Consider the following 45,783-nt stretch of genomic DNA (forward strand, 5'->3'; position numbering starts at 1 on the left):
GATGTTCATTACCTATGTGTTTACTGACTTTACACCTGCTATTGCTGGCGATCCAAATGACGCTAATAAGAAAAGCTTAAAAAAGGAAGTAACCGAAAACATGTGGGAGATAGTCCCAAAATAACAAGGATATTTTAGGAGGTAATAGAATGTTTGATTCAACGTTTGGAAAAGTCGCGGGGCTAGTAGTTGGTTTGGTGTTTACGATCACGGTACTTGTGAATGGTGTATCAATTGGAGGATTTGAACTTGGTCAGAAGTCTGCGGTACAGCTTTCAACGATCGAGTCTGACCCAATGAACGGCACTTCTAAGGTTCCAGAAATGCAAGCAGGAAGCTCTTCTGTAAACATCGTGAAGTAGATGAAAATTCTAATAACACTCCTGCTATCACTCTTCATGATACTGATAGCAGGAGGAACACTGAACCTGGATAGTTTTAAAAATATGGATGAGGCACATGATGCCAGAAAATCAAGGATCGTATCCAAGAATGTGAATACGGATCGTTAAGGGAGTCTGTACACGATGTCCGAAATGTTATCTAGCGTAATTTCGCTATATACGTTTGTCATACTCGTAACACTAGCTTTCATCTCTTATGTGTACGAAGACGAACAGGCTGTAGCCCGGTCCATTCATGTACAGGTAATGAAAGAGATGGCGGGATCTGGTTACCTAGACCCCGTTGTCTCTGCTTATTACTCAAAAGAATTGGAGAAAGAGGGATTAAGTAAATCGACGGGTGCGTATTTTTCTCCCTCTCATAAAGATCCCTCGAACCGCGCAATGAAGCCTGTTTATAGTGAAGTAGATCCTAAGAAAAATTTCGTACAGTTAGAAACACGAATCAAGCCAAGTTTTACTACAGTGCTCATTAACTGGTTACGAACAGGAAATGGAGACTTTCACTTTATCAATGAAAGAGAGAGTCAGTACATCCCATTTAAGGCAGGTGGCTAAAAAATGGTTAAGGGGATTTCAATCATTGTTGTTTGTGTCTTCACCCTCGTCATGGGAGTATATACCTTTACGGCAGATCCGAGTTCTGTTAATCCTCAAACAATCGCTTTCTTCGATCATTTACTTAAATTTATGAATACCTGGGGGACAAATTGATTTTGTCTCAAGAGTCAAAGTTCAAGCTTCTTCTTAGAATGCAAAGTTAGATTACCGATACCCCAAGGGGGAAAAGAATTTGAATAACTATCTTGGGACGCTACTCTCCATTTTTGTAAGTTTGGTTATTGCAGCAGCATTTATTCAAATACATGTTGTTAATCAAATAAAACAAGAGATGCGTGAGCTGCAAGCAGATGCCGTAAAGAAGATAGAGGCAGAGGGGAACTTAGACCCCGTCAATGCTCAACCCCTTTTACTTTCGTATTTAGAAGACGAAATAGCGACAAAAAACTTTCGGCTCGATATTAACAAGTTACAAATCAAAGTAAGACGTACGGAAGGTATTAGTGATGGAGCACTAACCTATAATGACGAGTTTACTTGCACGCTAACCTATGAAAAACCAAATCTGGTTTCCTTTTTTCAAAGCAACCGTGATTTTGTATATACGATGCATGGAACCATGGAGCCTCTTCCGTATGATGCAAACCCTTAGGAGATAATACCATGCCCAAACTCTTACTTGGATTGTTTCTTCATTTCGTTTTGCTTTATGCAGGTATGTTGGTGATGGACACCGATGACATTACCGGCAAAAAAATGGAGATTGAACGTTTGATTGATAATGCTAATCATCATGCATCATTCGCGCTAGTAGAAGACCTCAAACGTCAAGGGGTAATCGAGATTGATATGCCCAAAGCGCTTGAACGATTTCATAATCGGATGAACCAAAATGGGAATTATACATGGGATGATATAGGGAAGTACACCCCAGCTCCTAACTCGGTTACAAAGACGAATGTTAACGTAGGGTGGCAATACATCGACTTTCAACAATGGCACGATTCATATGATGTGACATTAACGATGACTGGCAATTCGATTAAAACCACGAGTATGATGAATATGGGGCCGGGCTCCGTATTGCGGGCCACACTTGTTGCAAACGGTAAAACATATGAGCTGCCGCCTAAAGTAATGACTGGACCCAGTATTGTTGCTGTAGCGTACGTAGATGATCCAGGTCTTATTCCAAAATTGGGCCGTCAGATCATACCGGTGATTAGTGTTCAGGAACTTCGTTTCTAGAGAAACAAGATGTAGCTAAAATTAGTAACAAATGGTATAGTGAGTCCAAGAGTCTTGTTTTTGATGAGGTAGACGTTTGTCATTTTCCTCGGTATCAGCCTGTTGGCTGGGAGAAACATGCATTCTAGAACCATTAATTTCATAGTTGGCTGTCTGGAAATACCAGCGGATCATAATCCTTTTCTTTCAAGTATGGAAGAAGGATTTGATCCGCTTTTGTGTTTTTATGGCGAACAACGACCGAACCACTTATTGCACACCAGTAATTGTATATCAAACTGCAATCAACTATACTAGAATGGAAAGGACGTTAAATCATGGAAAAAAGCGTTGCACAACAAAAGAAAGGTTTTTTTAGTGGAGTAAAAGGGAAGGTCATAATTGGAGTGACTGGAGTGTTTATGGTCGCAGGAGCTTTCTTTGGTGGTATGATGATCAATCAACCTAGTTCTGATGCTAAGGCGGAGACTGTTGTTTCATCCGATATTGAATGGGCTAAGAATAGAGGCCTCATTTCTTCTGACGTGGAGACGTATGAACAACCTTTGCAGGGGGACTTTCTTCGAATGGTAATGATCCAATTTGGTGACATTGCCTCTAAACCTATCGAAGTTAAGGAAGTTACTGATCCAAAGTATAGAGATGTGTATGAATCAGCTAAGTTCTATGGAGTCGTTCCATGCGGCTGCATTATAAATCCAATTCGTACACTCTCATTACGAGAGGGTGCAGATTTTGTTACTCTGGCTATTAATAAAAAAGTTGGTCAACACGTAGTAAGTGTTCAAGATGTAGAGGCTTGGGTTGGGATCAAGGACGGCACAGTAGCCCCGCTCAATTACGAATATGCTACGAAATTGCTTAGAAAAATGGAAGAAGTTTATGCAACGAAAAATTATGAACCTCAAGGAGGCATTTTAAATGAAAAAACAAGTTAACGGTCTGCTGGTTGCTACTTTGATCGCTACAGGGGTATTGACCGTGGGAGGGACTCCCGCTGTATCTGTAGCGAAAGCACAAAAAGTAGCAACGAAATCTGATTATAGCAACCACCAGTATAAAGAAGCGATTGACTATGTAATAAGCAAAAAAGTGATGTGGAAATATGCAGATGAATCATTCAAACCAGACGCACAGATGACACAAGGGCAATTTTTGACAAGTCTAGTCACATTAATGCAATTGAAGGAAAAGGCTAGTGTTTCACAGGTACCAGTAGGTCATTGGGCAAAGGATGTATATGAAAAGGCAAGTAAAGCAGGAATACTATCTGGTATAAAGATAGATCCAAATAAAGGTCTTAGTAAAGAAGAGGCTTCCCTGCTAATCGTTAACGCTTGGAAACCATATCGCGGTGGTAAGAACCCCATCTTATCCAATTATCAGTACATGATTGCACGAAAATGGATGGAAAAAGTTTGGGGGCAAACAGGTGAAAGCGCATTTTTACGTGGAGAAGGAGCAGCGATATTCAAACTTCTTCATATGGATTTTAACGGTATGATACTTGGTCGTCAGGCAGCAGAGAAGTTCCACGCTAGTTTAAAAATTCAAGGAAGCACATTGACAGGAATATTTCCAAAAGTAAATGGGTTGAATATTTTTGGTGTAATTCTAAAGAAAGATAATACAACACTCTATTTTAAAGCTGGGGATAAGATTTCTATCAAGGCCAACGATGTGAAGTTCATGTCTTTCACTTCCCAGCTTCCGGGGTGGAGTCAAGAGATGTCTAGTTACGAATATTTGGAGTTACCAAAACTAACGAGGAAGAACGTAATGATTAGATACTAACAAGTGGGGGAAGTTAATGAATGTTCGATCTCGATGGAAAAAACTTCTTGCAACATTACTTGCTATAAGTTTGGCAGCTGGGGGAGTGTTATTTAACACTCCCACCCCAGCTAGTGCTATAGATGCCAACAAGTTAAACTTAAATCTTGCTGAACTAGATAGTAAAGGTAGACCAATTGGAAACGATTTTGATCGAGTGAAAATCGCAGGACCATCCTTGGACCAAGACTCAATGATTCCTACAATACAAGATGTTGAGATTAACGGGACTAAGCAAGGGACAGCTGTAAACTACTCATATGAGTACGCTGTTTCTGATAATGGGCACTTGTTTGGAACTCTTGACGAGGCTAAAAGGTGGACAGAGCTGTTAAATGGTAATCCTAGTTATGTTAATGGTGGGAGTTCCGGTGCGTATGGTCATGTTATATCCAACAAAGGTTCTGAATTTAAAAACATGAAGAACCTTGCTGAAGTTGCCATTGCTTCAGGAGGATGGGGGAAATATGATCATAGTGCAATTTATCCTCTCGGAAATGGAAAGTATCGAAGGATAGCAAAATTCTATACAACAGAACGGCCAACAAGGGAAGTCAAGACTGATAAGACTACTTATCAACCCAATGAAACAGTAAAAATTACAACAACAGCTACTGACTTTTCCAAGTATAACAAAGGTATAGAAGTGCTAAACTTATCAGTAATCAATAAATCAACCAGTAGGGGATACAAACAGTATTCTGAAGTAATGGGATTCCATGCGGATAGTTCAGGAAGAGATGAACCATTTGTCTGGAACGGAAAAGTACTGGAATACAAACCACCAGCAGGAGGACATGAGCCGGGAACCTATGAAGTACAGTTTTTGATCGTTGACTCAAAAAAACGTGCAAATCGTGAAGCCAGTAGTATTAGTGCTGCAACACCTGCAATTGCCACGTTTACCATAGGCGGAGCTCCTCCCGTTCTTGCTTGTGCGAATATCAAATTCCATTCCGGAACAAAGGTCTCCGACCCAGTAGTAAGCTCTGGAAGCACTCAACTCGTAACAACGGGTGATGTTGCACGCTTTTTTGCTGAAACGAATGGTAAAGGCGTAAAAGGAGATTGGAAGGTAGAAGGATATTCGGCCTTTGATACCAACAATTCAGCTACGTTCAACTTTACTGTCCCCAATTCTCCCGGTGAGATCTTCAAAATAACGTTTAAGTTAGCTGGGACGAATGAAACCTGCTTAACCATATACGTAAAGGCAGATATGCAAGGTAGCATACCGTGTCCACCTTCCGATTCCTCCAAGGCAGAAAAGATGGACATTCTTCACAAACTCAATTCAGGAAGTTCAGAATCAACATATTATTCACTCATAACACCCCACGCAACTGCTATTGCAAGTGTGAAGGTAGCCTCTCAGTACATGAACAGCAAGGTGGAGAAGGTAACGATTAAACCTTCAAACGGCGGGGGAGGAAGCTGGTATGTAGACGGCGCCCCAGCAAAAGCAAGTGCAGTTATCTCCGGTGGACAAGGTCTGCTTATCAGTGAGTATGCCATTAGTATCAGTGACGATGATTCAATGACCTTCAAAGTTGAATTCCGTGGCAACAACGGTAAAGTTTGGTGCTATAACATCACATTAACAACTGAAAAGAAAAGTAAGCCGGCTGATCCATCTTGCTTTGAAGTGCACATTAATTATATAGGTGGAAAAACAATAGCATCTGGAACGACTCTTCACATGACGAACAAAATTGGGAGATTCGATTTCCACGTTGTTTATCATAATGGACGTGATGCCAACCAAAGAACCAATGTTAATTGGGAAGTAGAGTATCCGGATGGAACTGTGAAACCATGGCCATTAATGTATGACGACAAAAAAGATAAAATGCGACCACATCGAACAGATAACTTCGTTTATGAGGAAAAGATGAATGCTGGTCTCAATAAAGGAGAACAAGTTTGGTTTAAGACTCCTGGAACTTATAAGATCAGACATGACGGGCATGAATGGTTTAAGGAGTATAAGGACATAGAATGTCCATCTTGGGAGATTACAATTGTTATCGTAGAGGAGCCAGAACCTCAAGGATGTGAAGGATTTACTGTCGAAGTGGAAGTAGACGGATCTAAACGAGAGTTTTCGGGAGGGACTGGAACACCAGCAGATCCATTTATTCTGAATGTAAATCGCAAAGAGGTTGCAACATTTAATGCTTTATATAATGGGCAACCATCTGTGAAGGTATATTGGTTCTTAAAATCTGCATACGGAAATTCCGGAAGGACCGAGACTAGTTTCTCCTATGAATTCTATCAATCGCCCGCTGAAGTACCGGATGGATTCTTGCTCACAATGTCTAGAAAATCTCCGGATCAGGGCGGTGATATATGTTATACCTTTAAAATCGTCTGGGGAGATCCTCCTGATCCTCCGTCACGAGTTGAATGTGATGACCTCTATATAAGAGCTTCTGTAGATGGAAGATTTGTTGATCGAGTAGGAGAAGGGACAGCTGCAAGCCCATACAAACTAAGATTAACATCCGGTGCAACTAATAACGTAGAGTTCTTTGCTTTTAGAGATACCAGTTCTGGAAGTGGTACGACGAAAGGAATTGACTCTGTAAAATGGGAATTAGTGAGTTCGAAGGGAACCGATACAAGCTCATCTAATCCATTCACGAAGCGCTTCTCTGACACGTCAGCAATAACGTATACGTTAAAAGCAACCATAAAGATAAAGGGAATTACATGTATCAAATACATGGAGATCACTGTAGCTCAAGCAGGGTGCGACGACCTTTACTTGCATATGTGGAATTCGCAACGAAATATGTGGGCTAATAGAAGTACCCCAACTGACGAGCATTATAAACCAGATGAAGGAATGGGGTTTGTAATTTCGGACGATGGAAAGATTGACATTAAGTTGGCTGTCACCAATTCAATTGCGGACCCAACGCCAAGTACTCGTTTGAAAGTGACATGGACAGCCATAAACAAGACTACAGGTGAAACGATTACCAATTCTTCTTCTAATCCATCCGTGCTGTTTGAAAAGAATGGATTATCCTCAGGGATCTATGTGATTAAGGCGAAGGTAACGGATACACGTTTCCCAGCTTTACTGGATTGTGAGATTGCTATTAAAGCCATTATTAAGTCACGAGACGGTGGTTGTGATGCACTTTACCTTCACGTATTTGAGAAGTTTGATGGTGTATGGAAAGAAAGAGTTGTTGATTCGGGAACCACACTTACCTATCCAACTGCGCCCGATGTTATTCAGTTTTTTATCTGGGATTCAGCAAACCTTATATCAGAAAATAGACAGGGTGGAGAATTTGTCGTTGAGGCAGAATGGACTACTTCACCTCCTATGGAAAGTCAAATGCCTGCATGGGCAGGGTTTAGTCCAAAAGAAAAACTAACCGAAGGTAGTTACATCTTTACTGCTAAAATTAACGACTCCGAGTGGGTAAGTGCAAAAGATTGTCAGTATACAGTTACTGTCGTAATTGGACAAGACGAGGTTGATGAACCGCCTCCATGCACAACTTGTGAACCCGGAGGAGAGATTCCTGGCGGTAAGATGAATATGAAGGTGTATGATTCTGACAACCGTTTGCTAAGCAGTACGGCGGATGGAACATGGGAAAAAGAACCTGCACGTATTGAAGTGGAAATCAATCAGTCCCAGATCGACATGGCGTTCGCAAGCGTTGATCGTGAAATCGCACAAGCAATCGTTGACAAACAGGCGTACTTTGAAGCTAAGTACCCCGCTCCAGATTATGAAAATGTGATTATTACACCGAATCCAACATCATGGAATGCAAAAGCGAGTCCAATGACGCGTTGGCCAAGCTCCGTACCTATGACCGTGAATGGACCTGGAGTGGATCAGAACTTCACGTTAAATCCGAAGTTGCCGGTCCAAAGTAATATATACACGGGCACAACTGTACCAACGCTCACTACATGGAATGTTCAATTGAATGCTGAGGATTACATGGCTGAAGCAGATAGTTTTACAATTGAGGCTCCTTATAAAGTGGAGTTTAGAGTAAGCTATGAAAAATGCGTTGAAAAGAAAGATCCAAAAAATCCGAAAGCACCGTCTAAGAAGGAATGCTCATCAGGAACGGATCAAGACAGTATTCAGAACACGTTTACGATTACCATTGATGGTGTCGATACCAAATTTGAAGTTTATGAGCCAAATGCAAAAGGTAATCTGTTGCATACGCCTGAATGGATTGAGAAGCATTCGCGGGATCGGTACACATCGAGTACCAATAATTCCTATTATGCTGGCGAGACCATCTTAACACACATGGTATTCGAACCAAGACATAAGCATCCGTTCTCAAACCAATATCCGGTCATTCTGTCTGCAACATCATGGATGCAGGAGCAAGGTGGGAAAAACACGGATCTACGTAATTCGTTAAACCTTGTGAAAGTGGGAATGGAATGGCATGGGCCGAGTATTGAGGTACCAAAGCTGGGGCGTCGTGAAGAAGGTGTGGATACGCTCAAAATGGGGGATGTTTGGTCCGGGCTGCAACGAGGCAATTACAGCGTCTACTTCCTTCCAAGGTTTAAGTTTGGAGTAGATAAAGGGTATCCGGTCTATGATAAATCCCAGCTGCGTGGTCACAACATGGATGACTATAAGGTCCCTCTTGAAATCCTAGGTAATGCTTATGAGTGGCAAGGATACAAAACACATTACAGATAATTAAGAGGAAACAAACAAAAAGTGGCCTAGTGGGGTCACTTTTTGTTTTATCTATGCCGATAACTTACAATCAATCATTTACTATTGAATTTTCCATATCAAAGCTTATCTAAGATTGTGACCATCTACTGCTTTAGGAATAAATGTCTTTTTGTTTGCATCGCTTCTTTTGATAGTAGAAGCTTATTCGTTCGTGATACATGGTGAGTACATGATGTAGTAGTGTGCCAGGATCATTCATAAATTTATGCTTCTCCCAGAATGATTTACTTCGCTCATCATTCACATACAAATAAATATGAACCCCCGGAAGTTGATCAATGAGAGCATTTATAATCTTACTCCCTATACCCTTGCCTTTTTCGAATACTTCGAAATTTTCTATTTGTATACTATCAGATCCGAATATTGTTTTAAATGAAAAATCAATTAGGCCAATAATTTCCCCGTTATCTTCAACCTTATATACATCCTCTACTATACAGCTACAGTCAGATATATTTATGGCCCAATCCCAGTTTAATTCCAAGTCATATTTCTTAATAAATGAGACTAATTCATCATTTGTACAATTTGGAGAAAATTCCATGTGTAACACCCTTCCACATAAATTTACGTACTAGGTGCATTGCTTAGCGGCAAACGTAGTGAAATTCCCTCTGAACTTAAGAATCACTCAAGTAGTTAAAGCTAATCAAATTTATCATTAGGAGGTCAATAATCAGGACTCCGTTGTTGGGGGAGATACTCCCCCAATTGAATTTGAGACGATCGAGACAGTACCTACTCACGAAGCTATTGGCTGGAACGGTTTTTCAAGATGATCGAAATTCTAAAACAGGACTTTCTAGTTGAAATCCGGCTGTCTTTAGTGCAGGTTCCCCTGGAAAGAGGTTTCGGTAAGACCGTCGGTGTTCGACAAACTTGCGCGATCGCTCAACTAACGAATGGCAACAGTCCGAGCTATAGTATGTAGGTGGCTCGGCCAGATGATTGGTCGGGATTATTAAGTGAAATAAATTAGCTCCTCATTTTTGAGGAAAGAGGCAATTATCGAGATTTCAAAGATCTCGCTTGAAAGCAAGCGGGAATTATCTTTCATGGAACAAGGAAAAGGAATCGTTTTAAACCTCGCAATTGTTGGTATTTCTAGGTCGGAAAAAAACTCTGGAAGTGAAAACGTTCAAGAGTAGGCATAATGACGGCAAGCTTTCAAAACATTAACAAGATAGCAACACCTTATTTTCGCTTCATTTAATATAGACATTGAAATTAAGTACTGTGCGAAAATTTAATTAGGAAATTATGTATGATATGGGTTTTCTTTAACCATACTACTTTTATGGTAAATACTTCAAGTGATACAGGAGTGAATAAAAGACAACAAAAACAAAAAAAAGCGGCAGAGAACTTTTATGCTGAATGTGACCGAAGAGGATACAAAGTATTAGGCGAGTATAATACGGCACGTAACAAAGTCCAATTACTTTGTAAGGAGGGACATCTGTGGTACTGTTCGCCAGCTAGCTTAATGCATAGAAAGCGAACTTGCTCGATTTGTAGTGGAAACTCCTCAGAAAGGGCGGAAGAAAAATGGAATGCATTAATATCAGGTGTAAAATTCACATCACTAACAGAATACAAGGGGACACACAATAAGGTTTTGGTGAGGTGCAACTCATGCGAAAAGGAATTTTGGGTATACCCAAATAAGTTATATTCCGGACAAAGAGGTTGTCCAAGATGTGCGAATGTTGATCGTGAATCTGCTGCTGAAAAGTTTTATAAAAAATTATTCGAAAATGAAATAATTCCGCTTGATGAATATGTTGATAGATATAAACCTGTGAGGGTAAAGCACGTGACATGCGGGAGTACATACAAAATAGAACCAAGGAGATACATGTATGGTGACAATTTGTATGGTAACTATCGGGGGGCACGTTGTCGTCGATGTGCTCGATATGTGAATGAGTTATTGAAACAACATGAGAATGGAAAAGTGACTTCTCATGAGCTATTAGAGATTGTTAAAAAAAATGGCTGGGAAACTAGAATGGAGGATTTGGAAAATGAGTTACGTAACCGAGATTACAGAAATGCCTATTGATAAAATCATTATTGATGGAACGCGATATCAAAGTTTGAATATGGATATCGTTGAACAATTAAAAGCAAGTATCGAAGAAGTTGGATTAAAAAACCCACTCACTGTTACACGTAGAGGGGTACTTGTCTCGGGACTTCATAGACTGACGGCACTGGCCAAACTGAACTATACAATGGTTCCGGTACTTTTGACAGATGAGGATCAATATAGGAACGACATCGAACAAATAGACGAAAATCTCGTTAGACAGACTCTATCTTTCATTGAGCGCGCTGAGCAAAATGTACGAAAAGTGTCTTTGATGATTAAGGAACAAAAAAAATTAGACAGCACAGATTCTGCTGAATTACATATTTACTTGGACGATATTGTGACTTATCAAGCCATTCTTGATAGGTTGAAAATTGATAACCGAGATTACGAGGATTACAAAAAGGTCATATTAAATTTGGATCGGAATGTCATCAATCATCTGAAGAAACTTGAAACTGAAAAGAGGGTGCCGATAAATAAAGCAACATATCTGACTCTATCTAAGTTACCTAAGCCTTGGCAATTTCGATTTATTAATGAATTAGGAGATAAGAGTCCTAACAGTGCTGCCACAAATATTGAAATTGAGTACAACAAATACGAAACTGAAGTGCGTGTCCAAGAAGCGAAGCGAAAAGCACATGAAGAAGCAAAGAAACGCGAAGAAGAGAGATTTCGTCAATTGGAAGAAGTGCGCAAGCGTCAAGAAGCATTAATGAAACAACAGGAAGTAGAGCGGAAGAAACGTGAGGAAGAAGCGGAGCGTCAGCGAAAACAACTTTTAGAGCAAATGAGAAAGGCAAAAGAAGAAGCAGAACGATTGGATTTACTTCGGAAACAAGAAGAGCTGGAGCGTCAGGAAAAGCAACGGCGTATAGATGCTGAACGGAAAGTACAACAAGAACGAGAACGTCTTGAAAAATTAAGACTACAACAAGAAGAAGAACGTAAAAAATCAGAAGCAATTGAAGCAAAGCTCCTTCACGAAGAAGCTGAACAAAGGAAACTTAACGAATATCTGAAGAAGCACAACACGCTTCCACCACTTGTCATGAACTCTTCCCAGAATGTGATTGAAGTTATTAAACAACAAGATGAACCAAAAAGCAAACATCGTGTCGTCCATTTCCAAGATGCATTTACACTTACTACATTAGCTGGAAAAGCTGATCGTCGTGAATGGATAGACTCACATTCTGACATACACCGAGTTAGAGAAAATTTACTCAAATATCAACAGGTGCTGTTCATCTGTTACAACAAAGCAGATATCTTGAAAGTTGCCGAAGAAATTGAAAAGCATAGCTAAAACATCAAATATACATCAAGAGGAGTGCATAATTTATGTTTGAGGAATCTAATGTAACTGATCCAGTAACTATGAAGTATTTGATTAAACCTGCTATAGGTACTAAGACGGCTTACGGAAGCCGCTTCACAACTGTTTTGGACTATAGTATTTTAAATGATGCTGATCTAGACCTCTTTTCCAATAAAACTGCACAACGTACAGTGAAATTAAAGCGTGCAGAGAAAATTGCTAAAAACTATTTTAACATACTAACAAAAGAAAGCGATGAAGATCACGAACTACCTTTCCAATCTAGTTTCGTTTTCAATTTAAACCTTAAGGAGAACGGACTTTCTGAAGAAAATCTTCTTAAAGACGGATTTCTCCACATCCCCTGCATAAAACAGATTTTTAGCATTCGGGATGGAGGACATAGGAAAGTTGCTTCTATATTGTTAATAAGGATGTTGAATGAGAAGATTGATAACATAAAATCGAATTCAAAGCGAGCTTATTACGAGCTTATCAAGCGTAAGTTTTTAGAACTTTCATTTACTGCTGATATTTATGTTGACCTGGATGATACTTATAGTAAACGATGCTTACTCGATCTCGGTAAAAGTGAACCTGTATCCCCAGGTCGTGAATTCTATTTTGTTAATGATGCTTACGCGGAAGCTATTGAGTATTTGTCAGATCAGAATAATATAAATATCGTAATTGACCTAGATAACTCAAAGTATTCAAAGTACAACGGCTTGTCTGTTCCTTTAAATTACGTCTCAGATATGATTAAAATCATAGGTGATGCACTAGAGGGGCAAGGGAAAATGACTCCCGAACAAATTAACAAATATCTAATTGAGTTTATGACAGATGTGTTGCTTTCTCTTAAGATCGATAGTTTTAATTTCAAAAACAATAATCGAACAGAACAGCTAACTTATCTGGTCGATTGTAAAGTGAATCTATTTAACTCCATGAAGCGCCTTTTGAATAAAGCCGTACGGGAGGCAAGAGCCAACGCCATTAAAAAGGTAGTTGGTGTGGATATTCTATTCAGCAAGTTGGCCAGCAAACCAAAAAAGGAAGTCCTCGATGTCTTGTCTGAGACTGATCTAATCTCTAGATTTAATGAAATAAGAAATACGATAACAACAGCAAGTTTCAAGACGGAAGCTTTAAACCAAAATGAAATCGAAGCAGCACTCTAGCTGAAAAATGAAGGGGCTATCCGACAGTCCCTTCATTTTTTTGTATTTAACTTACCTTGGACATAATGCACAAAAGTATTTTTTATCACTTTATTAAGGTCGCGCATGTTTCTGAAGCTAGAATAATCGATACTTTTGATCAGTTTGGCACGTAGCTTGTCATTAAATGTGTAACCGGAAAGGGTATTATACTTTTCAATTATTTCGTTAACTCGATGATTTAGAAATTTCTTTTTGTCGTTATCGGTCAAAAAGTCAAAAACGCCTTTATAATCAAACCGCGAACGCAGCTCAGGAGATATATGGGTTAAAAATTGTTCTTTAGTTATGTTTGAGGTAAAGACAATAATGTAACCATCAATATCATTTTCTTCGGCTTTAGTGTTGGTCAGCTTTCCGTTTTCTAAAACATCAAGAAAATAATTAAAAACAGCACTATCGGCTTTTTCGAATTCATCGATTAGTATTAGTCCTATATCAGACTCATTGACCCTTTTCATCAATTCGCCGCCGTCACTGCCAATGTAGCCCAAGGGGCTGCCAATTAGACTGTTCAGTGCATCTTTGCTACTGTAATTACCAAAACTGATTTTTGCGAGCTTCTTTTTACTTTTCAAACATTTGTGGATTGTGCGTGCAACCTCCGTTTTTCCTACTCCAGAGTCGCCCATTAGAAACAATGATAAGATTTTATGCTCACCTATTTTATTGAAGATTCTAAAGGTATCAATAAGCAGTCTAAGCTCTTTTTTGAACTCAGTGTGACCATACAGTTTATCATTAAATTCGGTATAAAAGCTATTTAACTCTTCTTCAGTTAGGTTGGTAATTTTCCTTACTGGGGGTAGAATCTGTTTATCTTCCCTTGATGGCTCTTCCTCTATTGCCTGTTCAGCTGTCTTCTCTAGGGGAATAGGCTGTAAATCACCGAAAGAGTGTTTAAGATAGTAGAACAAGTCGTCCTTGTATTTATCTTCGACAATGAACTCGATGTGGTCACCGATCTTGCTTAACAACTTTTCGAACTGAAATACTGAGCTTTCTTGTTCTTTCATAATGGGGCATATAGAACTTAAATCAATAATATATAAGTCTTGTTCATTTAACCAATCTACTTCTTTATCATTAAGGAATTCTGAAATAGTACTAATTGTTTTGCATTCTGCAATTTTTTGCTGTTTAAATGCCCAATAGTGTTTTTTTTCGTAGAAATAAAGTATCCTATCCATTGGCCTCGGAAGCCTTCTTCCTATTAAGACTTTGTTCTTCTTCTGTCGTCTCTTCAACGGGATCTATATTCTGGACAATTGCGAGAAGGTCGATATAATGATAATCCGTCTCGTCTGGAGCTGTCTGTTGAAATAGGGGAGTCTTTTTAGCTTGTAGTTGACTATTGTGAACCTCTTGGTCTGAGTTTGAATTATTTGTTTGACCGAGCTCTTGAAAAAAGTCAAAAGAGTTTTTTAGTTTGTCAATTTTCACTTGTCCCTTATATATTCCAATAATTGTTACATTACCTATAAACAGATCATCAATACTATACAGACTTTCAAGTTCGCTTTCAAAAGTCATTGGAATTTTGATGAGTATTTGTTCTGCATTTGGAGAAAAACCCTTTAGTTTATAGGAATAATCTTTTAATATTGAATTTAACGCATTATTCAAATCAAGACCTTCTATCTGTGGTATTGATGAATCTTTTAACGCACCACTTGAAAATATCTTTACAGTTCTTAGTTCTTGCTCATTAAGTAGTTCTAATTTAACGTTATCTACTCTAATAAGAGCGCCCTCTCTGATGTCTTTAAATCCAATTGTAGATTTGCTTTTTTTGATAACATCGTTAAGAATAATCGATTTTGTTGTTTTTACTTCAAAAGTCTCAATCACCTTTTGGGAATCCGATGAAAGAGATTTCAAAGTTGTGCCCACATTTGCATTGAAAAAATTTAGAAACTTTGCACCCATAGACGCTTTAATTTCAGCATCAGTAGTTCCTGTGTCTCCCGTCTCTATATTTCCACCAGTTTGAATGAGATTACTTATTATCATTTTGATTTCGTAAACTTTGGAGAAGTTTAAGTAATAGATGTTAAACAGCATAGTACCACCTCTTATTATCATTTTTTGCCAGATTTCCTGTATTGAATAATTCTACCACAATCTAGAAATGATTTGAGATAAAGTAGAGTACGGCGGGATATCTCAATCTTATTATGATTGCTGTTAGGGATGGTGTTTCTATGCGACAACAAACACTCTTTCAATTACGGTGATAGAGTTCGTTATCAAATTCGGACTTTAATAGATACTAATATTGAGAAGTTCTATACTTGTTCGTAATTATTCATTATGATATAGTGAAAGAAATCAAAAGATTGCGGCGGAAATACCGACGAATTCCATTTCTCACAATGAGGAGTGGAATTCGTCTTTTTTGTTTTCAGCTAGTAATTACGGTGAATGGAGATGAAGTTTATTGCATGCAATCAAAAGAACACTCGCTTCCTTATTTGCCCTTATGCTCATCATTCTGTTTATGGTAGGAATTTCGTTGAACTTTCAAGCTACAAGCTAGCAGCAGTTATCTAAGTAGGAGGATCATATGAAAAAAGCGGTAAAAGCACTTACAACAACAGCCCTCATGTTGCAAATATGCTTGGGAGCGATCCTATTCAATCCTTTATCTGTGGAAGCCCAAACAAATCCCGTTACTCAACCTCAAGACTCAGTCGGACTTCAAGCGGGACCAGCTAAGGCTGTAATTAAAGAAGACGTGAAGCAAGGTGATGAAGTCAGAATCAATAAGCTTTTTATTCAGAACACGGGAACAGTAAGAGAAAAGGTAGTGATTTCTACTGAGGGAGGTATAACAGTAGAAAAGGAAAGCCTGATATTGAAACCACAAGAAAAGGTGTTCTTAGAGGCTTCAATCCAACCAGACTTCACAATGATGCCGGGTAAGACTGAGGGGAAAATATTGATCTCTGCCACAGAAGACGAAGGGAAGGGAATACAGCATAATCCAGCTGTAGAACTCCAATTTAACTACAACTTGATAGCTGGTACTTTAGCGGATAAGTGGATGTACTATGTTAAGAACAATGAGTACGTTCAAGGGTCAATATTGGTTGCTCTACTTGTCATTTTGATAGGACTAGTTATGAGAAAACGTAAGAAACGAACTAAGCCTCAAGTGGAAGTAACTACGTAAATAAGACAAGGAAGGGATGCAGGATGAAGAAAACGATCATCTCATTATTGTTACTACTGTCCATACCGATGTACGCAAGTGCATCAGTAGCAGATTCCTCCACAACTACAAACTTCACGGTCGAAGTTGTGGAAGAGTCACTAGGGCTTAATATCTCAGGTAGCACGGATCTAGGGCAGATATCTAGAAAGAGTGCTCCCGAAATCCGTTTTCCTGGGTTAAAGGTTTCAAATCAGGGAGCTGTAAAGGGATATTTATATGCTGAAGTCGGCCAATTACAAGGGATCTCTTTTGGCAATGGAGAGGGTGATTTAATAGCTGTCTCGGTTGTTAATGGAAGCAACGAACTAGCAGCTATTCCCCAATCTGAGAGTCTTTTGACGGATGTGATGCGCGATCTGGATTCTGACAGTGATCCAATTGGTATTAGTCCTGGGGAGGAACTTGCATCCTTTAACGTTGTCTTCTCCGTTAAAGATCGATTACCGGTTGGCAAACTTTCAATGCCCGTGAAATGGACCCTGAAGGCTCAGTAAACAACCAGACGATAAATATTAGTCATAAAGAGGGGATTTACGATCATGAAAAAGCTAATCTATACAGCCATAGCCGGTTGCCTACTTTTTGTTCCTTCAGCAGAGGCCGCTGTTACCGATACAAGTACAACCTCAAATTTTACAGTGACGGTCGTTGAAGAGACATTAGGTCTGAATATTGCGGGAGAAACAAACCTTGGTGAAGTAATACAAGATACAATCAAAAATTCAAACGGTAATCAATCAGTAGAGTTTAACAATATATCATTCACGAACAGTGGTAATACAAAAGGTGTACTGTATGGACAAGTTTTAACTCCAAAACGGACGACATTTGGACAGAATTCTGAGGAAATCTCGTTTGTTGGATTAAAATCCCGAGCAGGTAGAGGTGGATCAGTAGACGTTCTATACCAGTATTCCGTAAACCCCATTCCAACTGAGGTCAAGTTAGCCAACATGATGGAGTCATTTGACACGGATCTCGATAAAACACATGTTGGTCCTGGAGAGACCCTTGGTAATATTCAAGTACTTCTTTTTGAATTTAATGATAGGGTCCCACTTGGGGAATTGACTTTGCCTATACAATGGGTCATGAAATCTAGTTAATATTACTGGATTATGCAATGAGAGAATAAATTCTTCAAGCAAAGGTGTATGGCAGCGTGAGAACAATCATGAAGCTTGAGATTAAAGGTTTATCAATTCCAGATTCAATACCGTAGTTGTAAGAGGTAATGATTAAATAACATATTAAGAATAAGAATGGAGAGGTAAACGTAATGAAAAAGAGTATCTTGGCAGCAGTAACACTATTGGCAACTATTATCCCATTTTCGGCATCAGCTGCACCAGCTGATGTGAGCTCCACATCAAACTTCTCACTAACAGTAGTTGAGGCTACTATCGGATTAACAATTTCCGGTGCAACAAACATTCCAGAGATAATTAGTAAAACGCAAGGCGGCACGCAGGAAATCTCTTTCCCTAATATTGCTATCACAAACAGTGGCAATACAAAGGGTGTGCTCTACGCGAATACCTTGACTCCAACCGGAATTAATTGGGGATCGGCTGAAGGCGACTTGTTATCAGTACAATTGAATGGTTCGTCTGTTACGGGAATCGACGATACAGAAAAGAAACTCACTGATTTCATGTCCTCTCAAAATACGGACGGAGACGCTAGTTTTGTTGGACCAAAAGAAAAAATGACCGCCTTTGATGTGGTGTGGAAAGCACAAGGGCAGCTCCCGATCGGGGATCTGGTTGTTCCTATTAAGTGGACGATGAAAGCTAACTAGAAGTGACCTACATGGTCACTTTCTTCTTTCTTACCATTTGGATTTTGAAGTTACCGGGTATTACTATTGAAGGCTTGCGGTATAATGTAGGGAGTAATATAATAAATAGGAAATATATACCTAGCGCCGGAAATACCGACGAGTTTCTTTTCTCTATAAGGAGAAAAGGGATTCGTCTTTTTTTTATGACTTTTATCACTCTTATTACAATAAGGAGGTTGTTTTCACGATGAGCAGAGCAAGTAAATCAAAAATCGAAAGTGCTGTGGAAAGAAATGTGCACGAATTACCTACTATGCCCTCTGCATGTTTCCCTGTCATTTTGCGTGTGGGAATTCAGGATGCTGTGATCAAAGAAGATAAGCGGGGCTCAACTTCTCGGTACTGGAGATTGGACACAGACGGAGAGTTCGTAAGGGCAGGAAGATCATGAGTCAATCGCAAGTGGTAATCAGTGAATCGAAACAACGTTGGAGCGTTATCATAGGCAATTTGTTAGTAGCAGGGGTATCTATCTGGCAAATGGTTTTAATCTTGGTCAACAAGGGTAATTACGGAGTTCTCTTCGTAGTCTTCGCTTTCCCTGGTTTCTATTTCTACGTTAGTCATAAACATGACATTACTCTCTTTCAAATACTTCTAATCAGTCTAGGACTGAATAGAGAACTAAAGAAAATTAAGGGGTACTTACTTGGCGTTGTTGGCGGATTTGTTATGGGATGGCATCTCATGTTTATGAATATCATTCGTTTCGTTCGATCAAAGATATCTGAAGGTCGAACAAGCAGACAAATACTCGTACACCAAAAGCCTATCAAGGATATTCAACAGGGAACAAATACTCGACTAAGCCAGGACATTGAAGAGATTACATGTGATTCTGATACAGATTCTGAGATGGTTCAAGACCCGATAACTGATATCGAAGCGATGGAAATGAGGTCGATGTTAAAACAAGAACGACCAGTAAGGGAGGGAAGATAGTGTGAAGGTAGCGTGGTCAACGAAATGTAGACATAGTGTATCAGCTCTAGACTATGATCAATCAGAACATGGTATGGTGCAGTGTATTGATGCAGCATGCCGGGTAGGAGTGATATTAAATCGAGGAAATGAAGATATTGCTCCACATTTCAAGACAACTGGGTATGCGGACTCCCAACACAAACCAGAATGTGGCTTTTTTCAAAAGCTCGATCCTTTCGAGGCACTGGAAAAGGCGCTAGAGTACCAAGACCTAATGGCTGAAACTCAAATGAGTGAAGATGAGTATGTCATCGATTTAAATCTGAACAGGATTGATCCTGATCGGAGTTATCTTTCCGATGAAGAAAGAGAAAAAAACGAATCCAAGAAAAGCGAGAAGCCTGAAGAAGAGGAAGTCGGTTCAGAAGACAAAAAGATTTCGAGATGTTCTTCTCCAAAATCGATTGTGAAGTTACTCACGAGTCTTACGCCAGACGAACTTACCACGATTCAATTTTCGGTCAAGCGTGGAGGAAAAAAGGTCAAGGTTCCGTTGTCCGAAATGGTCATTACACCTGATACAGCCTATCAGTATTTAACTGAAAAAAATGATACGGGGGACTATTTTGTTCTAGGCAAAGTAAAACATGTGAACCGAAGAGAGAAAGTAATCTACATCAACTTATACCCGGTAAACGGTATTGATTTTACCGTAGTTGTTTTTCACGCTCATTTTCCTTACTTCACTTACACAGATAAACAGTTAATCGATAAGAGTTGCGTTATCTATGGTCGATTGAGAATCAACAGTCAGAGGGAGAATCATGCTCAGATGACGATAAAGTCAAATGATTATATTGCTGCATTCAGAAAACGAAAAAAATTCAACGAACAATTAAAGCAGGATGGTGAGTAGTTTGGAAGCCAGTATGAAGAGAAAGTGCTTAATACTCGGAGGCGTGATGTTGTTCGGTTTCATTGTGCTTTTATTGATCGCCTTATCAAAACCGGATTCAGAGGTTGGGCCAGGAGTGCAGAATTCTATAACGGCAAATGCTTCTGACTGGTCAAAAGAGCAATGAATCATTCTGAAGTACCTTACAAATACAAGAGCTACAGAACCTAGCGTTTCCCAACCACTATGGAGCTGAAGATAGGTTCAAGTAGGAAGGGGGGAATCCATGACAGCATCTATGCAGATGAGAGATTACCAAGAAAAAGCTGTATCTGAAGTGATACGGCTGCAACACGAAGTGAGAAGACAACTCCTCATAGCAGCTACAGGTGCAGGCAAAACGATTATTAGCAGTGAGATCTTCAAGAGATTCAATAAGAAGTCCTTATTCCTCGCACACCGCGATGAACTTATTCGGCAAGCAGCTAGCAAATTACTTCAAGTATGGCCCGAGGCAGATGTTGGTATCATAAAGGGCCGAGAGAATGAAGTAAGTAAACAGATTATCTCATGCTCTGTACAGTCCCTCGTTAATCGAATGGAACAGATTACAGAAAAGGTAGAACTAATCATTATCGATGAATGCCACCACGCAGTAAGTCCTACCTATACGAAAGTGATCGACTACTTTAGCGAACTAAACCCAGATCTGCTCATTGTTGGCGTAACGGCCACACCTGATCGAACTGATGGGAAAGAGTTATCGACAGTGTTTGATCAAATTGTGTTCGAAATCAACATGCTTGATCTAATTAAAATGGGATACTTGGTCAATCTTCGAGGGCAACGAGTAGATACAGGGGTAGATCTATCGAAGATTAAGACAACCTATGGGGATTTTGACGAGACGCAATTATCAAACAACTATAACACACCCAAAATTAATGAACTGGTAGTAGAAACGTATCTGAATCGATGCGAAGACCGACTGTCTGTTGCATTTTGTTGCACCGTACAGCACGCAATAGACCTTGCAGCTACATTTCGCGCCTATGGAATTTCAGCTCATCATGTAGATGGAACGATGAAAGATGATGAGCGTAGAGATATTCTAACTCGATTTGCTCAAGGTGATATTCGTGTTGTGACCAACGTCATGGTGTTAACGGAAGGGTTCGATTGCCCGGAACTTTCTTGCGTGCTGATGGTTAGGCCAACACAAAGTCGATCGTTGTATGTACAAGCGGTTGGGAGAGGTACGCGTTTGTTTCCGGGTAAGACTGAATGTTTAGTGATTGATTTTGCCGGGAATACAGGACGTCATCAACTGGTTACGCTGCTTTCTATCATCGGAACCCTTGCTGAACAAGAAGCGATCAAACGTGAAAAGGGAATGACGAGTGATGAGGAAACCTCTGGACGAGTAAATGAAGATATCATCATTAGTACAGCGGACGTGATCCGTCATCAGCAAATCATGAATGCCTATGAAGAAGCGCTGGAGGAGAAGTTTCAACAAGTACAAAACGTAGATCTCTTGCCGAAAGAAAGTAAGTTTGAATGGAACCCGCTACCCGTGGGTTATAGCATAAACTTGGGGGCAGGGAGTGTTTGTCTCGTCCCTTCCATTGATGAGGATGAACCTGGATGGAACATCTGGGCTTATGCAAAAAGTACTGACTCGATCAGCTGTGTCAATCTCGACCCATTTCTCTCGTTGGGAGAGGCGCAAACGAAAGCTGAAGAACTAATCGAAAAACGAGCGAAGGAACCCTGGATGCAAAGGCTCGTGCTTAAAGACGTAATTGAAAAGAAAGACAAGATAACAAGAGAGCAGGAGGACGAACTACGGAAGCTAAAACTTCCGGTACCGGATACAACTGGTGAAGCTGCCTTATTGTTAGACCGCTTTCAGATAACAGAAAAGCTCCTTGAGCTACAAATCATTCGCTAATAGTGGAGGGGATACAGCAGAATCGATAAAATCTCTGATACCCATTCACAAAGCGAGACGGTAAAGGAGGGGCAGTGGGTATGAGACAAAGGATTTCGGAGGAAACCATTGAGTTTGCCAAAAGCGTTAACGTGTTTGATATAGCGCAAGCCATTGGGCTCCCCTTGGAGAAAACGGGGAAATCGTACTTTACTAATTGCATCGTTCATAGTGAAAAGACGCCCTCATTCAGTATTGAACCGGGCAAGAATCGCTATCATTGCTTTGGCCAGTGTCACGATACGGGTGGAAAGGGAGCAATTTCCTTCATCATGTACTACGAATGGAAGAAGTATGACGAGACGCTCTTTCTTCAAGCGGTAGAGAAGGTATGCTATTACATGGGCCACCCGGTTGTTTACACAGACGGCAGTCGAATAGAGTCAGATCGTCCTGTTAAACCTCCTTCTCAGTTTCGTGAAAGAGTTGACTCTCCATTAGCAGAACCTCAAATGATCACAGCTGTATATCGCTCTTTGATCGATAAGTTGTCTTTGAAGAAGGAGCATATCAACCATCTCCGTTTTGAGAGAAGAATGACGATCGATGTGATTGGTTTACGGCAATACCGTTCTTATCCTGAAAGACCATATGTAATAGCAGGTGAGATCAATCAGGAATTCACTACACTAGAAGGGGTCCCGGGATTCTATGAATCCGTTAGACAAGATGGTTCTGGAACGTATTGGAATATGTCCGGTATAAACGGAATCCTAATCCCCGTTCGCAATGAATATGGAATCGTCCAAGGATTTCAACTCCGAGTCGAATCTCCAAAACTTCATCCGATTATCGAAGCGGTTAATGATCATCCGCTACATGCAGAGATTTCAGATACACAAATCCTCACTGTTCATTACAAAAAGAAGTTGATTTACTCGGGAAAGGTCCAAGATAGCTCGAAGATTCCCATTACGATCGCAGGACAGCTTGTAGGAAATGTACGAGTAAAGAAACGGAACAAATACATTTGGTTATCGTCGACAGAAAAGCGTAAGGGTTCTAAGGTAGTCCCCACCTATCATGTTGCCTACCCTCCAAACGGAATGCCAGACGGCTCCACCATCGATTGTAGCGTGGTAGATATCACCGAGGGGCCCCTCAAGGGCGACATTATGTCTGAATACACGGGTAGGCCAGCTGTATGCTTTCCTGGTTTGAGCCAATGGTATTTAGCTGTAGAAGGTGCTATGAAACTGAAACCCAAAAAAGTCATACTATCCATCGATGGGGACGCAATTCGGACGATCCACAATAAGGATACTGATGAAGAGAAAGAGGAAGCGGGGGAAGTAGTACGCTCTTTGATTCGAGAGTTTGCAGCAGAAGGCGTGAGTATTGATTTAGCTTTATGGGATATTACACGTTCATCAAAGGGAATCGATGACCTCTATATATCTGGGATGAAACCCAAGCTGTTCTCCATCATAGATTTTAGCAAATAGCCCAGCTGTCGCTAAGCGTCCACAAGTATTAGTATTACAACATTCGTGAAACTAAGATCGGAGGAATTCGTTTTGAAAAGGAAAAGGAAACTGATTTTGTCTTCAGCCCTAGCTATGATTGCTTTAGGAATATTTACAGTAGTTGGATCAGCTGCTCCAACACAAGAAGCTATTCAGGCTTTTAAAGATTCAAAGATGAAGGTATTTAAAGATGGGACGAGCATCTCTTTGAGGGATCAAAATGGACGATACCTTTCACCGATCGTATACAACGGGGTTACGTATGTTCCTGTAAGAGCGGTCGGGGAAGTTACTGGTTTGAACGTTAGTTATGATGAACAGCAAAAGATCGTTCATCTTAACACTAAACAACCAGAAGGCGACCTTCGTCTTGTGGATTATAAAGGGCGTACGGGAGGAAACGTTTTACTATCCCTAGTGGATGATGATCTAAATGTAGCGGATACGGACTTTTCCCATGGTGCTATCGTGAAAGGGAATACCAAACTATCGTTTACCTTCCCAGAAGGTGCTTATCGTTCGTTTGAATCAGATATTGTGGTGTTGCGTGATGATCCTAACAGTAAAGGAAAAAAGTCATCTTCAAAAAAATCGATAACCATCCGGGCATTTGAAGTCGTGAATGGAAAGGAAATTTCTTTCTATACGGATACCTTTAAAGTAATGAAAACTTCATCTGGTGGAGAGCGTTTATCTATTCAATTAGATGGCAAAAAAGATGTACGTATTGCGATAGAAGGTGCAGATGGATATACAAAAGTTATACTGGGGAATGCCTATTTTAAAAAGTAGGTTTTCAAAAGAGGGATCATAATTTGGAGTACAATCGTGCTTACTTCTTCCCAGAATCAACAAACAACTTACTTACGTATCGGGCGTTCCGATAAAATAGAAGTGCTCAGGAACTTGTCATGCTTGTTCCTGAGCACTTCTTTATCCTTTTTATTTATCACTGTAACCATTTTTGACATTGAATCGAAACGGATGTGTTTTTTTCTATTCTAAGTTCGGGAAAGCCTTTATCACAGCTTCAAGATCTTTCTTAAATGAATCAACTTTTTGTTGATCTTTACTGAATAGCCTATCATCATTCACTCTGCCTATTAGGTAATTTAGTTTCTTGAGCTCATCTTGTTTACTTTGGATCTCTATAAGATTCTTATCATTTACAAATGGTTGAATTTTCTTTAGATAATCTCTTTTATTCGCGTACAGCGTGATGATTTCAGATTGTAATTGATCATCGGCAATTATCTGTTTTGTTTCCTGATTGTTAAAGATAGTAGCTGGAAGGAAAAGAGGGTTGGAAATTAAATAGCTTTCAATCATTCCTGAAAGATAGGCTAAACTCTCTTTATCTTTAACAATAGCGAGTTCTTTTGTAATCAACTCAAACTGATAAACCGAGGTGGTGTGTTGATGTTTGAAAACATCGGTTAAAGTAATTTGAAATTGATTATGCATTGGCTCGGGTGATTTTTCGCTGCAAGATGTCAAAATTAGAGATAGACCCAGTATTATGGAAAGCATCGTTTTCATGAGGTTCTTCCTTTCTTAAGATCAAAAAAGCATTCGGTAATCCGAATGCTTTTTATATTTATTATTCCAATATTACCACATTAAGGCATTGTCGTCCCAAACTTGCCAGCTTTTCTCTTTCATGCTAGGAGACAGTGAAAACGATGCACCACCGGTTGGTCCTAATTTTTCCCAAGTAAAATTCGCTTGGAAATTAGAGCTCCAGGATACGGTATCATACGTGTGAACATATTTCGCACCGTACTCTAACGTTGAGTTTGTCTTTTTAGTTACATAGACTGCTGCATATGAACCAAAGCCAAATTTATAATCGTGTACATTAAATAAGTAAACACCTTCTAATCGTTTACTTCCATCTCTAGCTGTTGCATACGTCGAACTGCCTACGTTAGCTGAATAATACTGTCCTACTTTTGGGTCCCATTCAATCGATAGCAAATCATAAGTTGCGGGGTAAACTTCTGATATTGATGGGTTCCAGGAAGCGATTAGTCGATAGAAAGACTCTCCGGTTCGTTTGGCGCTAGAAACTGAGAAGTTCAAATCAGGTGCTTCAATTGCAGTAGGTCCTATCTGATCATTTGTATTAGTCTCGAATTCTACTCCTATTGGTTTTAATTTTTCTTTTAATTCTTTATCAGTCCCTTTGTTAGCCTGCACCAAATTGTTAATAAATGAATCAAACTCTTTATCTGAAAGCTTAGCGATTGCTGTCTCCAATGATTTTTGTTCCGATTTTACTTGTTTATTGCTCAAAGAAAGAACTTTGTTGGCTAAGTCTTTACTACTCAAACTGGAATAGTTAGCAGCAGCATCAGCTCCGGGTGCTAAAATGACGGATGTTAGCAAGACAGCGCAAGTAATTATAGAAGATAGATTTTTCTTCATGAATACCTCCACAGTTTTTTTGTCACTGGAGTGACATTTCTCAATACTATTTTTATCAGAAAATTTAAGCAAATGCTGTCGAAAGTGTAATGATATTCAAAATAGTTAATAAGTACCAATTATGGTTTCTCAAACCAAATGAAGAGGGACATCTCATACTGGATAAAGTAGCTTTTCACGTCATCCTAGCGCGGTTGACTAAAACTTCGCTTATGCATGAATTAGCGATTAATGTGAAAAGGTTGGTACCTTTTTATTCTCATTAGTTGTCGTAAGATTGGATTCCATTGTTACTTGAAACTTGGTATAATATTCACATAAGATTTGTTACTCTTTATTATTGTTGATGACCACATCGTGGTTCAGTTACCCAGAAACTCTGGAAACTTCGTTAACAGCCCGTAGGCTGGTAGGATGACTGTATTCAATCCTGCCTTTCTGCGGGCTTTTTGTGTCTAAAAATCCAATAGGAGGTAAGATCGATGAATCAGAATGAGATTAACCGAAGAAGAAATGAATGGAACAGCCGGTTGTTACTATCCCTTGATCCTCAGTCGGATAAACCGATTATTCTCTCCCATCATTTATTTGAAAAAGGGAGAGGTTATTCGAAGCGGGACATTGCATGTTGCTTTGTCAGTGGCGATTGCATTGGATGGTCTGACGATACGAATCAAATTGTCACGTATGATACAGGAGAAGCCGTAATCGTAGGAAGGGATGCGTCAGATCAACAAATGGTGATAATTGTAGCTGACACTGCTCATAGCTATGTGGTCGTTACCGCATTTCCACCATTAGATGAAAGGAAGTATGGCTGCTCTGTAGTAGCCTAAGCGATGAATACGAGGAAGGAACGATAACCATGACAACTACATACCAATTCATCAGCCAAGAAACGATTGATTATGCTGAGAATCTCCCTATTATTGACTTAATAGAGAAGGTTCTCGTTGTTCCTAAGCGAAACCGAAATACATTTATTTGTTGTCCGTTTCACAATGAAAAAACTCCTTCGTTTAATATCAACATCTCGGGTAACTTTTTCAAATGCCACGGTTGTGGAGCTGGCGGAAATAGCGCCATAAGCTTCATCATTCAATATATGTGGGGCCAAGAAGCCAAAGGGGATAAAAAGAAGTATTACTCAGCCATCGAAGTCATCTGTTCGTATATGAATAAGCCAGTTACTTATGAAGATGGTACTAGCGTTACACCTAAAAAACGGTCTACTAAGAAGAAACAGCAAGACACGAATGTACCCACGAAACCTACCGCAAATATGGATCTTATTAAGAAAGCAAATCATCTACTGCTTACTCACACCGAATTGTCCTCTCAACACTTTATCCACTTACATGAAATTCGTCATCTCACTAAGAAAACCATTATTTCAAAAGGTTATCGTAGTTTTCCAAAGAAACCTTCTCAAGTTGCTATGGCCATGGTAAAAGAATTAGGTAACTTGGAAGGCATCCCAGGCTTTTATCAAGCTAAACCAGAAAAGGGTGACCCGTATTGGGCACTACGAGGCCAAAAAGGATTCTTAATCCCAGTCAGAAATGAACGATTGGAGATCACAGGATTTCAATATCGCCTTGATCAACCACGATGGAGTATCAAATGTCTTGATCTTAATGGGGCAGATCACATGCTTCTGTCAGCTAAGTTAGATTATGAGACTATGATACTTTCCATTTTTTGGAGTGGTGATGCAATTTTCACTGTCCCAATTAAAGAAGCAGCCGAGATTCCTGTTAACTCAAATGGAAAGCAAATAGGTACAGTAAAAGTAAAGCCAGAGAACAAATACTTATGGCTTGCTTCCACCGACTTACCAAAGGGTACAGCGGCAACTGCGTCTTATCACATTGCTGTTCCTACATCTTTGCTTGATCAGAAGAAGTCTCCAATTGGCGTCAAACGGGTAGGCATTACTGAAGGGCCATTGAAAGGTGATATTGCAGCCGAATATTTTAATATGCCTTTCTCTTGTATGCCTGGTTTAAGTAACTGGAGGACTTGTGTAGAAGGCGCACTCAAGCTTGATGCAGACGAGTATGTTATTTTTCTGGATGCAGATGCATTGTTGCAGAAGAAAAAGGATTATAGAAGCGGAAATGTGTACGAAGATATTGGTATGACAATGGAGGGGATTGTGAAAGAACTCATTCGTGCAGGCAAGAAAGTGTTTCTTGCAGCATGGGATCAAAAAATTGCAAAAGGAATCGATGACCTCCTTATTAAAGGGCTGTCAGCACAGATATTTCCAATCAACTAAGCAAGTACCGTTGTGGTGCTTGCTTTCTCATTTTCTCAACTTCAGGAGCTGATGAGAATGACTGTCGCTAAGTTGATAGCGTTACTCGGTAACATCATCTTGTATCGCTTAGGCACTGAGCAATTACATTCGCAAGCATATAACGCGTGGAACACTATTCACAATGAAGGAGCTTACAATGGTCTCTCATTGCTTGAGGATTACCTACATGTATGTGACGGGGACATTGAAAAAGTCGATATTCAGGTCCTTCAGAAATGGTACAACACTTTATTTGAAAGTATCGTCTTAGACCGTTTCCCGTTATTTTCCCCCGCTCCAAGGTCGGAAACTAGACGGGCATTTCGTCACGGGAAAGTTCTACATTTCTACGGGGAATTTCCTAATTGCTATGTCTTGTTTACAAACATTCAAGACATGGAGCAACGGTTTACACGATTAGAAAGAATTCTACAAGCATTGGAATGTTAGTAAACGAGTGCAACTGTAAGGATGAGGTATTCATCCAGCTACCACCGTTGAGCTAGTGAGGATCATGGAAGAGGGAATCATCCTACCGGGAACGTTTCTGATTACCGTGCTTGCTAATCAATTAGAAATTGATCCAAAAGAAATCCGCTATACCGGGAAACCGTTGAACCTTACATGCGCATCCCTTAAGGAGGGTACTAAACGATGAGTGCAGTGTTAAAGCAAGATACAGACCTACTAATGATTCGAAATACTCGAATGATGAAGAAAGTGAAACCACGAAAAGGCAAACCGATTATCCCGGAAGCTAAAGGTATTTCCCCTGAAAGTAGATTTTGGGGGGAAGGCCCTGTTTTGAGGAAAGCAAATTTGCATCCTGGAGATCCGATAAAGGTCGAATCATTTCCTCAATGGGGTGTCATTGTCATTGAACGATGCCAAGAGACTGAGTCTACACACATTGTAAGTCGTCGTTTACGAAAAGGGATGGAAGTAGCTGAGCCGGTCATCGATATTACGAACGAAACGGTTCAGGTGATTCCCGCAGGAACGAAAATTGACATTCTGGTTTACCGGGATAAATTAGTCATTCGCAAAGAGATCTCTTTCGAATTGATTGAGTATGTAAGACCATCTTTTACTAGTGATTCTTTAAAAAAACTCCGTCTGCTATCTATTTTCAGCGGGGGTGGCACAGGGACTGCATCAATGGTAGATACCGGTCTTTACGAGTCCGTTGGAGCTATTGAATGGGGAGAGATGCCTATTCGAACCTTTGCCTGGAACTTCCCAACCTCTTATCTATATTGGGGAGACATCGCAAACGTTTCGTCGGACATCCCTGAATGTGATGTTGTACTACTCACCCCACCGTGTCAGCGATCATCCAAATTAGGTATTGGACAAGCTGGATTGGATCATGCACAAAGTATTCATATTGCTCGCCTTATTTTACGAAGCAAGTGTCAGGCGATCCTTATTGAGAATGTGGGAGAATTTTATAAGACTCGTGGGTTCGAAATGTTGTATCAGCTGCTCTCCCCAGTGTTTGGCCATTGGGTTCCGATTGAAATGAATCCAATCAATATGGGAGGGATTGCATCCCGACCACGTGGTTATCGAGTTGCTTTTCGGGAGCGGGTGCCCTTCCAAATACCACTAACTCCAAAGGTACGAAAACAGCCAAAAGTGTCTGATTATCTAGATGAAAAGACAACAATGCCTTGGCGCGAGAAAGCTGGTTCGACCATGGCCTATTTTGAAGGGGTCCATGCACAAAAGTATGCTCACACTGGTTTTATAAAATCAGCGCTTACCCTAGTGACTCCCGATTCAAATAGGGTAGCGTGCTTTGCAAAGGAGTATTTTCGTATTTCGAGGACATGCTCTTATTTGCAGCACGAGAAGGATAGCCAGTTATGGAGGCCGTTTTCCATTACGGAAGTAGCTAACATGATGAATCTTCCTAATTGGTTCGAGATCCCGTCTGAATTACCAATGAGTTTGGGCTACAAGATTTTAGGAGAAGGTATGGACGGCTTACCTACGAAAGCGATCGCGGTAGAGGTAGCAGCAGTACTTGTAGGCAAGCAAATTAAGCAAATGTACACCGTGAAGCAGAACTTCGAGTATGAGGTTCCGTTATCAGAAAAGAACGGTCAACTAGAGTTAATTCTCTAAGCTATTCAACTACAAAAGTTAGATTATCTACTACCACAAGATGGAGGGAAACAAATCGTTTCTCTCCACCTGTGAGTTTAAACGGGATGGGAGGATATGGGCAGCTAAAACAATAAGAATATACAATATTTTTTGTAACGTCACTTGAGGTGTTACAAAAAATATTGTATATTAAATTCAAAACCATATGGAAATATTTACATTTCACTATAAACGGGGGTTGTATGAAGAATTCTGAGGCCAGAAAGTTAACTGTCGCAGTGATTGGCGGACACAAGAAAACATATTTAGAGATGTTGTCCAATGACTTCGAGTTCGTTTTTGACGATGCAAGGAATAGCGGAAAGGATTTTCGTGGGTTGGTTCGTCAATCTGATGTGATTGTATTCACCCAATGTACCTGTCACAGCACAATGAAGAAAGTTAGAAAATTGGCAGGTAAGATGAACAAGAAGGTCATCTACCACTTCTCACGTGGTGGCCATAGTGCAATTCGGAAAATTCAAGATGTGATTAATCATTAAGGTAAGAAATGAAGGGTTTGGTTTTTAGATCAGGATCAGCTTAGTAGTGCGGTAAAAAAGTGATGTTCAAGTAACTCGTATACAGGTTAGATTGCACCTATCAAAACGGCCAATTCTGAAGGTCAATTTAAAAAGGGGAGGGATTTGCTCATGACTCCAGTGGTCAAATGGATAAAAAAGTCGGATGAGAAAAGCGATGTGACTATCGAAGAGTTTTTAAATTTCGTGGGTAAAGGACAGAAAAGACGTGAGGAAGCACTACAAGCACTGATTGAAGGGCGCTTGTTTCAGGATGCGAGCGTAGCTTTTTATATCGAGGCTCTACGTACATAAATTGTAAAGTTCCTTTTGGGTATTTTCGTATGTTGATAGAGGGATGAAGAGGTGGGGAGTTGAGATGTGAGATACGGAAAATGGACTATCACAGTCTTAAATGAAAAAGTGGTTGAGTTCAGAGACAATACCAAATGGAGAACACACTATATAAATTATGAAATGATTCCTGCCGGGGCTCAATTAGGTGTTATCGAGATAATTAACGCAGAAATTCCTGATGGAGCAGCAACAAGGGCTGCAAGACTAGCGGAAAAATTCCATCGAGAGTTTTTTAACTGGGGTGAATGATTTGAATAGAACTATTAGGGTAGATGTTCCGGAACAAAGAACGAAAACTCCTTTGCAACGGAAAGTAGAACGGTTACTAACGAAAGCCGAAAAACAAGGGTATCAATTTAATGAAATTGAGCTGAGTATGTTCCGATCTTTAGGACGTGAAAATTGGGAAGAAGAAAAGGTAAATTGGCTTGCACTTCAACAATTTGATCAGTTATATGCAAGGTTCTATCCAAAGTAGTTATTCATGAAAGGGAGGAAAGAGCATGTTTCGAGTAACCATTGCGGAAAGAGAAAAGGAGATTGATGCGGTTGATGATGTTGTGGATCACATTCAGTGCAATGCTCATTTTGAAGTCGATGAGACTGACCTTCATTTTGACCTTGAACACTTGGAATCTGGCGAGTTGCTCGTCTTGAGAGATGATTGCAAAGTCGAAAGGATACCTTCTGCAATTGTTTATAAGATCAGGGGTCAATCAGGAAACGTAGAACAGGTAATCACTATGCCAGCAGAGTCACCACAACAAGCGCTGGAAGAAGCGAAAAAATACTTCCCCGAACGCATGCACAGTCAACTGTCTCTCAGCTCGGATGGATCAGAGTATCGCCAACTACTTAGGAGGAACAGGTACCCAGAACACATTCTAGCTAGGATGAGCGACGACGAATGCGAGGCAATCGGGGCTATTTAACACGACAGTAATTCAATTAATTTGGGCAACAGCAAATAAGAAGGTGATCATTACACCTTCCACAAGCTTCTGCTTCACACCAATTATGATGGTATGCGCCGACAAGTACACCACAGTCATAACATTTTTGATAGGCATCGTCATAGTACTTCTCATCACCAAATCTAATCGGTGGATATTCTCCGTCGGGATAGACAATGGGCGAGGAAATACATGACTTTGAAAACTGTTTATCTTGATTGCACCTGGAACATACATCTGATTGAAAGATCATTTTTATCACCATTAAGTATCGTACAACAAATGGTAATTCCTGTACACAACACACGTTATGTTAAATCATTACTTTTGCCAAAGTACGTAAAAACATTCCATATTCCAATAGCTAAAAAAAGGATACCGAGTAAACCGTAATCCAGACTAGTTATCATTAAATAAAGACCATTCAAGCAGATTACAATTGAAACTATTTTATGCAAAGTTATTTTTTTCATAATACTCACCTATATACAGTATTTTACAAAAAATGTATCACGAAATGTGTTTATTTACAAATTGAATAGAATAATTAAATTACCTAAACCTGTGATAAACCCTTGGTACGACTGGCTTTCTCTATAATGTATAACAGCATATTTTCGGGTTTACTTGGAGATGGCCGGTATGATAGGCTGACCAGCCAAGCGGAATCATGTGATTCCTGCGTTCTTCGCGATCCATCATGCCGGTAAGAGGCTCCAAGTCAACCCACTATATAATGTGGTACATCATATAGAAACTCACGGTTATCTAGGGCTGAAAGCCAATCTGATAGGTTTTAATATAATGCTCAGAATGATAAGTAGGAGGTCTTGCTGTGGCGAAATTGGAGAGAGTTACATCGTTTTATCATACGGATTCGGCAGAGGAATTTATCAATAGATTGAATCTTGAAGGTATCGAGACGAACACAGAAATAGTACCCGACGACATTGACGGAGAAAGCCACATGATAGTCGTATTTGCTTCTGATATCAGAAAAGCTAAAACGATTTTTAAAGAGATGTTTGAACAAGAAGATGAGGACTAATTGTACTTATTGTGTATTTAGATTAATTGAGATTGGATGGCGAGGTATATACATGTCAAAATCTCGTGAGGTAAATAAATTACTTAATAGAGCAGGTCTTTGGGAAACAAGGTCAAAACGAGCTGCCTTGAAAGGTGATCTTGATAGATCAGGAGATCTTAGAACAAAGGCAATGCAGCTTGCTGCAAAGGCTCGGCGGTTGGAGCAAGCTGAGAGTAAATAAGTGAGTCCTACGTGGATTTAACATACTAGTTAGGGAGGGAGAAGGTGAGGAGATGCAAACATCGATTTATGTTAGAAATACTTTAGGTCAACTTTTTGAGATAAGTAATACCGCGAAAGATTTCCTTGAGTTTGGGGAAAAGCATAGTCGTTTTACAGAAGGTAAGTATGACTTGGTTTTGTACAAACCGCATCCAACTTCCTTTTTAGAGCCAATGTGGGAATTGATTCATAAAAGCAAGAACAAAGAGGAAGCTGAACACATTCGAACAAAACTAATTGAAATACTCAATAACAAATCACAAATTCTTCAGCAACGACATGCACTGAAAAAGATGAAAAACGTAGCAGTTGAAGGGCTAATAGAGAATATTACTAACGAATTACGCTCAGATTATTTCGAGGTAAAAATTGACGATCTATTGCAAGAACAATGTAGGGAGTTTAGGCTATGACAAGTTCAGAGAGAAAGCAATTACTTGATGATTTAGCTATAGATTTCCTGATTGAGAAAGAAAAGAACATAGTATGGGGGAGAGAACCAAGTGAATCCTATACATTTACAAAGGGAAAGCTAGTGGGTGCTTGTACAGCTCTTGGACTTAATTTTGAGGAATCAGATGGAATATTGACAATATTTACAAGGGAAAGAAGAAAGATTGTTACTCAAGTGGAAATTTAACACATGAGTTAGGGAGGAAAGAACGATGAATAGACAAGCAATTTTGGACGTTTTGAACAGCCTGAAAGTGGTTGAGCTAATAGCGGGGAAGACGCATATATCCTGGTCGCCAACAACGAGGAAAACCGAGCAAAACTAATTACTGTAGGCATCACTGATGATACTATCCGCAAATATGGAGGCGAGGATGAGTATTTTTGCATCTTAGCATTGGCATTTCATGAGGGGTACGCAGATAACTACGAAAAAGGAAAGCTTGTTCTGTGAGGGCTGATCGATGACGAGCTGCGTCACCGGGTCCTGAACGGCGCAGGAACTGCAATAGATGCCGAGCGACTACTTCGGGCACTTGAACCAGAGATATTCGGTCAATTACCGACAAGCAGATCGTTGTCAGGCTGGCTACAAAGTTGATGGGGGTGGGATCGGTACGAAGAGATGGATTTTTGGCATTGGCGATAACAGTATCATGCTTCGAAGATTAAGAGCAATCTGCTTAAGACAACAATCGATAAAAAAGCTCCTAAAGGAGCTTCTATCGGGAAACTTTTGTTTTGGCCATTAATGTCTTCTTAGCGGTTCGTTTGGCATCCCATTTGAATAACAAGATAGTAATAAGCAAATAAATCACAGATCCACCCCAGTAAAATCTGCTCACTTCTCCAGATAAATAACCCCATGCCATAATTACCGTATTTAATACTGTGAAAATAAGCCATAACCATTTGAAAAATTTAAGTATCATTGCAAACTCTCCCAGATGATTTTGTGGTCGGACTAGAAAAGCTTACCATAAAAGTAGAATTATGAGTCAACGTAAACGGAAACTTTCACATTGCTTGCATTAACGTAAACAGTGAGGTGAGATAGATTGAAAGTAATTCAGGGAGATATTACCCAAGTACAAGCAGACATAATTGTGAGCGCTGCTAATGGGATTGGCTATATGGGAGGATGGACGGGACGGTATTATCGTTTAAAAGGTGTTGCAGAATCCATTCACTTCGTATCGAAAGGTATCGTTGAAAAAGAAGCAAAGATTGCTTGTAAAAAGAAAAAATGGCTACCTCGAATCCTATGCGGATATAAGGCAGGAGAGGTATATGTAACTGGTGCAGGAAATCTCTCGGCAAAATGGATTATTCATGCCGTCACTATGCCCTATCCTGGAATGAAAACAAACATAGTGACGGTAAAAGACTTATTACCGGTCATCCTTCGAGAGTCGAAGAGGTTAGGTGCAACTTCAATAGCATTACCTTTGTTAGGAACAGGAACAGGTGGTCTAGCGAAGGAAAATGTCCTAGCCATTTACGAAAAAGATCTTTCCGAAGATCATGGTTTAGAAGTCATAGTGGTGAGCAAATAACCCTCATATCGACCAGTTGCTTACGGCCTCGTTCAAGTTGCTATACAGATAATTAACTGAAAAATATAACGCTCTATTAGGAGGGAAATATGAGTACAGCAATTAACTGGACAGATGAAGTTTGGAACCCAGTTACTGGTTGCAGTAAAGTGTCGGCCGGTTGCCGAAATTGCTATGCATTTGCTCTTCACGATATGAGACATAAGGCATTTGTGGAAGGTAAGAAGCTTGGAAAACAATATGCAAAGCCATTCCACGAGATACAGCTGCTACCCCAGCGTCTTGAGAAACCACTAAAGTGGAAGAAACCACGGAAGATATTTGTAAATAGCATGAGTGATTTGTTTCATGATGATATACCAGGTTGGTTCATAAAGCAGATTTTTGACGTCATGATGAAGGCAGATTGGCATGTGTATCAGGTGTTAACGAAACGATCTGAGAGAATGAAGGATATTGTAACTGCCTATCTGAAGCAACAGAACATGGAAAGCCTTCCACCTCATATTTGGATCGGTGTTTCAGTAGAGAACGAGGAGGCAAGTAAAGAGCGTGTTCATCACCTGATTAAAACGAAAGCATCAGTCCGGTTTTTATCTTGTGAACCACTCCTTGGGCCACTTGATCTTGCAGTCCACCTTTCTTGGATTGAACCAAGCACTGGGAGGTCGTACATCCATTGGATAATTGCAGGTGGAGAATCAGGAATTAACGCACGTCCCATGCGGAAATATTGGGTAGACGATTTGAAGAATCAGAGTAAAGCTTTTGGAATCCCTTTCTTTTTCAAACAGTGGGGGGGAATTTTTACCTCAAAGTGATGAAGACGATGAAGATCCGGAATTTTGGGTTACGGATAGCGGAGCTGGTTTTGTACATACAAGCATGCCCTCAGAAGATGACTGGGATTATATGAACAGAGTCGGAAAGAAAAGGGCGGGACGCCTTTTGAATGGTCTAGAATGGAGCCAGTTTCCGCAAGAAGAAGGAGAAACGTAGAGTAGGCATTGTATTCAGCTGTTTACTGAAGTACAAATAGCCCCTCTCCCCGGAGCCTAAGGGGATTGGGGCCAGAACGACTGTCTCTTCTGGAGCTACCATTAATACAGAGAGGGACACTACATTGTTCTGCTGCACGCATGTATTTGGCGGTCAAAGAAGTTTCGTCTTGGTCCTTCTTTACCAAGCATCCGACAAGTACGGTTTCCCAGGGTTCGCATGCATCCGTACCAGCTTGTGCGTGATTTAGTTGGGACTACACTTCAAGGCCCTATAGTATGAATTATCGTCAAACAGTTTGGAAAACATACTCTGTTTGAGATGAATAGTCGGAGGTAAATAGGATGGAGAGCAGTAGCACCTATTTCTGGGTTCGTGAGTATTACTTACGAGCGTGATGCGTAGGACATCTGAATAAAGAGGTGAAAATGGATCATGTTAAGCAAGAATAAGCTAGTAAAGTGGCTAGATAAACACGATACCAACGAAGCTGAACCAGAAGTGCGGAGACTCATTAAAAACTTGCTGATTGAGATGGATCATGGTGCATTTGATTATGACGATAGCGAATATGATTTGGATAATCCGTATGAGCATGCTTGAGTTGAACAAGTAGTACGGATGAATGGATTAGTCTGAGGTCCAGTTCTTCAAATAGTATCCCAAAGGATAATGGAACATGTAAATAGAATAGGATGTGTTGAGGTTTTATAAAGGAAAAGCAAATGATTGTGTAAATCAAGGAGTCTTTTACCTTTTTAGAAACCTAATGATATCTTAACTATTTAATGAGAGGTAAAGAATTGGATGAACGAAGAACTGCAAAAAATCATTACCTTGTTACAACAGAATGGCTATTCTCTCATGACGTTAATCGATGCGATTAATAAATCCTGTGATCCGGAGAAGCCGGTTATTTTAATTTCCACTTGTGCTCGTTGCCAAGAAGAGTTTCTAAGCAGGACGGCAAGAGTAAAGATGAATGAGTATAAAAAAACACTATTACTATGCCCAACATGTAAGGTAGAACATGAACGTGAAAGAGTTTTGGAACGAGTGAGGAATCATAGAACCAAGAAGAAAGATCAATTGGTTGAATGGACTAAACGAGATTACCAAATGGAGCCATCCATTTTACTACAAGCGATGAAGCATTCGTATGAGACAACAGGGAAATTGACAGCTGCTACATACCGAGAGTGGCAAAAGGATCGAACGGAAATGCCGTCTGTTGAAGATATTGAAAGCGTTTTTGGAAGTTGGAAAGCAGCAAAGGCAAAATTTCGTGATTTCGAGTAGTCATGAATTCGTGATAAAGGGAATGGGGCGAGATACTTGAAAAGAGGAAACTCAAAAGAATCTCCATGGTACACGGTTGCTGGTGCATTTATCATTCTTTTCGTTATCTTTCTGTTAACAGGCGGAAACATTCCGTTTTTGAAGAAATCAGAAGCTGCTGTCAAGCATATTCGTTACGATATTAAAGGTGTAGCAGGAATGCCAACTGATCTACAAAAACAAATGGATCAAGGACTACCATTTCTATTTGATAATGAGAACGGAAAGATGTATATCGTAATCAAGTCGGAAGGAACCGAATTTTCACATGTATCCTCAGTAAAGCAGGAAAACGACAACATTCATGTGAATGTCGATCGTTTTAGATTGCCAATAGCGGTTTACACTACTCCACCATATTTGGTGGAAATTCAACAAACAAAATTTCCTGTGATTGTTAAAGATCATATCATTGAGAATGTCTATCCAGGAAAAGAACTGAAAGAGGAATGGGAGAAAGAAAGAGCCAAAATCATTGCAGATTTTCTCTAATAATGTCTACAGAGAACGGATACTACCCGGTTTTATAAAGCTCAAGTCAGCTTTGGGTTAGGTGAATCGTGGCGTTATTTTACTAAAGAATCAGGTGTAGAAGGGGCCATCTGCAAGTACGATGGAACGGCGAAACCTGTCTCAATGCGTCTGAATAGCTCAGCATTAGACCTTCTTAGTTTCGGGTCAGTGGATAACTAAACCAACTGTATGAAGAAAAGAATTTATCGTAGTTGATACTGTGTACCTGAATAAAAATGCTTAGTAAGACAAAGTGGGGTGTAAATCAATGAAGTTAGAACAGAAAGTACATATGGTGAGGGCTATTTGTGCAGCTGCTATAGTCGGTTCGGGTCTGTGGATGTTAAAAGCCGTAGCGGATTTTTTAGTGGGAGTTATGAAGTTATACAGTTAACCGAATGCTCAATTAGTTTAATGAAGGTTCGTCGTATCTTATAGGTTTTGTATGAGTTTACAAAAATAAGGAAGTGTCATTTCTAATAGTTTTACTATTTACTAATTATAAATAGGAGTGATGTAATTATGGCAATCAAGGTAGATGTATTCAAGACTCAGGCTGATGGGTGGACATTAATGGAGGTAAATTACCCGTTGCTTCAAGCAATAACTAACGAGGAGTTTTCCGAGGCAGTAAAAAAGGAAATTAATGATCAGTTCAATCGTCGTTTCCATTTGGAAGTATACAACAATGAATATTATCAAAAGGTTGCACGATTCACTGCGGTTCAGTCAGGTGTAGGGGTGGCTATAATCTTAACTTATACAAAAAAGTTAGATGTAGACGGTGGGGAAGAAAAAATAGAGCATAGAATAATTGACTTAAATGACGTCCGAACTATAACTTCAATGTTAAACAATCAATTTGGCGTGTTTAAAGATTCTCAATGTGCTAACGAATAAACACAGCGTATATGGAGTTGAGGCTATGACAAGTTCAGAAAGAAAGGATCTTCTGAATGATTTAGGCACGATCTATTTGGTGGTTTTTGCTTCTCGTTATAGAAATAAGCAGTAACCTTGCCAGGCGTATTGGCTATTTAAACTGCCCAAATAGATAAATGGAAGGGTATCAATGGTGAAAATAGTTAAAGGAGGGACAAGTTCAGCGTTGTGTGTACTCCAAGAAGCTATTAGCAAAGCCCCAAGGGTTCGAGAGAAAATAAAGAATGATTGAAGCGACAAATAATAAGGAGCGTGCCTGAGAATGTCTGGAAATGTAAAAAAGGAAACAGATTCATTGCAAATTAGAAAGCCGAAATACCAGGAACATGATAGTATTCAAGGCGTTGCAAAACGAATAAAACGATATCGGCCAAGTTTGTCTTCCTATAGTGATTTCGAGATTGACGCAACTCTCTTGCTCGAAATTTCTCGTGGAAATGAGAAGTTAGTAAAGGAAGTACAAGATTTTATTCTTGAGCAACAGAAAGAAGATGCAGCAGTCGGTGGTTTCTTAGCTATTGGAGTATTTCGAATATGCAAAGAAGATCTATTGTCGAATGGAAAATCTGAATGGATTCATGTGGTGTTTGACCATGGGCTTTATGTCACTCTAATAGCGTGTCGTATTGGTCATTCAGACTGGACTTATAATCAATCTATGGATAAGTCACTATTGTACTCAATGGCGCACATGATGATAAACCAATAGTTTCATCTGATAGTAAATAATTTGAGGTAACACCTGCTCAGGGAAATAAGACGTACGCATGTTCAAATTGAATAGGAGGATCAAGAAAATGACAAAGACAAACGAGAACTGGAGAGCATCAACACCGCTGGAAGTTGAACACGCCAAACAGTCAAGTGGAGTTGACTGTTTATTCAGACCGGCAGTTGACAGAAGATGAGGTTAAGCCACGGGCAATAGCAGCCTGCATCCTTCATATAAAGAACACGTGGTATCAGGAACTAACAGTTGAACAGATCGAATTTGTATCATCTCGTTATGATGGCGATTATTCAGATTTTCATAAATAAGATGGAGCACAATGTGTAGGCTGATAAGAAATGGTGTACTTATGAAGGATAACACGATGTGCTGCGAAACATGAGGTAAGAGTTTTAGAGAAACACCTATCATTGAGAAGTCGTTCAGATTCGTTATTCAAGCAGTTGTTTTGCAGCTTGAGCAAAAAACCGGAGATCATCGTGATCAGGAAAACATATGCTTGCCATGCTTGACGGAAGAAGTGGAACGCTTGAAATAAAGCTGCGAACCGGAAATCACAAAAATCACCTTCAAAATAACCGCACCTTAACACAGTAGTTAATAGTGTGCCAAGCGTTACGGATCTATTGCGTAAGGCTACGGATTGTTCACGATAAACGGAGGTATAGATGTGACCAAGTACTACTATTTTCGCGACGATAACATTTTTTCTATAGATCGAACAAAGGACTTTATTGGGGAGTTAACTGGTGAATATGACATGTTAACTTTTATTTGGAGTGATGAAAATCGATGGAAGAAATTTGTATTTGAAAACATGGCAATAAGCGATAACCTACAGCTGATAATCACAGAGGGTGGGCAAACAAGTAGTGTCAAAGAGTTTGTAAAACTGTTTACCGAGTTAGGTGTAAATGGATTTGATGAGATTAAGTTAGAAATTATTAAGAAGAGTAGAAAGTCAATTATTATTGAAGGACCAAGAGAGTTCACATACCGAAACTATCGTACTGGTGAAATTATTAGATCAACAGAGCAGTTGGATGGTAGGAAGGGTTTTATACCTTACCCGTATATGGGTGATGTAGTGGAATTTGAAAATGATCCACTAGGAATGCCTGGATATGCTGGGAAATTAGCTTTGATGACAAAAAATTACGAAAAGGGGGAAATGGTTTTTCTATTTGAAGATGGTACGGTATTTGAAACCAAAATGACATGCTCCCCTGAAGATGAGTTCACGTACTTAACAAAGGAACAATGGCTACAGGTCGTAAAGCAATATAGAGAGATCCATGGGGAAGATAACAGTATCCAGAAAATTGAAGCCTATATCAAAGTGAAACTAAATCATTTGTTTTCATATGAACAATATGCCGAGTTGTACTAAGAACTTGGGATTCTGTGAGTGTACGGCATTGTTAGTCTGGCTTGCATACTTCTAATAATCTCAGTTCCGTACAGGAAAATCTGTTCAAGTTCATTTTGAATGAAAGTTTGATTCCTTCGTATTGATTTCGTTGAGAATGGCTGTTATGTAAAGTTGATACTTACAAAAATTCAAGAGTAAAAGGGCAAGTTTTAGTTAGTGATCAATTTGACGCTTCAGCCACCACTATGTATAATTTTCAGTAAATCAATATCTGGTCGAACGGAAATACCGGGTCGAAGATGCCATGAAAATGGCTCTTCGGCCTTTTCTTTTTTCCGAAGAGAAGTTGGACCTTCAGTTCGATTAATTGTGAGTCAATAATTTATAAGGGGTGGGCTTATGATGAGAAACTGGTTCCTAGCTTTATTGATGATGGCATTTGTATTGATCATTCCTAGCATGATTGAAGTTGCTAGTGCAGCTGCTTCTACACAAGAGAAGGAGATTGAATTCCCGTTAAGTATTACCAAAGCTCAGCAGAAAACGATCGCAATCAAGGGGTTACTAAGCATTGAGAAAACCGAAGTGGATAACGGGACAGTATCTTATTCGAGGGATAGTGATAACGTTACCGTCACCGTTAACAATGGAACTTCTGTAGGTGGTCAATACAAATACAAAGTGAAGATAACATATACAGTAAATACAGCTCCTTCACTTGCGATCACTCAGCCATTGGATCAACAGTCCTTTGGGATGGCCTATTCCATCCCAATAAAAGGAGAAGTACTCGATCCGGACACCGACGATAAACTAACCGTCTTCTACCAGGTGGATAACGATATCCAGACAATTCTTAAGTCGGTTAACTCTACCGGTATAGCAGAAGTATTAGAAGGGGAAATTTCACTGTCAGAGCTACCGAGAGGAAAACACACTCTTCAGATTTGGGTTGAAGATGATAAAGGTGCGAAATCCGAAGTCATCCAAAAAGAGTTTCGAGTGTTGAGCTCCAATTCGATCCTGAGTATTTTAAACACTAACTACGTAGGTACAGAGGTCATGCGCCCTGCATTTAAAAAAGAAATCACAGGCTATTCATTAAGTGTCGAAAATGTAGTTGACACTATTACCGTTACACCCTCAACGGAGGAAGCTTGGTCAACGCTAAAAGTGAACGGAACACAGCATGATAGCAGTACAGAATCACCTCAATTTCCACTTAAAATAGGAACCAATGATATCAAAATTGAAGTCACTGCTGAAGACGGTCAAACGAAGAAGAACTACTTAATACGTGTGACTCGTTTAGCAAGCAAGAACACAGCGCTAAGCAATTTAGTTGTATCAGATGGAACCTTGACACCTGCGTTCGATCGAAAAGGGTTTGAATATACAGTAAATGTTCCATATGGGACGAAAACAATAACGGTTACACCAAAAGCTGAAGAAGAGCTTGCCTTGATAAAAGTAAATAATGTTACCGTTTCTAGCGGAGCAGCTTCAAAGCCAATACCTTTGCAAGTGGGTTCAAATTCAGTTGGGATACGAGTAACTGCTCCAGATGGAGAAACAACGAATTCTACTCAGTTGACAATTATACGAGGTGCAAACTCAGACGCTAGACTTAGTACTCTACGACCTTCCATTGGAGGATTAAGTCCATCGTTTACATCAGATCAACTGGTGTATTCTATGGATCTTCCCAACGAAGCCAAGGAACTACGATTTACAGCTACTGCATCGGATACCGAAGCCTCTATTCGAATTAATGGAAACGTTGTTTTAAGTGGGGAAGAATCAAGCGGGATTCAACTAAACACAGGTGATAATACAATATCCGTGGATGTTATTGCTCAAGATGGAACAAAAAAAGAGTATGTTGTTCAAGTGAAAAGAGCGGTGAGTACCAATAATCGACTGAAAGCAATTTCGTTTACTGATGTTAATATGAGGCCAGTATTTTCGCCACACACCCAATCGTATGTAGGGACGGTCCTGCCAACAACCACTGCAACGACTGTTTTGGCAAGCACAGAAGACACGAACGCTAAAATGAAAATTAACGGTAAAGATGTACAGAACGATGAGCCCGCTGTAGTGAATTTGGGAGTTGGACAAAACGTTGTTATAGTTCATGTTATTTCACCTTCTGGAGAAGAAAGAACTTACCAATTTACAATAACGAGACCAGGAAGTAGTAACGCACTTCTAGCTGACTTATGGTTATCGATTGGGGACTTGGACCCTACCTTCAGCTCTACCGTGAATGACTATACTGTTAATGTCGGCAGTGAAGTTGATACCATCCAATTAACAGCGATTGCAGATGATAACCATGCAAAGATAAAGATAAAAGGAGAGTTTTACGGGAGCGGGGAGACAACAGTACCTTTCCCAATTTCAACTGGTAAGAATGTATTCGAAGTTCAAGTCATTGCAGGTAACGGGGTCACTACCAATACCTATAGCATTACCGTACAAAGAGAGCTATCCAATAGCTCTGATTTGAAAGAATTGAAACTATCCTATGGAGCCATTTCACCCGTGTTAACGAATGGCCAATACAATTACGAAGCAGCTGTCCCTTATAGTATTCCGAGTGTCTCTGTTATCGCTTCCGCTGAGCAGGGTAGCAAAATCACGGTTAACGGAAAGACGATACCCAATGGTGGTTCATCGTCAAGCATTGGCTTGGCGATCGGTAGTAATACGATCAATATCGTTGTAACGAGTCCTGATATGTCCAAGACAAGTACATATCGTCTCTTAATAAAACGAGAAGCTGGGAATCCAAGTCAAAGTAATGTCTTTATGGTGAGTCCGATCGATACTCAGCTAGTCGCTATGTTTACAAATCCAACAAAAGATCACGTTACGGGTGAGTTGTGGAGGAAAGGTAAGAAAGAAGCCACAGCAACATCACGATCGAATACCATTGTGTTTGGTAGTAACGGGAAACGTATTTCCGTTATGAAAGGTGAAGTATACACCGTAAAGATAACTTACCGCTCTAGTGGAGTAACTCTTCAGGAGACCGTTACTGCATTAGGATCAGCTGATGTAAAAGCAAGTCCTGTACGAGAACTTGGCGTTCAAGCAAGTACGCCTACATCAACAAATCTATCCTGGAAAGCTCCAGCTGATAAAACACCAGCGACCGAATATACGGTGACTATCTATAACCAAAGTACAGGAAAACGGGTTCAATCCGTAAAAGTCAAAGATGAATTCTACCAATTTAAAAAGCCTGTAGGTGGGGGACAATTCCGTTTTGAAGTACAACGATTAGACATTCATAGAAAACCGTCAGGTATTGTGAAAACATCTGAATAACAAAAAACTCATTGCCGTTAATATTTTTATAGGGAGGACTCATAGTCCCGGCCTTGAATAGATTTAAGAATTGTAGAATCAGTATGATATTAGTGAGGGAACAAGCAAATGGGGGTTAATTCAAAGGGAAAAAGGAAATTGGAGCATAGCGGTAGGACGTATTATTGGATTGTCCAGCAAGATATTGAAGATTATGGACGGATCAATCTTAGTATCGTTTCAGAAGATAAGAAGTTTATCGTTTCATATCATGTAGGCCAATCTACCAATTCTGAGACACCATACATTGTTGTTAAGGGAATCGAGTTTGGAGGATTAGAAAATTATAGTCGCCAAGGTTGGGTCAGGATACAGACGCCAAGTTGGGAAGATTCCTTCATTACACCAGGTCTCGTTAAAACAATAATCGATTGGTGTTTGCTTAGAAAGGACCGTCTGACATTTGTTGATTGGGAAGGTAATCTAATCTAACTTAGCTTTTTGGATCACAATTGATTAAGTTAAAAGGTTAGGTTACGGAGGAACACATGAAGAGGCTGCCGATTCTTTACGGCAGCTTTTTTTTATTTCCAAGTATTGCATTTGATGAAATAAATCGTTCATGTTATATTAATTGCCCGCCTTCCAAAAAGGGCGAGACAAATGGAACCAAACGAACTACTTTAAAAATTACCTATTGATTCATAACAATCATATGTGGTATATTGTGATTCCGGCACTTTTGAAGTGCTAGTGAAAATGT

Annotated in this window: 49 protein-coding genes (1 of these 49 cut by a window edge); 42 read left to right on the forward strand and 7 right to left on the reverse strand. The window is 39.8% G+C overall.

All coding sequences use genetic code 11. From position 1 onward, the window contains the following. The 8 genes from POF51_RS26315 to POF51_RS26350 all read left to right on the forward strand — a co-directional run. Positions 1-124, forward strand: partial view of a hypothetical protein gene (locus POF51_RS26315; protein WP_271756418.1) — the 3' portion only. Its footprint begins 47 nt before the window's first position; the window shows 124 of its 171 coding nt (coding positions 48-171); its start codon lies off the left edge, out of view; the stop codon is at positions 122-124. A 25-nt stretch (positions 125-149) separates the two neighbouring features. After that, complete coding sequence (locus POF51_RS26320; RefSeq protein ID WP_271756419.1) at positions 150-362, forward strand: hypothetical protein; 213 nt, start codon at positions 150-152, stop codon at positions 360-362. A gap of 165 nt (positions 363-527) precedes the next feature. Then, positions 528-962 (forward strand): hypothetical protein, encoded by a 435-nt coding sequence (locus POF51_RS26325; protein ID WP_271756420.1) that lies wholly within the window; start codon positions 528-530, stop codon positions 960-962. Positions 963-1,197: 235 nt separating this feature from the next. Further along, positions 1,198-1,617 (forward strand): hypothetical protein, encoded by a 420-nt coding sequence (locus POF51_RS26330; RefSeq protein WP_271756421.1) that lies wholly within the window; start codon positions 1,198-1,200, stop codon positions 1,615-1,617. A gap of 11 nt (positions 1,618-1,628) precedes the next feature. Beyond that, positions 1,629-2,213: a hypothetical protein gene (locus POF51_RS26335; RefSeq protein WP_271756422.1), complete on the forward strand. Its 585-nt coding sequence runs from the start codon at positions 1,629-1,631 to the stop codon at positions 2,211-2,213. A gap of 317 nt (positions 2,214-2,530) precedes the next feature. Continuing rightward, complete coding sequence (locus tag POF51_RS26340; protein ID WP_271756423.1) at positions 2,531-3,151, forward strand: hypothetical protein; 621 nt, start codon at positions 2,531-2,533, stop codon at positions 3,149-3,151. Next, positions 3,135-4,007, forward strand: a complete 873-nt coding sequence (locus POF51_RS26345; RefSeq protein WP_271756424.1) for an S-layer homology domain-containing protein — start codon at positions 3,135-3,137, stop codon at positions 4,005-4,007. Before POF51_RS26340 ends, POF51_RS26345 begins: the two co-directional genes overlap by 17 nt. Before the next feature lie 16 nt (positions 4,008-4,023). Further along, positions 4,024-8,754: a hypothetical protein gene (locus POF51_RS26350; protein WP_271756425.1), complete on the forward strand. Its 4,731-nt coding sequence runs from the start codon at positions 4,024-4,026 to the stop codon at positions 8,752-8,754. Positions 8,755-8,887: 133 nt separating this feature from the next. Here POF51_RS26350 and POF51_RS26355 read toward each other — a convergent pair whose 3' ends face one another. Next, entirely contained in the window at positions 8,888-9,343 is a 456-nt protein-coding gene (locus tag POF51_RS26355; protein WP_271756426.1) for a GNAT family N-acetyltransferase, read from the reverse strand. A gap of 780 nt (positions 9,344-10,123) precedes the next feature. Here POF51_RS26355 and POF51_RS26360 point away from each other — a divergent pair. Genes POF51_RS26360 through POF51_RS26370 form a run of 3 tightly spaced genes read left to right on the forward strand, consistent with a single transcriptional unit; the run spans position 10,124 to position 13,402 of the window. Further along, positions 10,124-10,864, forward strand: a complete 741-nt coding sequence (locus POF51_RS26360; protein ID WP_271756427.1) for a hypothetical protein — start codon at positions 10,124-10,126, stop codon at positions 10,862-10,864. Beyond that, positions 10,827-12,206, forward strand: a complete 1,380-nt coding sequence (locus tag POF51_RS26365) for a ParB/RepB/Spo0J family partition protein (RefSeq protein ID WP_271756428.1) — start codon at positions 10,827-10,829, stop codon at positions 12,204-12,206. The genes POF51_RS26360 and POF51_RS26365 overlap by 38 nt, the downstream gene beginning before the upstream one ends. A 35-nt stretch (positions 12,207-12,241) precedes the next feature. After that, complete coding sequence (locus tag POF51_RS26370) at positions 12,242-13,402, forward strand: hypothetical protein (protein ID WP_271756429.1); 1,161 nt, start codon at positions 12,242-12,244, stop codon at positions 13,400-13,402. Positions 13,403-13,434: 32 nt separating this feature from the next. Here the strand turns inward: POF51_RS26370 and POF51_RS26375 are convergent, their stop codons facing one another. Both POF51_RS26375 and POF51_RS26380 read right to left on the reverse strand, forming a co-directional pair. Continuing rightward, positions 13,435-14,631 (reverse strand): AAA family ATPase, encoded by a 1,197-nt coding sequence (locus POF51_RS26375; RefSeq protein ID WP_271756430.1) that lies wholly within the window; start codon positions 14,629-14,631, stop codon positions 13,435-13,437. Next, positions 14,624-15,505 (reverse strand): hypothetical protein, encoded by an 882-nt coding sequence (locus POF51_RS26380; protein ID WP_271756431.1) that lies wholly within the window; start codon positions 15,503-15,505, stop codon positions 14,624-14,626. Before POF51_RS26380 ends, POF51_RS26375 begins: the two co-directional genes overlap by 8 nt. A 502-nt stretch (positions 15,506-16,007) precedes the next feature. Here POF51_RS26380 and POF51_RS26385 point away from each other — a divergent pair. From POF51_RS26385 to POF51_RS26425, 9 genes are all read left to right on the forward strand, one after another. Further along, positions 16,008-16,616 (forward strand): hypothetical protein, encoded by a 609-nt coding sequence (locus POF51_RS26385; protein WP_271756432.1) that lies wholly within the window; start codon positions 16,008-16,010, stop codon positions 16,614-16,616. A 23-nt stretch (positions 16,617-16,639) separates the two neighbouring features. Beyond that, positions 16,640-17,152, forward strand: coding sequence for a hypothetical protein (locus tag POF51_RS26390; RefSeq protein WP_271756433.1), 513 nt, complete (start codon positions 16,640-16,642; stop codon positions 17,150-17,152). Positions 17,153-17,197: 45 nt separating this feature from the next. Continuing rightward, a complete protein-coding gene (locus tag POF51_RS26395) occupies positions 17,198-17,764 on the forward strand; it encodes a hypothetical protein (protein WP_271756434.1) in 567 nt (188 codons plus the stop codon). Between the two features lie 173 nt (positions 17,765-17,937). Beyond that, positions 17,938-18,459: a hypothetical protein gene (locus POF51_RS26400; protein WP_271756435.1), complete on the forward strand. Its 522-nt coding sequence runs from the start codon at positions 17,938-17,940 to the stop codon at positions 18,457-18,459. Positions 18,460-18,888: 429 nt separating this feature from the next. Continuing rightward, complete coding sequence (locus POF51_RS26405) at positions 18,889-19,443, forward strand: hypothetical protein (protein ID WP_271756436.1); 555 nt, start codon at positions 18,889-18,891, stop codon at positions 19,441-19,443. Position 19,444: 1 nt separating this feature from the next. Next, a complete protein-coding gene (locus POF51_RS26410; RefSeq protein ID WP_271756437.1) occupies positions 19,445-20,341 on the forward strand; it encodes a hypothetical protein in 897 nt (298 codons plus the stop codon). A gap of 265 nt (positions 20,342-20,606) precedes the next feature. Beyond that, positions 20,607-22,274 (forward strand): DEAD/DEAH box helicase, encoded by a 1,668-nt coding sequence (locus tag POF51_RS26415; protein ID WP_271756438.1) that lies wholly within the window; start codon positions 20,607-20,609, stop codon positions 22,272-22,274. Between the two features lie 80 nt (positions 22,275-22,354). Continuing rightward, positions 22,355-23,758, forward strand: coding sequence for a CHC2 zinc finger domain-containing protein (locus tag POF51_RS26420; RefSeq protein ID WP_271756439.1), 1,404 nt, complete (start codon positions 22,355-22,357; stop codon positions 23,756-23,758). Between the two features lie 72 nt (positions 23,759-23,830). Next, complete coding sequence (locus POF51_RS26425; protein WP_271756440.1) at positions 23,831-24,571, forward strand: stalk domain-containing protein; 741 nt, start codon at positions 23,831-23,833, stop codon at positions 24,569-24,571. A gap of 204 nt (positions 24,572-24,775) precedes the next feature. On the opposite strand, the gene POF51_RS26430 is transcribed toward POF51_RS26425, so the two are convergent. Together POF51_RS26430 and POF51_RS26435 are read right to left on the reverse strand one after the other, a co-directional pair. After that, positions 24,776-25,318, reverse strand: a complete 543-nt coding sequence (locus POF51_RS26430; protein ID WP_271756441.1) for a hypothetical protein — start codon at positions 25,316-25,318, stop codon at positions 24,776-24,778. A gap of 72 nt (positions 25,319-25,390) precedes the next feature. After that, a complete protein-coding gene (locus POF51_RS26435) occupies positions 25,391-26,206 on the reverse strand; it encodes a hypothetical protein (protein ID WP_271756442.1) in 816 nt (271 codons plus the stop codon). A gap of 482 nt (positions 26,207-26,688) precedes the next feature. On the opposite strand from POF51_RS26435, the gene POF51_RS26440 reads away from it, so the two are divergent. From POF51_RS26440 to POF51_RS26475, 8 genes are all read left to right on the forward strand, one after another. Further along, positions 26,689-27,042, forward strand: coding sequence for a hypothetical protein (locus POF51_RS26440; RefSeq protein ID WP_271756443.1), 354 nt, complete (start codon positions 26,689-26,691; stop codon positions 27,040-27,042). 29 nt (positions 27,043-27,071) lie between these two features. After that, complete coding sequence (locus tag POF51_RS26445) at positions 27,072-28,487, forward strand: CHC2 zinc finger domain-containing protein (RefSeq protein WP_271756444.1); 1,416 nt, start codon at positions 27,072-27,074, stop codon at positions 28,485-28,487. 675 nt (positions 28,488-29,162) lie between these two features. Then, positions 29,163-30,638, forward strand: a complete 1,476-nt coding sequence (locus POF51_RS26450) for a DNA cytosine methyltransferase (RefSeq protein WP_271756445.1) — start codon at positions 29,163-29,165, stop codon at positions 30,636-30,638. Positions 30,639-30,862: 224 nt separating this feature from the next. Then, the gene (locus tag POF51_RS26455; RefSeq protein ID WP_271756446.1) at positions 30,863-31,162 is read left to right on the forward strand and encodes a DUF2325 domain-containing protein; all 300 of its coding nucleotides are present in this window, start codon (positions 30,863-30,865) and stop codon (positions 31,160-31,162) included. Between the two features lie 150 nt (positions 31,163-31,312). Next, a complete protein-coding gene (locus POF51_RS26460; protein ID WP_271756447.1) occupies positions 31,313-31,495 on the forward strand; it encodes a hypothetical protein in 183 nt (60 codons plus the stop codon). A 66-nt stretch (positions 31,496-31,561) separates the two neighbouring features. Next, the gene (locus POF51_RS26465; protein WP_271756448.1) at positions 31,562-31,786 is read left to right on the forward strand and encodes a hypothetical protein; all 225 of its coding nucleotides are present in this window, start codon (positions 31,562-31,564) and stop codon (positions 31,784-31,786) included. A gap of 1 nt (position 31,787) precedes the next feature. Further along, positions 31,788-32,015, forward strand: a complete 228-nt coding sequence (locus tag POF51_RS26470; RefSeq protein WP_271756449.1) for a hypothetical protein — start codon at positions 31,788-31,790, stop codon at positions 32,013-32,015. Between the two features lie 25 nt (positions 32,016-32,040). Then, positions 32,041-32,469, forward strand: a complete 429-nt coding sequence (locus POF51_RS26475; RefSeq protein WP_271756450.1) for a hypothetical protein — start codon at positions 32,041-32,043, stop codon at positions 32,467-32,469. A gap of 12 nt (positions 32,470-32,481) precedes the next feature. On the opposite strand, the gene POF51_RS26480 is transcribed toward POF51_RS26475, so the two are convergent. Continuing rightward, positions 32,482-32,613: a hypothetical protein gene (locus tag POF51_RS26480; RefSeq protein ID WP_271756451.1), complete on the reverse strand. Its 132-nt coding sequence runs from the start codon at positions 32,611-32,613 to the stop codon at positions 32,482-32,484. Positions 32,614-33,325: 712 nt separating this feature from the next. Between POF51_RS26480 and POF51_RS26485 the strand changes: the two genes are divergently transcribed. Genes POF51_RS26485 through POF51_RS26500 form a run of 4 tightly spaced genes read left to right on the forward strand, consistent with a single transcriptional unit; the run spans position 33,326 to position 34,442 of the window. Further along, positions 33,326-33,538 carry a hypothetical protein gene (locus POF51_RS26485; RefSeq protein ID WP_271756452.1) on the forward strand — a complete coding sequence of 71 codons (213 nt, stop codon included), beginning with the start codon at positions 33,326-33,328 and terminating at the stop codon, positions 33,536-33,538. Positions 33,539-33,590: 52 nt separating this feature from the next. Further along, complete coding sequence (locus POF51_RS26490; protein ID WP_271756453.1) at positions 33,591-33,761, forward strand: hypothetical protein; 171 nt, start codon at positions 33,591-33,593, stop codon at positions 33,759-33,761. 52 nt (positions 33,762-33,813) lie between these two features. Continuing rightward, a complete protein-coding gene (locus POF51_RS26495) occupies positions 33,814-34,215 on the forward strand; it encodes a hypothetical protein (RefSeq protein WP_271756454.1) in 402 nt (133 codons plus the stop codon). Next, entirely contained in the window at positions 34,212-34,442 is a 231-nt protein-coding gene (locus tag POF51_RS26500) for a hypothetical protein (RefSeq protein ID WP_271756455.1), read from the forward strand. The genes POF51_RS26495 and POF51_RS26500 overlap by 4 nt, the downstream gene beginning before the upstream one ends. A 535-nt stretch (positions 34,443-34,977) precedes the next feature. On the opposite strand, the gene POF51_RS26505 is transcribed toward POF51_RS26500, so the two are convergent. Beyond that, positions 34,978-35,187 carry a hypothetical protein gene (locus POF51_RS26505; protein WP_271756456.1) on the reverse strand — a complete coding sequence of 70 codons (210 nt, stop codon included), beginning with the start codon at positions 35,185-35,187 and terminating at the stop codon, positions 34,978-34,980. Between the two features lie 126 nt (positions 35,188-35,313). Here POF51_RS26505 and POF51_RS26510 point away from each other — a divergent pair, with 126 nt between their 5' ends. The 10 genes from POF51_RS26510 (at position 35,314) to POF51_RS26555 (ending at position 45,512) form a co-directional block, all read left to right on the forward strand. Beyond that, positions 35,314-35,811 carry a macro domain-containing protein gene (locus POF51_RS26510; protein ID WP_271756457.1) on the forward strand — a complete coding sequence of 166 codons (498 nt, stop codon included), beginning with the start codon at positions 35,314-35,316 and terminating at the stop codon, positions 35,809-35,811. An 89-nt stretch (positions 35,812-35,900) separates the two neighbouring features. Continuing rightward, positions 35,901-36,632: a DUF5131 family protein gene (locus POF51_RS26515; RefSeq protein ID WP_271756458.1), complete on the forward strand. Its 732-nt coding sequence runs from the start codon at positions 35,901-35,903 to the stop codon at positions 36,630-36,632. Positions 36,633-37,245: 613 nt separating this feature from the next. After that, positions 37,246-37,413, forward strand: a complete 168-nt coding sequence (locus POF51_RS26520) for a hypothetical protein (RefSeq protein WP_271756459.1) — start codon at positions 37,246-37,248, stop codon at positions 37,411-37,413. A 204-nt stretch (positions 37,414-37,617) separates the two neighbouring features. Further along, a complete protein-coding gene (locus POF51_RS26525; protein WP_271756460.1) occupies positions 37,618-38,109 on the forward strand; it encodes a hypothetical protein in 492 nt (163 codons plus the stop codon). Positions 38,110-38,145: 36 nt separating this feature from the next. Then, entirely contained in the window at positions 38,146-38,640 is a 495-nt protein-coding gene (locus tag POF51_RS26530) for a hypothetical protein (RefSeq protein ID WP_271756461.1), read from the forward strand. Positions 38,641-39,183: 543 nt separating this feature from the next. Further along, complete coding sequence (locus POF51_RS26535; RefSeq protein ID WP_271756462.1) at positions 39,184-39,561, forward strand: hypothetical protein; 378 nt, start codon at positions 39,184-39,186, stop codon at positions 39,559-39,561. A gap of 304 nt (positions 39,562-39,865) precedes the next feature. Next, entirely contained in the window at positions 39,866-40,312 is a 447-nt protein-coding gene (locus tag POF51_RS26540; protein ID WP_271756463.1) for a hypothetical protein, read from the forward strand. 691 nt (positions 40,313-41,003) lie between these two features. Continuing rightward, complete coding sequence (locus POF51_RS26545; RefSeq protein WP_271756464.1) at positions 41,004-41,723, forward strand: hypothetical protein; 720 nt, start codon at positions 41,004-41,006, stop codon at positions 41,721-41,723. A gap of 381 nt (positions 41,724-42,104) precedes the next feature. Then, a complete protein-coding gene (locus POF51_RS26550; RefSeq protein ID WP_271756465.1) occupies positions 42,105-45,041 on the forward strand; it encodes a cadherin-like beta sandwich domain-containing protein in 2,937 nt (978 codons plus the stop codon). Between the two features lie 108 nt (positions 45,042-45,149). After that, a complete protein-coding gene (locus POF51_RS26555; RefSeq protein WP_271756466.1) occupies positions 45,150-45,512 on the forward strand; it encodes a hypothetical protein in 363 nt (120 codons plus the stop codon). Positions 45,513-45,783 lie beyond the last annotated feature (271 nt).

Source organism: Brevibacillus sp. AG, from assembly GCF_028369215.1.
Classification (GTDB): domain Bacteria; phylum Bacillota; class Bacilli; order Brevibacillales; family Brevibacillaceae; genus Brevibacillus; species Brevibacillus porteri.

What these genes read in the sequence shown, in the direction of transcription:
- POF51_RS26320 (WP_271756419.1), top strand. Translation starts at nt 150, where the DNA reads ATGTTTGATTCAACGTTTGGAAAAGTCGCGGGGCTAGTAGTTGGTTTG.
- POF51_RS26325 (WP_271756420.1), top strand. Translation starts at nt 528, where the DNA reads ATGTCCGAAATGTTATCTAGCGTAATTTCGCTATATACGTTTGTCATA.
- POF51_RS26335 (WP_271756422.1), top strand. Translation starts at nt 1,629, where the DNA reads ATGCCCAAACTCTTACTTGGATTGTTTCTTCATTTCGTTTTGCTTTAT.
- POF51_RS26340 (WP_271756423.1), top strand. Translation starts at nt 2,531, where the DNA reads ATGGAAAAAAGCGTTGCACAACAAAAGAAAGGTTTTTTTAGTGGAGTA.
- POF51_RS26345 (WP_271756424.1), top strand. Translation starts at nt 3,135, where the DNA reads ATGAAAAAACAAGTTAACGGTCTGCTGGTTGCTACTTTGATCGCTACA.
- POF51_RS26350 (WP_271756425.1), top strand. Translation starts at nt 4,024, where the DNA reads ATGAATGTTCGATCTCGATGGAAAAAACTTCTTGCAACATTACTTGCT.
- POF51_RS26355 (WP_271756426.1), bottom strand. Translation starts at nt 9,343, where the DNA reads ATGGAATTTTCTCCAAATTGTACAAATGATGAATTAGTCTCATTTATT.
- POF51_RS26365 (WP_271756428.1), top strand. Translation starts at nt 10,827, where the DNA reads ATGAGTTACGTAACCGAGATTACAGAAATGCCTATTGATAAAATCATT.
- POF51_RS26370 (WP_271756429.1), top strand. Translation starts at nt 12,242, where the DNA reads ATGTTTGAGGAATCTAATGTAACTGATCCAGTAACTATGAAGTATTTG.
- POF51_RS26375 (WP_271756430.1), bottom strand. Translation starts at nt 14,631, where the DNA reads ATGGATAGGATACTTTATTTCTACGAAAAAAAACACTATTGGGCATTT.
- POF51_RS26380 (WP_271756431.1), bottom strand. Translation starts at nt 15,505, where the DNA reads ATGCTGTTTAACATCTATTACTTAAACTTCTCCAAAGTTTACGAAATC.
- POF51_RS26385 (WP_271756432.1), top strand. Translation starts at nt 16,008, where the DNA reads ATGAAAAAAGCGGTAAAAGCACTTACAACAACAGCCCTCATGTTGCAA.
- POF51_RS26390 (WP_271756433.1), top strand. Translation starts at nt 16,640, where the DNA reads ATGAAGAAAACGATCATCTCATTATTGTTACTACTGTCCATACCGATG.
- POF51_RS26395 (WP_271756434.1), top strand. Translation starts at nt 17,198, where the DNA reads ATGAAAAAGCTAATCTATACAGCCATAGCCGGTTGCCTACTTTTTGTT.
- POF51_RS26400 (WP_271756435.1), top strand. Translation starts at nt 17,938, where the DNA reads ATGAAAAAGAGTATCTTGGCAGCAGTAACACTATTGGCAACTATTATC.
- POF51_RS26405 (WP_271756436.1), top strand. Translation starts at nt 18,889, where the DNA reads ATGAGTCAATCGCAAGTGGTAATCAGTGAATCGAAACAACGTTGGAGC.
- POF51_RS26415 (WP_271756438.1), top strand. Translation starts at nt 20,607, where the DNA reads ATGACAGCATCTATGCAGATGAGAGATTACCAAGAAAAAGCTGTATCT.
- POF51_RS26420 (WP_271756439.1), top strand. Translation starts at nt 22,355, where the DNA reads ATGAGACAAAGGATTTCGGAGGAAACCATTGAGTTTGCCAAAAGCGTT.
- POF51_RS26430 (WP_271756441.1), bottom strand. Translation starts at nt 25,318, where the DNA reads ATGAAAACGATGCTTTCCATAATACTGGGTCTATCTCTAATTTTGACA.
- POF51_RS26435 (WP_271756442.1), bottom strand. Translation starts at nt 26,206, where the DNA reads ATGAAGAAAAATCTATCTTCTATAATTACTTGCGCTGTCTTGCTAACA.
- POF51_RS26440 (WP_271756443.1), top strand. Translation starts at nt 26,689, where the DNA reads ATGAATCAGAATGAGATTAACCGAAGAAGAAATGAATGGAACAGCCGG.
- POF51_RS26445 (WP_271756444.1), top strand. Translation starts at nt 27,072, where the DNA reads ATGACAACTACATACCAATTCATCAGCCAAGAAACGATTGATTATGCT.
- POF51_RS26450 (WP_271756445.1), top strand. Translation starts at nt 29,163, where the DNA reads ATGAGTGCAGTGTTAAAGCAAGATACAGACCTACTAATGATTCGAAAT.
- POF51_RS26455 (WP_271756446.1), top strand. Translation starts at nt 30,863, where the DNA reads ATGAAGAATTCTGAGGCCAGAAAGTTAACTGTCGCAGTGATTGGCGGA.
- POF51_RS26460 (WP_271756447.1), top strand. Translation starts at nt 31,313, where the DNA reads ATGACTCCAGTGGTCAAATGGATAAAAAAGTCGGATGAGAAAAGCGAT.
- POF51_RS26475 (WP_271756450.1), top strand. Translation starts at nt 32,041, where the DNA reads ATGTTTCGAGTAACCATTGCGGAAAGAGAAAAGGAGATTGATGCGGTT.
- POF51_RS26480 (WP_271756451.1), bottom strand. Translation starts at nt 32,613, where the DNA reads ATGACGATGCCTATCAAAAATGTTATGACTGTGGTGTACTTGTCGGCG.
- POF51_RS26490 (WP_271756453.1), top strand. Translation starts at nt 33,591, where the DNA reads ATGTCAAAATCTCGTGAGGTAAATAAATTACTTAATAGAGCAGGTCTT.
- POF51_RS26495 (WP_271756454.1), top strand. Translation starts at nt 33,814, where the DNA reads ATGCAAACATCGATTTATGTTAGAAATACTTTAGGTCAACTTTTTGAG.
- POF51_RS26500 (WP_271756455.1), top strand. Translation starts at nt 34,212, where the DNA reads ATGACAAGTTCAGAGAGAAAGCAATTACTTGATGATTTAGCTATAGAT.
- POF51_RS26505 (WP_271756456.1), bottom strand. Translation starts at nt 35,187, where the DNA reads ATGATACTTAAATTTTTCAAATGGTTATGGCTTATTTTCACAGTATTA.
- POF51_RS26515 (WP_271756458.1), top strand. Translation starts at nt 35,901, where the DNA reads ATGAGTACAGCAATTAACTGGACAGATGAAGTTTGGAACCCAGTTACT.
- POF51_RS26520 (WP_271756459.1), top strand. Translation starts at nt 37,246, where the DNA reads ATGTTAAGCAAGAATAAGCTAGTAAAGTGGCTAGATAAACACGATACC.
- POF51_RS26525 (WP_271756460.1), top strand. Translation starts at nt 37,618, where the DNA reads ATGAACGAAGAACTGCAAAAAATCATTACCTTGTTACAACAGAATGGC.
- POF51_RS26535 (WP_271756462.1), top strand. Translation starts at nt 39,184, where the DNA reads ATGGCAATCAAGGTAGATGTATTCAAGACTCAGGCTGATGGGTGGACA.
- POF51_RS26540 (WP_271756463.1), top strand. Translation starts at nt 39,866, where the DNA reads ATGTCTGGAAATGTAAAAAAGGAAACAGATTCATTGCAAATTAGAAAG.
- POF51_RS26550 (WP_271756465.1), top strand. Translation starts at nt 42,105, where the DNA reads ATGATGAGAAACTGGTTCCTAGCTTTATTGATGATGGCATTTGTATTG.
- POF51_RS26555 (WP_271756466.1), top strand. Translation starts at nt 45,150, where the DNA reads ATGGGGGTTAATTCAAAGGGAAAAAGGAAATTGGAGCATAGCGGTAGG.